Origin of the sequence: Saccharothrix luteola (genome assembly GCF_020859565.1) — a bacterium.
Classification (GTDB): Bacteria; Actinomycetota; Actinomycetes; order Mycobacteriales; family Pseudonocardiaceae; genus Actinosynnema; species Actinosynnema luteola.
Window position 1 is genome coordinate 1 of the sequence record NZ_JAJHUO010000020.1, and the last position, 57,359, is coordinate 57,359.

Genomic DNA, 57,359 nt, shown 5'->3' on the forward strand with positions numbered 1-57,359 from the left:
GTAGACTGGTAACGCAACGGCTCCGCTCCTGGTCAGACGTCTTCTGTGAGAGGAAAACGATCTTAACCAGGCGGGGCCGTTGCGCTGTCACCAGCGATCAAGAGTTCTGAATAACGCTCCTACGTTCAGGACCCCCGAATTCAACACTCAGAACGCGAGGGGCTCGGCCAGGTCTGTTCTGAGCGTTGAATTCGGGGGTCCTGAGTGTTCGACACGCGGGCGCTGGAGGTTCGACACGCGCGGGGGTTAGGTGGGGCGGGGGGCGGAGTCGCCCAGGATCTTCACGGCGGCGAGCCAGGCCGCGCCGGCGGCGCCCTCGGTGGCGACGGTGACGGGGGCCGAGGTGCGCGTGGTCAGTTCGCGCTTGAGGCGGGAGCCCAGGGGCTGGGCGTGGACCAGGCTGCCCATCAGCACGATCGGCGAGCGGTCGTCGGTGGGGCGGGCGGCCTCGGCCAGGTCGGCCAGGGTCTGCACGGCGGCGGTGATGATCCGGTCGGCTGACGGGGCCGTGGCGTGCGCCGTCACGAGGGGCGCGTAGGTCGCCAGCGCGATCGGCGCGGCGTTGTTGGCCACCGTGATCAACCGCCGCCACTGGTCACGCCGGGGCACGTCGGGGATGTCCGCACGCGCCAGCACGGCGGTGGTCAGGTCGTCCGACCCGTCCCGCTCCAACGCCACCAGGGTCGCCCGCACCGCCTCACGCCCCAGCCAGAACGCCGAACCCTCGTCACCCAGCAGCCAGCCGTACCCGCCGGCCGTCGACACCAGCTCGTGGTGCTCGATCCGGGCCGCGATCGACCCCGTCCCCGCCACCAGCACGGTCCCGTCGGGCGACGCCGACCCCGTCGCGAACGCCGCCTCGCAGTCCGTGATCACCCGCATCGGGCACCGCAGCCCGGCCCCGGCCCACGCCGCCTCGAACAACGCCGCCACCGCCGGATCGCTGAGCAGCTTGCTCGACCCGGCCATGCCGAGCACGCCCGACTCGACCTTCGCCGGGTCCAACCCCTCCAACGCCGCCGTCAACGCCTGCCGCACGTGCGTGGCGGCCGTCTCCGGCGGGTGCGAGTTGGGGTTCGCGCCGCCGGCCACCCCGGCGCCCAACCGGGCGCCGTCCAGGTCGAGCACCAACGCCCGAGTGCTCGTGCCGCCCGCGTCCAGACCCACTACGAAACCCATTCGCCCGAGTATGCCCAGCACGAACGAGGTCCGGCACACCCAACCGGGTTGTGCCGGACCTGCCTCTCGGTAACAGCCGCGACACGCGTCAGCCGACCGCGAGCACCTGCGCGCGGTCACCCGAAGCGTTGTGGTGGTGCAGGAGGAGCAGGCTGCCGCCGGACTCGCCCCGCCGCACCCGCAGCACCGCGCCCGGCTCCGCCACGAACGACACCCCGCCCTCGACCCCGAGCCCCGGCCGCAGCGGGTCGAACGCCATCGGCGTGTCGATCCGGTCCACGAACCCGTCCGCGTTGCCGGGCGCCGGGTAGTGCCCGGACATCACGACCGTGTAGGTCAACGGCGCGCTGCCGGCCGCCGGGTCGATGCCCAACGCGGCCAACGCCACCGGCAGCACCACCACGTCGCTGTCCATGAGGTTGGTGTCCACGTCGCCGTACTGGCCGTTGAGCGGCTGCTCGTCCACCACCTCGCCGTCCGCCTCACGCACGGTCCGCGCCAGCCACACGTCCGCCGTCACGACCTCGCCCACGCTCGGCTTCACCGCGCTGACGGTGTAGTCGTGCGCACCGTCGCCGTTGGTGTCGATCCGGATCCCCGGGTTGGCGGCGATGCCGAGCGTCACCCAGTTCCGCCAGGTCACGACCCCGAATGCCAGCATCCCGTCACCGACACCCGCCCCGACGTACCGCAGGTCACCGCCCTTGGCCGACCCGTTGACCGCGCAGTCGGCCTGCATCCCGTCCACGCAGTCGGGCAACTCCGGGCTTGAGCCCTGCAACGCGAACGCGCTCACCAACGACCGGTAGGCCTCGTCTCCCTCGCCCTGGTCCAGCGCACGTCCGCCCAGCTCCACCGCGCCGTCACCGCGGTCGACCGCCTCCACGTCCGCGACCGGCTTGGGCGCCGCGTACACCGGTACCCGGAGCGTGCGGTCGCCCGACCGCACGAGCAGCCGGCCGGACGCCTCCGCCAGGAACTGCCGCGCCACGTCCGCCTGCACCTTCTCGATCGTCGGGTCGGCCACCTTCCGCAGCTCCTCGGGCGTCACGGTCAGCGTCACGTCGACCGACGCGGTCCCGCCCGGCGGCACGACGAGCACCGGCGGCCACACCTCGAACGTCGCGCCCGGCACGGTGGTCGCGGCCTGGTACGACACCCGCGCCGTGCGCGTCGACGCCGACTTGTTCACCACTTCCACCGTCTTGCTCACCTCCACCGGCGCCGCCGCCTCGACCGGCCCGAACGACACGCCCACCGTGCCGGGGTCGTCCGCGACCATGGCCAGCAGGTCGACGCCGACCGCGTCCAGCGCGTCCACCCGCCCCGCGCCGACCCGCATCGGCGCCTCGGGCGTGCCGGTGGTGTGGTCGTCGCCGTCGGTCACGTCACCGGTCGCGGTGTTCATGATCGCCGCCTTGACCTCCTCGACCGTCCACTCCGGACGGGCCTCGCGCACCAGCGCGGCGATGCCCGCCACGTGCGGCGCGGCCATGGACGTGCCGCCCATGCTCACCGCTTCGGCCCCCGTGCCGACCGACGCGGACAGGATCGTGTCACCGGGCGCGGCCACGTCCGGCTTGGCCGCCGCGGCACCGCGCGACCCGCGCGAGGACGACGGCGTGATCGTGTCGGCCAGGGTCGGCGTCATCGTCGGCACGGCGTTGCGCAGCGAGCCGAGCATCCGCACCTGGAGCGTGCCGTCGGCCAACGCGGGCCGCACGGCGTCGGTCGCCGCACGGGTGAACTGGAACGCCGGGATGCCCGCGTTGCCCGCGATGGCCGCCTTGAAATGCGCGCTGGTGGCGGTGAGCAGCACGCCCTCCGCGCCCGCCGCCTCGGCGTGGTCGGTCCGCGCGGCCGAGCCGCACTCGCGCGTCGCGTCGTCCTCGTCCCACTCCAGCCACACGAACCTGCCGGCCAGGTCCTCGGCGATCGGGGCGCAGCCGTCGAGGTTCTCCGGGTCGGACACCGGCACGACGGGCAGCGTCACGTCCAGCGCGGCGTACCCGGTGTAGCTCTTGCTGTACTGCCCGGCCTGGTTCACGCCACCCACCTCGACCCCGTCGAGCAGCGCGAACGCGTCCCGCGTGTTGGCCACCGCCAGCGCCTCGGGCGTGTTCCCGGGCGAGCCGCCGACGTCGTAGAGGTCGCCGCCGTTGCCCGCCGCCGCGACCACCACCACGCCGTGCTCGACGACCTTGCGCACGAACAGGCTGTCCGGGTCGTCCTGGCCGGCGAAGTCGCCGCCCAGCGACAGGTTGACCACGTCGAGGTGGTCGCCGAAGTCGCCGTCGCCGTTCGGGTCGAGCGACCAGTCGAGGGCCTGCCCGACCAGCTCGGTCGCGCCCGTGCAGCCGAACACCTTCAGCGCGTACAGCGACGCCTTCGGCGCGGTGCCGGGTCCGATCCTCATACCGGCCACCGCCTCGGGCGTCAACGTCGAGTAGTCGCCACCGAACGGCGTGCCGTCCGCGTTCTCGCCGTACCCGGCGGCGGTGCCCGCGACGTGCGTGCCGTGGCTCTGGCAGTCCAGGGGGTTCGGGTCGGGCGCGGGCACCGCCTGCTCCGGCTTCGACGAGTCGTAGGCGTCGCCCGCGAAGTCGTGGCCGCCGACGACCTTCGCGGTCGGCGTCCACGGCGCGGTGCGGTCGACGGCCTCGTAGGCGGCGGTGGTGCCGGGGCCGCCGAAGTCGGCGTGCGTGTAGTCGATGCCGGTGTCGATGACGCCGATGCGCAGGCCCTCGCCGTACCGGCCGGTGTCCCGCCACACCCGCGCGGCCCGCGTCAGCTCGACCGCGCCCGCGTTGCGCACCGACTTCGGCACGGTCAGCCGCACGGACTCGACCTCGGGCAACGCGGTCAGCCCCCGCAGGCTCGCGGCGTCGGCGGAGACCACGACGCCCGGCACCGCGTTGCGCGTCTTGGCGATCTCCCGGGTGGCGGCGTCCTGGCCGCGCAACGCGGTCAGCACCCGGTCGGCCTGCACGTCGACGTGCTGCCGGGCGGCCCGTGCGGCTGCCGCGGGGTCGTGCCCGCCGCGCGCCTTCTCGTCGCCGTACGCCCGGGCGGCCGGGGCCGTGGTCAGCTCGACGAACGCGGTGACCGGCCCGGTGGCGCGGGCGAGCGCCGCGCCGACCCGCTCGGACGACCCGCCGCCCGCGTGGTCGGCGCGGTTCGGCGGCAGCGGTCTGGCCGTCGGATCGGCTCCCGAGGCGCTGCCGACGAGGAGCGTGCCGAGCAGTGCGGCGGTGGCGGCGGACGCCCACACCACGCGGTGGAGTTTCATCGCGACCCTTCGTAACCGGGATTCATCGGACCACTAACCGGACACCCTCTAGACGGAGGCGCTGGAGAGCGCTATACATCCGATCTGTCGACCGGCTTTCGAGGAGGACCTGCCGTGCAGTTGCTGCGCCTGGGACCGTTGGGCTCCGAACGACCCGCCGTCCGCGCCGACGACGGCGTCACGTACGACCTGACACCGGTGGCCGACGACGTGACCGGGGCGTTCCTGGCCGACGACGGCATCGCCCGCACGCGGGCCGCGCTCGCCGCGGGCGAACTCCACCCGATCGTGGCCGACGGCGTGCGGATCGGGCCGCCCGTCGCGGGCGTCGGCAAGCTCGTCTGCATCGGCCTCAACTACCGCGACCACGCGGAGGAGACCGGCGCGCCGATCCCGGCCGAGCCGGTGATGTTCCTCAAGACGCCGGACACGATCGTCGGCCCGAACGACGAGGTGCTGGTGCCGCGCCGTTCGGTGAAGACGGACTGGGAGGTCGAGCTGGCCGTGGTCATCGGCCGCGAGGCCCGGTACCTCGAGTCCGCCGAGGAGGCCCTGACCTGCGTCGCCGGGTACGCGCTGTCCCACGACGTCAGCGAGCGCGAGTTCCAGCTCGAACGCGGCGGCCAGTGGGACAAGGGCAAGAACTGCGAGACGTTCAACCCGCTCGGCCCCTTCCTCGTGCCCGCGGACGAGGTCGGCGACCCGCAGGCGCTCGGCATGCGGCTGTGGGTCAACGGCGTGCCGCGGCAGGACTCGTCCACCAAGAACATGATCTTCCCGGTGGCCGAGCTGGTCCGCTACCTGAGCTGGTTCCTCGTCCTCCGACCGGGTGACGTCATCAACACCGGCACGCCGGCGGGCGTGGCGCTCGGCCACCCGGAGCCGAAGCCGTACCTGCGGGCGGGCGACGTGGTGGAGCTGGAGATCGACGGTCTAGGCAGGCAGCGGCAGACGCTCGGGCAGGCGTGAGGTGACCACGGTGGCGGATCGGATCGTCGCGCTGGACGTGCTGGACATCCGGTTCCCGACCTCGCGGGAGCTGGACGGGTCGGACGCGATGAACCCCGACCCCGACTACTCCGCCGCGTACGTCGTGCTGCGCACGTCGGGCGGCCCGGAGGGCTACGGGCTGGCGTTCACCATCGGCCGCGGCAACGACGTGCAGGCCGCCGCGATCCGGTCGTTGGCGCACCACGTGGTCGGCCTGCCCGTGCCGGAGACCGCCGCCGACCTGGCCGCGTTGTCCGCGGCGCTGGTCGGCGACTCGCAGCTGCGGTGGCTCGGCCCGGAGAAGGGCGTCGCGCACATGGCGCTCGGGGCGGTGGTCAACGCAGCGTGGGACCTCGCGTCACGGCGCGCGGGCCTGCCGCTGTGGCGGTTCCTGTCGGGCATGACGCCGGAGGAGATCGTCGGCCTGGTCGACTTCCGGTACCTGTCCGACGTGCTCACGCCCGACGAGGCGCTCGAGATCCTGCGCCGCGCGGAGCCGGGACGTGCCGAGCGGGCGGAAGCGCTGGCCAGGGACGGCTACCCGGCCTACACGACGTCGCCGGGCTGGCTCGGGTACACCGACGACAAGCTGGCGGGCCTGGCGCGGCAGGCGTTGGCCGACGGCTTCGACATGATCAAGCTGAAGGTCGGCGGCAGCCTGGACGACGACGTGCGGCGGATGAAGCTGGCCCGCGAGGTCGTCGGCCCGGACGTGCGCATCGCCGTGGACGCCAACCAGCGGTGGGACGTCGGCACGGCCATCGCGTGGATGCGCGAGCTGGCGCCGTTCGACCCGTACTGGATCGAGGAGCCCACCTCCCCGGACGACGTGCTGGCGCACGGCGCGATCGCCAGGGCGTTGAGCCCGATCAGGGTCGCCACCGGCGAGCACGTGCAGAACCGGGTCGTGTTCAAGCAGCTGCTCCAGACCGACGCGATCGCCGTGCTGCAGCTGGACGCGTGCCGGGTTGGTGGCGTGAACGAGAACGTGGCGATCCTGCTGCTGGCGGCGAAGTTCGGCGTGCCGGTGTGCCCGCACGCGGGCGGCGTCGGCCTGTGCGAGCTGGTCAGGCACCTGGCGATGGTCGACTTCGTGGCGGTCTCCGGCACCGTCGACGGCCGCGTCCTCGAGTGGGTCGACCACCTGCACGAGCACTTCACCGACCCCGCGGTGGTGCGCGGCGGCCGGTACGTCGCGCCCACCGAGCCGGGTTTCTCGGCCCGGCTGCGGGAGCGGACCCTGACCGACTACCGGTACCCCGACGGTCCGGTGTGGACCGAGGCGCAGGAGGAGCGGTGAGCGAGTTCGAAGGGCTGGTCGCGGTGGTGACCGGCGGCGCGTCGGGCATCGGCCTGGCCACCGCGCGGCTGCTGGCCGCCCGTGGCGCGACCGCGGTGGCGTTGGACCTGAACCCGCAGGTCGACCTCCCGCTGCACGGGATCAGGATGGACGTCGCCGACGACGCGTCGGTGCGCGCCGCGGTCGACGAGGTGGTCGAGCGGTTCGGCCGGCTCGACGTCGTGGTGAACAACGCGGGCGTCGGGGCGCAGGGCGACGTGACGGCGAACCCGGACGACGAGTGGCTCCGGGTGCTGGACGTGAACGTGGTCGGCATGGCCCGGGTCGCCCGCGCCGCGCTGCCGCACCTGCGGAAGTCGCCGGCCGCGGCGATCGTGAACACCGGGTCGATCGCGGCGTGGGCCGGTCTGCCGCAGCGCGCGCTGTACTCGGCGAGCAAGGGCGCGGTGCACGCGTTGACGCTGGCCATGGCCGCGGACTACGTGCGCGAGGGCATCCGCGTGAACGCGGTGGCCCCCGGCACGGCGGACACCCCGTGGGTGGGCCGACTGCTCGACTCGGCGCCGGACCCGGCCGCCGAGCGGGCCGCGCTGGAGGCCAGGCAGCCGCACGGGCGGCTGGTCTCGGCGGAGGAGGTCGCGGGCGCCATCGCCTACCTGGCCGGTCCGCTCTCCGGTTCCACCGCCGGCACCGTCCTCGCGGTCGACGGCGGCATGCACGGTCTGCGGTTGCGCCCGAAACCCTGAGCGGATTGAAGGGACCATGACGCGTCTCGGCATCACCATCGTCGCGGTGCGCCTCACTGCTTGCGGCTCGGTCGGAGGAGGCCGCTTCGTCACGGGGAAGGTGCAGGAGTGATCCCTCTGTCCCCCTTGGGGTTCGGCGGCGGTCCGATCGGCAACCTGTACGCGGAGGTGTCCGATGTGGACGCCTTCGGCGCGTTGGAGGCCGCCTGGGACGCCGGTGTCCGGTACTTCGACACCGCGCCGCACTACGGGCTCGGGTTGTCGGAGCGGCGGATCGGCGCGTTCCTGGCGGGTCGGCCGCGTGACTCGTTCGTCGTCTCCACGAAGGTCGGCCGGGTGTTGGAGCCGGGGTTCGGCGACGGTGACGACATGGCGAACGGGTTCGCGGTGCCCGCGACGGCGTGGCGGCGGTGGGACTTCAGCGCGGACGGCGTGCGGCGGTCGTTGGAGTCCTCTTTGGACCGACTGGGGCTGGACCGGGTCGACGTGGTGTACGTGCACGACCCGGATGCGCACGGGGAGCAGGCGCTCTCGGAGGCCGTGCCCGCGTTGCTGGCGCTGCGCGCGGAAGGCGTCGTCGGTGCGGTCGGCGTGGGGATGAACCAGTGGGAGATGCCCGCGCGGTTCGTCCGGGAGACCGACGTGGACGTGGTGCTGCTGGCCGGGCGGTACACCGTGCTGGAGCAGGGCGGTGCGGCGTTGCTCGACCTGTGCGCGGCGCGTGGCGTGTCGGTGGTGGCGGCGGGGGTGTTCAACTCCGGGCTGCTGGCCCGGCCCGACGTCGGCTCGACGTACGACTACCGGGCCGCGCCGGAGTCGTTGGTGCGGCGTGCCCGGCGGATCGCCGCGGTCTGCGCGCGGCACGGCGTGACGTTGCCGCAGGCGGCGGTGTCGTTCCCGTTCCGGCACCCGGCGGTGGTGTCGGTGCTGTTGGGCGTCCGGACGGCGGCGGAGATGCGGGCCGCGGTCTTCTCCTCGCCGGTGCCGGACGCTTTGTGGGACGACCTGCGCGAGGAGGGCCTGCTGGCGGCGTGATCCTTTCCGGTGCGGTGGCTCGGGTGTACGGTGTTGCGCGGTAAGAGCAAACCCTGGTCAGCGCCAGGTTGGTGGTTGGAGCGTGCTGGCCGTCCCGCGCGTGCGCGGGTACGGACACCGTGAGGAACAACCACACATGAACGAAGAGCTCATTTCCTTGTTCCGCGAGCACGTCGCGGCTCTCGTCCCGCTGCCCGAGGTCGACGCGGCGGCGTCCCGGATCGCGGCGGCGGTGGGCGGTTCCAGCCCGCACCTGCCCGTGACCGCGCTGGTCGCCGGCGCCTACCAGTGCCTCCTCCGCCGCATGCCGCGGTCGGATGCCTTGCGTTCGGTGGCCCGTGCGTTCCACGAGCCGATCCGCCCTTATGTGCACGACGGCACCAAGGCCGCCCTCGACGCCGCCGACGACCCGTTCACCGTGATCACCGGCATGTCCAAGGACCGCGAGGAGAACTACTTCGGCGACGACTTCGCCTTCACCCGCTCCGAGTCCGCCTCGCACTACCACGTCGACGTCCACCGCTGCTTCTACGTGCGCGTCCTCGCGGTCGCCGGCGTTCCCGAGCTGGGCGAGGTGTTCTGCGACTTCGACGCCGCGTGGATCGACGCCATCGACCCCGACCGCCACCGCGTGACCTTCCGACGACCGACCACCATCGCCCGGGGCGGCTCCACCTGCCCCTTCCACTTCGACCGCACCTAACCGCGAGAGTCCTACCTCCACGCCGCGTGAGTCCTACGTTCAGAACGCGCGTGTCCTACGTTCGCGTCGCGCGTGTCCTACGTTCGGAACACCTGAATTCAACGCTCTGAACACGGTCGGCGGGCGTCACGCCAGGTCGGACAGCCACTGCTCGACGCCCGCCACGTGCACCGTCGACCACGAACGGGCCAGTTCGGGCTGGTGCGCGGCCAGGGCGTCGACGATGGCGCGGTGCTCGGCGACGGTCCGGTCCACCGCGCCGCCCTGCGTGATGCCGCGCCAGATGCGGACCCGCACGGTCGGGCCGGCGAGGGTGTCCAGCAGCTGGGCCAGGTAGGCGTTGCCCGAGCCCTGCGCGACGGCGCGGTGGAACTCCAGGTCGTGCTCGACCAGCTCCTCCACCGACCGGGCGGACTCGGCGGCGTCGCACAACGCCCGCAGCGCCGCGACCTCGTCCGGCCCGACCCGCTGCGCCGCCATCGCCGCGGCGGCCGGTTCGAGGATGCGGCGCACCTGCAGGACCTCCAGCACGGAGTCCTCACCGCGGTGCAGGTCGAGCACGAACGACAACGCGCCGAGCAGGTCGTCGGCACGCAGGCTGGACACGTACGTGCCGTCACCCTGCCGCACGTCCAGCACCCTGACCAGCGACAACGCCTTGACCGCCTCACGCAGCGAGTTCCGCGACAGCCCGAGTCGCTCGGCGAGGTCCGCCTCGCGCGGCAGTCGGTCGCCCGGCTTCAGCTCGCCCGAGACGATCATCTCCTTGACGCGCAGGATGGCGTCGTCGGTAACTGCCACGGCGGTCCTCGACTCGTCAGCTAGACCTCGGATGTCTGGCGCCAAGTATGGGCCACGCCGAAGCGCCGCGCGGCCAACCCGCCGTGCGGCGAGACATTCACCCATCTCTACTCTATTCGGTTATCTTATAACCATACGTGACGGCGTCCGCCACTTCCGGCCATAATGGTCTGGACCATTTGAGGAGGGACCTTGGACACGGTTGTCGCAGCTCCGCGAGCACTGCTCGGTCGGGCCATCACCGGTCCCGTCAGCCTGAGGTTCAGGGCAGGCCGGATCGTCGAGGTCGTCGCGGGTTCACCACCCGACGGCGCCGAGGTGCTGACCGACGGCCTGCTCACCCCGGGCCTGGTGGACGTGCAGGTCAACGGGGCGGTCGGGGTCGACTTCGCCGAGGTGGACCCCGAAGGCATGGCGGAGGTGGCGAGAGCGCTCCCACGAACGGGGGTGACCCGTTTCCTGCCGACCCTGATCACCGCGCCGGTGCCGGTCGCCATACGCCAGGCGCACGCCGTGCTGGCGGCGTCGGCGACCCTGCCGCCGCACGCGGGCGCCAAGCCGCTCGGCGTGCACCTGGAAGGGCCGTTCCTGTCGCCGAAACGCGCGGGCGTGCACGACCCGGCGCTGATGGTGCCGCCGGGCCCGGCCGAGATCGACATGCTGCTGAACGACGGGGTGCTGCGGCACGCGTTGCGCATGGTGACGCTCGCCCCCGAGCAGCCGGGCGGCCTCGACGCCGTGCGCAGGCTGGCGGCGGCGGGCGTGCTGGTCGCGGTCGGGCACAGCGACGCGACGGGCGAGCAGACCAGGGCCGCCGCCGAGGCGGGCGCCCGCATGGTGACGCACCTGTTCAACGCCCAGCGCCCGCTCGGCCACCGCGAGCCGGGCGTGCCGGGCGTGGCGCTGGTGGACGACCGGTTCACGTTGGGCCTGATCGCGGACCTGGCGCACGTCGGCCCGGACGTCTGCCGGCTGGTCTTCAACGCCGCCGGCCACCGGGTCGCGCTGGTCACGGACGCCGTGGCCGCCGCGGGCATGCCGCCGGGTCGCTACCAGCTCGGCGGGGCGGACGTGCTGCTGGCGGAGGACGGCGTGCCGCGGTCGCCGGAGGGCACGATCGCGGGCAGCGCGCTGACGCTGGACCTGGCCGTGCGCAACATCGTGTCGGTGGGCGTGGACCCGGCGGACGCGCTGGCGTCGGCGACCGTCGTCCCGGCCGACGCGATCGGCGAGCCGACGTTGGGCCGGCTCGAGGTCGGCGCCGTGGCGGACCTGGTCTGGTGGGACGACGACCTCCGGCCGCGCAAGGTGTGGGTGGATGGCGAGGTGGTGTTCGACCGCGCGACGGCGTACGAGAACGCGACGGTCGGCGTGGCCGCCGCGGGCCGGTAGCCGTACAAGGGGAGAGGCCCGAGGGATGCGTCCCTCGGGCCTCTCCCGTGTTCTGAGCGTTGAATTCAGGTGTTCCGAACGTAGGACACGCGTGACGCGAACGTAGGACACGCGCGGCCTGAACGTAGGACTCTCGGCGCGCGAGCGTAGGACTCTCGCGGGGTCAGCGGGTGCGGGTGACCTTGTTCAGGCCGCGCGGGTTGTCGGGGTCGCCGCCGCGGGCCAGGGCCAGGCCGTGGGCCAGGCGCTGGACCGGGAGGATCTCCAGGATCGGGGCCACCTCCTCCGCCGTCTCGGCGACCGGGACGCGCAGCGCCGCCGAGACCTTGTCGGACGCCGAACCGACCGCCAGCACGTCCGCCCCGCGCCCGTGCACGGCGTCCAGGACGTCGTGCAGGGCGTCACCGCCCTTGCCCGAGCTGGTCACCGCCAGCACGGCCGTCTCCGCGTCCACCGCCGCCACCGGCCCGTGCAGCAGGTCCGCCCCGCTGTACGCGCGCGCCGCCAGGTACGACGTCTCGGCCAGCTTCAACGCCGACTCCAACGCCGTCGGCAGCGAGTAGCCGCGCCCGGTGGTCAGCACCCGGTCCACGAACCGGTACCGCTGCACCGCCTCGGCCACCGCGTCCGCCGAGGAGTCCAACGTCGCCCGCGCCAGGTCGCCCAGGTTCGACGCGGCCGAACCGTCACCGCCCCGGATCCCGTCCACCAGCAGGTACAGCGCCAGCAACGTCGCCGAGTACGTCTTCGTCGCCGCCACGGCCCGCTCCACGCCCGCGCCGACGTCCACCGCCAGCTCGGCCGCGCCGTTCAACGGCGACGACGAGGTGTTCGTCACCGCCACCGTCAGCGCACCGCGCGCGCGAGCCGACTCGGTCACCTCCAGCAGGTCCGGCGACCCGCCGGACTGCGACACCGCGACCAGCAGCACGTCGCGCAGGTCCGGCTGTGCCCCGTACAGCGTGGTCGTGGACGGCGACACCAGTCCGGCGGGCAGCTCCAGCAGCACCTCGGTCAGGTACTTCGCGTACAGCGCCGCGTGGTCGCTCGACCCGCGCGCCGCCAGCAGCACGAACCGCGGCCGGCGCTCGGCGATCACCGAGGCGACCGACGCGATGGCGTCCCGCCGCGCGAACAGGTCGGCGAAGATCCCCGGCTGCTGGTCGATCTCGGCCGCCATGTGCCTGCCGGGCTGGTGGTCGGTCATCGGAGTTCCCCTGTCGGTTCAGGTGCGGCTGACGGCGTGGAGGTGGCGGCGGCGATGCGCTCGGCCGCGGCCCGCAGGCACACCCGTGAACCGCCGTGGGTGTCCACGCGGGCGGCGGCGCCCAGGTCGGGCCCCGGCACGCCCGTCTCGACGTGCACGAGGTCTAGACCAATAGTACCCAGCGACGACACCAGCTCGCGAGCCCACGCGTGGCGGTGTGCCTCACGCGTCACCACGACGACCGGACGCCCGGCGGCCAGCGACGCGATCTCGCGCGCGGACGTCGCCGCCACCACGGAAGTACCCGGAACGAGCTCCGCCAAGTACGGCCCGAGCCCCCACGGCACGTCGCCGACCGCGATCGACGGCTCCACCGCCAGGTCCACGACCACCGGCGGCCCGGACAGCGCCAACGTGCCGCGCACCTCCAGCGCCCGCCGTGCCGCGACGAGCCCCAACCCCGGGTCGTGCGCCTCCACGGACGTCGCCGGAGCACCCAGCGCCGCCGTCCGCCGTGCCGCCTCCTCCAACCGCTCCAGCGGCAGCGCGCCCGACTCCACCGCCGCCACGATGCTGTCCACCAGCCACCGCAGCCCGTCGTCGTCCAACGGCTCGCCGCCCAGGCACAGCGCGTCCACCCCGGCCGCCAACGACCGCACCGACCCCTCGGCGAGGTCGCCGCCGACGGCCTTCATGTCCAGCCCGTCGGTGATGATCGCGCCGGTGAACCCCAGTTCCTCCCGCAGCACCCGCACCGCCACCGGGTTCAGCGTCGCCGGCGCCGGGCCCCACTGCGGCACGACGAGGTGCCCGGTCATGATCGACCGCACCCCCGCCGCCACGGCCGCCCGGAACGGCACGAACTCGACCGACGCCAGCTCCTCCGGGGTCCGCGGCAGCACCGGCAACGCCGCATGGGAGTCCACAGTGGACGCCCCGTGGCCGGGGAAGTGCTTGGCGCACGCCGCCACCCCGACCGCCTGCAACCCCTCCACGAACGCCGCCACGTGCGCGCCCGCCGCCACCGGGTCCGACCCGAACGACCGCACGCCGATCACCGGGTCCTCCAGCGTCAGCACGAGGTCCGCCGACGGCGCCAGGTCCAGGCTCACCCCGCACGCCGCCAGCCGCGCCCCGATCGACGCCGCCACCGCCCGCGTCAGCCCCACGTCGTCCGCCGCGCCCAACGCGTGGTTGCCCGGCACCTCCGACCCGCGGCCCGCGTCGAGGCGGGTGACGTCGCCGCCCTCCTCGTCGATCCCGATCACGACGTCCGCGCGCGCGCCCCTCAGCTGCGCGTTCAAGGCCGTGACCTGAGCGTCATCCACTACGTTCCGCCCGAACAGCACGACACCGCCGAGCCCGTCGGCCACCCTCTTGAGCAGCCAGTCCGGCGCGGCGGTCCCGTGGAACCCCGGCAGCAGCACACCCGACGCGAGCCGGTGCAACGACATGCGGTCCTACCCCTTCACCGCACCGGCCGTGACACCGGTGACCATCTTGCGCTGCACGATCAGGAAGAACACCAGCACCGGCAGCGTGAACAGCGCCGACGCGGCCATCGCGCCACCCCAGTCCGTGCCGAACGCCGTCTGGAACCCCGACAGCCACACCGGCAGGGTCTCCTTGGCCTGGTCCTTGACCAGCGACAACGCGAACAGGAACTCGTTCCACGCGGTCACGAACGCGAACACCGACGTGGCCACCAACCCCGGCCCGAGCAGCGGCAGGGTGACCCGGCGGAACGCGCCCCACCGGCCGCAGCCGTCCACCATCGCCGCCTCTTCGAGCTCCAGCGGGATGCCGTTGACGAACCCGCGCAGCGTCCACGCGCAGAACGGCAGCGTCACCGCGAAGTAGATCAGCGCCAACGCCGGCAGCCGGTCGAGCAGGTCGAGGTCGCGCATCATCAGGAACATCGGGATCAGCAGCGCCTCGAACGGCGCCATCTGCGCCACCAGCAGCATCATCACGAAACCCTTGCGGCCCCGGAACCGCATCCGCGACAACGCCAGCGCGGCCAGCAGGCCGATCACGATCGACGCCAGCACCGCGCTCAACGTCACCAGCAGGCTGTTGCCCAGCGAGTTCAGGAACCCGGGCTTGGCCCACGCGGTGGCGAAGTTCGAGCCCGTCACCGAGAACGGGACCAGGTCGTAACCGCTGGTCAGGAGCTCCTTGCGCGGCTTCAGCGCGGTCGCGACCATCCAGTACGTCGGGAACGCGAAGAACAACGCCACGACCAGCGCGACGACGTTCCCCGTGACCTTCCGGGCGGAGGCACTCTTCTTCGTGATCACAGCTCGCCCTCCTGGGACCGGACCAGCCTGCGCAGGTACTGGAACGTGAGCAGCCCCAGCAGCGCGACCATCACCACGGACACCGCGGCGGCCACGCCGAAGTGGCTCTTCGAGATGCCCTCCAGGTACTGGTAGACGGGCAGCGTCGTGCTGCCGCCGTCCGGGCCGCCCTTGCGCATCGCCCAGATCTGCGCGAACACCTTGAAGTCCCACAGCAGCGACAGGAACGTCACCATCAGCAACAACGGCCGCAGCTCCGGCCACGTCACGGCGCGGAACGTCTGCCACGCCGACGCGCCGTCGATGCCCGCCGCCTCGTACTGGTCCTTCGGGATCCCGATGGCGCCGGCGTAGAGCGAGAACGCCAGGAACGGCACCGCCTGCCACACGATCAGCAGCCCGATCACGGCCAGCGTCGACGTGCCGGTGGAGAACCACGAGAACCCGGCGAAGCCGTCGAAACCCAGCTTGACCAGGGTCTTGTTCAGGATGCCGTACTGCTGGTCGAAGATCCACTGGTAGACCGTGGTGGCCGCGAGCAGCGGCATCGCCCACGCCAGCAGCATCGCGACCTGCAGCACGATCCGCACGACCGGGCTGATCTGCCGCATCAGCAGCGCGATCAGCAGGCCCGCGAGGATCGACACGACGACCACGACCCCGGTGAACACCACGGAACGCACCGTGATGGCCCAGAACTCAGGGTCGCCCAGGATCTCGGTGTAGTTGTCCAGACCGGTCCACACGACCTCGCCGCGGGTCAGCTCGCGCAGGTTCAGCTTGCGGAAGCTGGTCACCAGGACGGAGAGGACGGGCCAACCGATCAGCCAGAGGATGGCCACCACGGCGGGGGCCAGCAGCAGGTAGGGCAGCGCCCGGTCGAAGGCGCCGCCCCGACGGCGCGGCGCGCCGTCCGGTGCGGCACGCCCCCGGGGGGGGCGGCGGGCCGGGGGGGGCCCCGCGGCGGGGGGGGGGGGGGGGCGGGCGCCCCCCCCGGGGGGCCCCCCCCGGCGCGGGCCGCCCCCGCGGCGTCGGTCGTGTGCACGGCCGTCATCCGATCGTCATCCGGCCAGGGTCTTCGACAAGGCCGTGTTGGCGTCGGACGCGGCCTGGTCCAGCGGCTTCGCGCCGGTCAGGTACGCCGTCAGCATGTCCTTCAGCGGGTTCTGGCCCGCCTCGACCGCGGCCCACGACGGCGTGGTCGGGGTGACCTTGCCGTTCGGGGCGGACTCGGCCAGCGCCTTGCCGATCGGGGTGGTGGCCAGCTTCGACGTGTCGGTCGAGGTGCCGGGCACCGCGCCGCCCTCGGCCAGCATGTCCTGGTACTTCGCCGAGCTGAGCAGCTTCAGGTACTCCTTGGCCAAGTCGGCGTTCTTGCTGCCGGCCGGGATGGCGAGGTTCGAGCCGCCGAGGAACACCGGGGCGGTCTTGCCCGCGGTCTTCGACGGGATCGCGAACGCCGAGGTCTTCTCCTTCAGGTCGGCGTTGGCCTTGACCGCGCCCGCGAGCTCCCACGGCAGGCCGATCATCATGCCGACCTTGCCCGTGGCGAACACCTCCATCTGCTGCGGGGTGGCCTCGTCCGCGTCCTTCGGCGCCTTGGTGCCGGAGGTGTCGACCAGCTTCTTGTAGAACTCCAGGCCGGCCTTGGCCTGCGGGGTGTCGAGCGCGCCCGCCCAGGCGGAGCCCTGCGGCTTCGCGACGTCGCCGCCCTCGTCCCAGATGAGGGACAGCAGCACGTACCAGGACTGGCCCGGCAGGTAGAGGGGCTGGAAGTCCGGGTCGGCCGCGTTGGCCGTCTTCAGCTTCTCGATCGCGGCGATCCACTCGTCACGCGACTTCGGCGCGGCGGTGATGCCCGCGGCCTCGAACAGGTCGGTCCGGTAGATGACCGTGCGGTTCGCGGCGTAGAACGGCACGCCGTACTTCTTGCCGTCCCAGGTCAGCGAGTCCTCGAGGCCGCCGAGCCACTGGTCGCCGTTGAGGCCGGAGGCGTCCGCGCTGAGGTCGGTCAGCGTCTCCTCGGCCGCGAACTTCGCCGTCTGGGTGTTGCCCAGCTCGATGACGTCCGGCGGGTTGTTGCTGGTCAGCGCGGTGGTCAGCTTCTCCTGGATGCCGTTCCACTTCTGGATCTCGTACTTGACGGTGACGCCGGGGTGCGAGTCCTGGAACTCCTTGTTCAGCGCGTCGGTCAGGGTGGTCGGCGCCGAGCCGTCCATCAACCAGACCGTCAGCGTCTTGGGTTCTCCGGAGTTTCCGCTGCCGCCGTCGGAGCTCGTGCCACATCCGGCCACGGCCACCGCGAGTGCGGCGGCACCTACGGCCAGTCCTCTCCAGCCCTTCACGTTGTGCGCCCTTTCCCCATGCCCCGATCCCGCGACCGGAACTCCAAAGTGGTGTAGACCAATGCGGCCTAGAGTGTGCCTCGCCACAGGGCATGTCAAGGCCGTTGCTGGACCGTTGCAAAGTCATCGGATCAATTTCTTGGCGCTTGTCGGGGGTTCGGGCGCACGATCCGACGAGGACAAGGCATCCTGTGTCTGGGAGCGCTGGCAAGGTCGGCTGGCAAGGGGCGAGGAGGAAGGCATGCTCGAGACGAGCCCTGCGACTGGCGTGGACGCCAGGACTCGCGCGCAGCGCGAGCCGAAGTACTGGGGACTCAAGCGGCATCTGCTCGACCTCCTGCGCGCGTTGCCGCCAGGATCGCCGATCCCGACGGAACGGTCGCTGGCGGCGGAGTTCGACGTGTCGCGCACGACGGTGCGGCAAGCGCTTGCCGAACTGACCGTGGAGGGTCGGTTGCTGCGCGTGCAGGGCAAGGGCACGTTCGCCGCGGAACCCAAGGTGGCGCAACGGCTCCAGCTGTCGTCGTACACAGAGGACATGAAAGCCCAGGGCAGGCAGCCGTCGTCGCGGTTGATCGAGGCGTCGGAGATGCCCGCCGAGGCCGAGCTGGCCAGGCTGCTCGGCGTGCGGGCGGGCGCGAAGGTGCTCCGGCTGCACCGGCTGCGACTGGCCGACGGCGAGCCGATGGCGATCGAGACCACGCACCTCGCGCTGGGCCGGTTCCGCGGTCTGCGGCGCTACCTCGCGCCGGGCGCGTCGCTGTACCAGGTGCTGCGGGAGCGGTTCGGCGTCGAGATGGGGCACGCGGAGGAGACCATCGAGACGGCGCTGGCGTCGCCGGAGGAGGCGGAGCTGCTCGGGGCCGACATCGGCCTGCCGATGCTGCTGCTGTCGCGGCACTCGTTCGACACGGAGGGCAACCCGGTGGAGTGGGTGCGCTCGGTGTACCGGGGCGATCGCTACAAGTTCGTGGCGACCCTGAACCGGCCCGCCGGCTAGGCCTCGACGCCGCCCGGCCACGACGTGGGCCGGGCGGCGTACCTCTCGCGGTGCTGTCGCGACGTTGTCGCGTGCCTCGCGGGCTTGCGTTGCGGATGTGCCTCGTGCACCTGCCTCGCGCAGCGTGCTCGCAAGACGTGCTTCGCAAGCGTCCCCCGCCCAGGGGGACCCCTGCTTTTATCCTGCCGGCCACCACCGACGGTCCGGGGGTGCTCCGCTCGGCCTGTGGACAACCGCGAGAGCAGAATGGCTCTGTGGCGGAAACTGTGGTGTGGGGCACGGGCCGGGCGAAGGCCGTGCTGGCGACGACCATCCTCGGGTCGGGCATGGCGATGCTCGACAGCACGATCATCAACGTCGCGCTGCCCCGCATCGGCGCCGAGCTCGAAGCCTCCGTGGCAGGCCTCCAGTGGATCCTCGACGGCTACCTGCTGGCACTGGCCTCGCTGATCCTGATCGCGGGCTCGCTCGGCGACCGGTACGGCCGCCGCCGGGTCTTCACCTTCGGCGTCCTCTGGTTCGGCGCCGCGTCCCTGCTCTGCGGCCTCGCGCCGACCACCGAACTGCTGGTCGTCGCCCGCGTGCTGCAAGGCATCGGCGGCGCGCTGCTCACCCCCGGCTCGCTCGCCATCCTCCAATCGGTGTTCGCCCGCGCCGACCGAGGCCGGGCGATCGGCGCCTGGTCCGGCCTGTCCGGCGTCGCCACGGCGATCGGGCCGCTGCTCGGCGGCCTGCTGGTGCAGGCCTGGTCGTGGCGGCTCGCGTTCCTGATCAACCTGCCGATCGCGGCCCTGTGCGTGTGGCTGGCCCGCCGCCACGTGCCCGAATCCCGCGACGAAGCCCTCACCGGCCGCCCGAACATCGGCGAGTCGGTCATCGGCGCCATCGGCCTCGCCGGCATCACCGGCGCGCTGGTCGAGGCCCCGGTCCGGGGCCTCGACGCGCTCGTGGTCACGGCCGGGGTCCTCGGCGTTCTCAGCCTGGTGGTGTTCGTCGTGCTGCAACGCCGGGGCAGCGACCCGCTGGTGCCGCCGCAGCTGTTCGCCAACCGGACGTTCGTGCTGTCCAACGCCCTGACGTTCCTCGTCTACGCGGCCCTGGGCGGGGTGATGGTGCTCATGGTGCTGCAGCTGCAGGTGTCGCTGCACTACTCGCCGACGGCGTCCGGCCTGGCCAGCGTGCCCATCACGCTGATCCTGCTCGCCCTGTCCGCCCGCTCCGGCGCGCTCGCCCAGCGGATCGGGCCGCGCGCCCAACTCGTCGGAGGACCGGTCCTGATCGGCGTCGGCATGCTGATGCTGCGCTGGGTCGAGCCGGGCGCGGGCTACTGGACCGGCGTGCTGCCCGGCCTGCTGGTGTTCGGCTTCGGCCTGGCGGCCGTGGTCGCGCCGGTGACGGCGACCGTGCTGGCCGCCGCGCCGGACCGGTACGCGGGGGTCGCCTCGGGCGTGAACAACGCCGTCGCCCGCACCGGCAGCCTGGTCGCGGTGGCCGTGCTGCCGGCCGTGGCGGGCCTGACCGGCGCCCAGTACGCCGACCCGACCGCGCTCACCGAGGGCTGGCAGACGGCCCTGCTGGTGTGCGCGGTCGCGTCGGTCGTCGGCGGGCTGATGGCGATCGGCGTGGACAACCGCGTCCTGGAACCCACCCCCGAAGTGCCCGAGTGCCACAGCTGCGGCGTCGACGGCCCGCCCGCGCGCGTGCCCGAGTCACTCGGGGACCCCGACTGACTCAGAGGTAGCGGGCGAACACCTCCGGGTCGACGTTCCCGCCGGACAGCACGGCCACGGTCGGGCCGGAGGACGGCCGCGCGAGGTGGGCGGCCACGGTCACCGCGCCGCTGGGCTCCACCACGAGCCGCGCCCGCCGGGCCAGCACGCCGACCGCCTCGCCGATCTGCTCCTCGGACACCGTCACGATGTCGTCCACGTGGGCGCGCAGGTGCTCGAACGTCAGCTCGGACGGCTCGGCCCGCAGCCCGTCGGCGATCGTCCGGGCGCGGTCGGCCGCCGGCCACCGGACCAGCGTGCCGGCCCGCAGCGACTCGGCCGCGTCACCGGCCAGCTCCGGCTCCACCCCGACCACCCGCGTGGACGGGCTCAGCGCCTTCACCGCCGCGGCCACACCCGAGATCAGCCCGCCGCCGCTGACCGGCACCAGCACCGTGGCCACGTCCGGCTTCTCGGCGATCACCTCCAGCCCGACGGTGCCCTGACCTGCGATGACGTCCGGGTGGTCGAACGGCGGGATCAGCGTCGCGCCCCGTTGCGCCACCAGTTCGGCGGCCCGCGCCTCCCGCAAGGCCATCGGCACCTGGACGACCTCGGCGCCGTGCGAGAGGGTCGCCTCGACCTTGACCCGGGGCGTGTCGTCCGGCACGACGATCACCGCGGGCACGCCGAACAGCTTCGCCGCGTAGGCGACGGCCTGGGCGTGGTTCCCGCTGGAGTAGGCGACGACGCCGCGCGCCCGCACGTCCTCGGTCAGCCGCGCCAGCGCGTTGTACGCGCCGCGGATCTTGAACGCGCCGACCGGTTGCAGGCTCTCCGGCTTGAGCCACAACCCGTCGTCGAACCGCAGCAGGGGAGTGCGGACCGCCGCGCCCTCGATGCGGTCGGCGGCGGCCCGGATGTCGGAGATCGTGACGAGTCCCATGCGTCGATCCTCACCCCTGCGGCGGTGTGATGAGTACACGGGTCGTTACCGGAACTCCTCCTGCCTCACCCGCCTGGGCCAACAACATTCACACGTCCGTGGCTTCGTTGGCCGAATCGCTTACTTCTGGCAAAACCGCCCGAATCGGTGATCGACTCACTACCTTGAGTGAGAGTTAACTGTCAAACGCTACACAGCGCAGTCATGTCGGCGTGTCCTGTGACACACTTCGCCCTCAGATGGCTCGGGCCGTAACAGGTCACGGAGTCATAACGTCGCCCGAACGGGTGAGTACTGGTCGGTAGAGATCGGGAGGAGTGCCATGCGGGACGCACGAGCGCCGTCGCCGTGTGCTTCGCCGAGCTCCACCACGGACTTGAGGACTCGAGCCCGGGCGACGACACGGGCGAGAAGTAAAGGGGTGGGGCGACCCCTGCCGCCGCCCCACCACCCGTCCCCCTAGAGCCCCCGAGAGCGGTCCCTGCAACCAGGCTCTCGGGTTCCCTGCACCCGAAGATGAGGGAGACGCCTAATGAACCGCACGAGTGCGGTCCGCCTTGCCACGGCCGTCCTGCTGGCCACCGGCACGGCTACAGCTCTCAGCGTACCGGCCATCGCGGCGCCCGCCGCCCCCCAGGGCGCAAGCCCGGCCGACACGGAGAGCTACCCCGCCGAGTTGCTCCAAGCGGCGCAACGTGACCTGGGCCTGACCGCCGAACAGGTCACCGCCCGTTTGGCGAGTGACACCCGGGCGGGTGAGGTCGAGTCCGCGGCGCGGTCCGCGGTCGGCAGCGCCTACGCGGGCTCGTGGATCAACGCGGCGACCGGCAAGCTGGTGGTCGCGGTGACCGACTCGGCGAAGGCGGGCGCGGCCCGTGCCGCGGGCGCCGACGCCAAGTACGTCGCCTTCTCCCACCAGCAGCTGACCGGCGCGAAGTCGACGATCGACACCCTGTCGGCACCGTCGTCGATCACCGGCTGGCGGGTCGACGAGCAGACGAACTCGGTCGTCGTCGAGGTCAACCGCTTCCAGCGGGACGCGGCGGCGGAGGCGTTCCTCGCCTCGGCCAAGTCGGTCAGCCCGTCGGTGCGGGTGGTCGAGGTCGACCAGAGCCCGACCACCCTCTACGACACCCGCGGCGGCGACGCGTACTACATCGGCAGCGGCCGGTGCTCGGTCGGCTTCGCGGTGAGCGGCGGTTTCGTCACGGCGGGTCACTGCGGTCGGGTGGGCAACGCGACGACCGGCTACAACCGCGTCTCGCAGGGCTCCTTCGCGGGCTCGTCCTTCCCCGGCAACGACTACGCCTGGGTGCGGACGAACTCCAACTGGACCTCGCGCCCCTGGGTCAACCGCTACAACGGCTCCAACGTCACCGTGACCGGCTCCACCTCGGCGGCGGTCGGCGCGGCGATCTGCCGTTCCGGCTCGACCACCGGCTGGCGCTGCGGCACCGTCCAGGCGAAGAACTCGACGGTGAACTACCCGCAGGGCACGGTGTCCGGCCTGACCCGCACCAACGCCTGCGCCGAGCCCGGTGACTCGGGCGGCTCCTGGGTCGCGGGCTCCGGCTACAGCCAGGCCCAGGGCGTGACCTCCGGCGGTTCGGGCAACTGCTCCTCCGGCGGCACGACCTACTTCCAGCCGGTCGGCGAGATCCTCAGCGCCTACGGGCTGAGCCTGACCCGCGGCTGAGCTCACGCGCGGTCGTCCCCCCTGCGGGCCGCGCACTGATCGCGAAGAACGCCCCCGGGCCATCGGCTCGGGGGCGTTCTGCGGTGTCAGGTCAGTCGGACCTTCAACCAGGCCGCGGCGGCCCGCGGATCCTCGGCCTCGGTGACGGCGCGCACGACCACGACCCGCTCCGCGCCCGCCGCCAGCACCTCCGGCAGCCGGTCGGCGTCGATGCCGCCGATGGCGAACCACGGCCGGTCGGTCGTGCCCGCCGTGGAGCGCACCAGGTCGAGGCCCGGCGCGGGACGGCCCGGCTTCGTCGGCGTCGGCCAGCACGGCCCGGTGCAGAAGTAGTCCACCCCCGGCTCGACGGCCGCCGCACGCGCCTGCCCCACGTCGTGGGTGGAGCGGCCGATCACCACGTCGTCGCCGACGACCCGGCGCGCGAGCGGCACCGGCAGGTCGTCCTGCCCCAGGTGCAGCACGTCGGCGTCCACGGCGAGCGCCACGTCCGCCCGGTCGTTGACCGCGAGCAGCGCGCCGTGCCGCGCGCACGCCTCCGCGAGCACCTCCAGCGCCGCGATCTCCTGCTTGGCTTCGAGGCCCTTGTCCCGCAACTGCACGATGTCGACGCCGCCCGCGAGCGCGGCGTCCGCGAACTCGGCGAGGTCGGGCCGCGCGGGCGTGCAGAGGTAGAGCCGCGCGTCGGCGAGCCGCCGCCTGATCTGCGTTCCGTCGAGTCCTGGCACGGGCGGCACGGTAACCGCCCGCCCGTTTCGTGCGCTACGGTGGACGTGGTCCGCACGGGAGCCTGGAACACACCGGGCTGAGAGGGAGCGTGGTTCGCTCCGACCGTCGAACCTGATCCGGGTCATGCCGGCGCAGGGAGCGTGAGTGCCTTGGCAATGCGAGTGACCGTCCTCGGCGGTGGCGTCATCGGGCTGTCCACGGCCTGGTACGCCGCGCGCGCCGGTCACGCGGTGGAACTCGTCGACCGCGGTTCGCCGCACGGCGGTTCGTGGGTCGCGGGCGGGATGCTCGCGCCGATCACCGAGGCGTGGCCGGGTGACGAGGACGTGCTGGCGCTCGGCGTCGAATCGCTGGAGCTGTGGCCGGAGTTCGCGCGTTCGCTCGGCGTCGAGCTGAGTCCCGCGGGGACGTTGGCGGTGGCGGTCGACCGGGCCGATGTCGAGGTGCTGGGCCAGTTGTGCGCATACCTGGGCCGGATGGGACGGTCGGCGTCCCGGTTGACCGGGCGTGAGCTGCGCGCGCTGGAGCCCGGTCTCGGCCAGGTCCGAAGTGGACTGTCGGTGCCCGGTGACGTCGCCGTGGACAACCGGGCGTTGCTGCGCGCGTTGCGGGAGGCGTGCGCCGCCGACGGTGTCGTGTTCGCGGCGGAGCCCGCCGCGGAGCCGGACGTGACGGTGATCGCGGCCGGCGCGTGGAGCCGCGACCTGCACCCGTTGCTGCGCGACGTTATCCGGCCGGTGAAGGGCGAGATCCTGCGGCTGTCGGCCCGGCCCGGCGCGTTGCCGCCGCCCCGGCACACGATCCGCGCGCACGTCTCCGGCCGCCCCGTCTACCTGGTGCCGCGCGAGGGCGGGTTCGTGCTCGGCGCCACCCAGTACGAGGCCGGTTTCGACGGTGACGCGACCGTGGGCGGCGTGCGCGACCTGCTGCGCGACGCCGAGGTGGTCTGGCCGGGCATCGCCGAGTACGCGATCGCCGAGGTCGCCGCCGGGTTCCGCGCGGGCAGCCCCGACAACGCGCCGGTGATCAAGTGGCTGGAACCCGGAGTGCTGGCCGCCACCGGCCACCACCGCAACGGTCTGCTGCTCGCGCCCGTCACGGCGCGGCGGGTGCTCGCCCTGCTCCGCGAAGGAGGAAACAGTCGGTGAAGGCGAAGGTCAACGGTCTGGAGCGGGAACTGGCCGACGGGTCGACCGTCGCCACCGTGCTGGCGCTGCTCGACGCGCCGCCCCGCGGTGTCGCGGTCGCGCTGGACGGCGAGGTCGTGCCGCGCGCGGCGTGGGGGACGACGGTGCTGTCCGACGGGGCCGCGGTCGAGGTGCTGACCGCCGTGCAGGGAGGGTGACGTGGACGACCCGTTGGTGATCGCCGGGCGCGAGTTCGGCTCGCGCCTGGTCATGGGCACCGGTGGTGCGGCGAACCTGTCGGTGCTGGAACGCGCGCTGGTGGCGTCCGGCACGGAGTTGACGACGGTCGCGATGCGGCGCCTGGACTCGTCCGGTGGCGGCGTGCTCGACCTGCTGGGCCGGCTGGGCATCCCGGCGCTGCCGAACACGGCCGGCTGCCGCACCGCCGCGGAGGCCGTGCTGACGGCTCGGCTGGCGCGGGAGGCGTTGGGGACGGACTGGGTGAAGCTGGAGGTCGTCGCCGACGACCAGACCCTGCTGCCCGACCCGGTGGAGCTGCTCGACGCGGCGGAGCAGCTGGTCGACGACGGGTTCGTGGTGCTGCCCTACACGTCCGACGACCCCGTGCTCGCGGTGCGCCTGGAGCAGCTCGGCTGCGCCGCCGTCATGCCGCTGGGGTCGCCGATCGGGACGGGGCTCGGGATCCGCAACCCGCACAACATCGAGCTGATCGTGTCGCGCGCGTCCGTGCCGGTGATCCTCGACGCGGGCGTCGGCACGGCGTCGGACGCGGCGTTGGCGATGGAGTTGGGCTGTTCGGCCGTGCTGCTGGCGACCGCCGTGACGAGGGCGCAGGACCCCGAACGGATGGCGGCGGCGATGCGCGCGGGTGTGGAGGCCGGTCGGCTGGCCAAGCTGGCGGGGCGGATCCCGAAGCGGTTCTGGGCGCACGCGTCGAGTCCGGCAGTGGGGTGATTGCGGGGCACGGCATGATGGATGCTCATCGTGTCCGTCTGCCCGAGGAGGAGTGCCGTGACGGCCGACCAGGTCGAGGACGCCACCGCCCGGCTGTACCTCGCGATCGGCAGGCTTTCCCGGCTGCTGCGGCGCACGGGGTCGCCCGGGCTCGGGCCGGGTGCGGTGTCGGCGCTGGCCACGTTGGCGCGGTGCGGTCCCATGCGGTTGGGCGACCTGGCCGCCAAGGAGGGCGTCGCGCCGCCGACGTTGTCGCGGATCGTGGCGGCGCTGGTGGAGGCCCGGTACGTGCGGCGTGAGCCCGACCCGCAGGACGGGCGGGCGTGGCTGGCGACGCCGACGCCGGAGGGCGTGACGATGGTGTCGGGCGTGCGGTCGGCGCGGGTGCGCGAGCTGCAGCGGCGGATCGAGGAGCTGGCGCCGGAACACCGTGACGCGCTCGTCAACGCCCTGCCGGCGCTGGAGGAACTGGTCGGCGAGGTCGGCTGACCGGAGTTGTCCACAGCCGGCGCTCGCGGCCTCGGAATCGTCGTACCGGTGTGGCAGGGTAAAAGCAGGGGTCCCCTTGCCGGGGACGCCTGCGAAGCGTTCCGTTGTCGAGGATGCCTGTGAGGCGTTCCGTTGCCGGGATGCCTGCGAAGCGTTCCCCCGGCCGGCGATGCCGGCGGTGCGTTCCCCTTGTCGAGTGCCGGCGGAGCGTCGGCTGGATGGCCCGCGGCGGAACGTCGACCGGCGCGACCGGCAGCCGCGTCGCCGCACCGGTGGTCACACCTGCGCGGACCCGTCGGCTGGGACGGCAGCCTGGTTCAGCTCCCCGGCGAACTCCGCCAACACCGCCGGGGACGCCAAGCGCACGAACGCCGAATCCGGGCCGAACCAGTCCTCCCAGACCTGTCGCACCACCTCGGGCGTGATGGTGACACCCCGATCGAGCAGCGCCGCGAACGCCCTGGCTTCCGGCTCGTACTCGTCCTGCGGCGCCTCGAAGGCGAGCAGTGATTCCGGATCCCACCTGCTCACGACGTCGAGAACGCGGGCACGCAGCAGCGCACGGGTTCGGGCAGCACGTGGCACGGCCCCAGTCTCAGACGCGGGGGGCCGCCGAACCAAGCGAATAGTTCGAGCCGCGGACAGAGCGGATCGCCGGCCTCCCGCTCTCAAGGCACGCGGACCGCCGACGCCGAAGATCGTTCCCGACCGACTCGCGATGCCGGCCGGGAAGCGCCCGCGGCCACCGTGAGCAGCCACGCCACCAGCACCGCGAAGAACGCGCCCACGGTGTTGTTGATGAAGTCCTGCGCCTCGCACACCCCGATCGCGGTCAACGCCTGCACGAACTCCACCGCCCCGCTGAACGCCGCCGCCACGCCCAGCACCGCGAACGGCCGCCGCGTGGCGAGCGTGCCGAAGAACGCGAACGGCACCAGCATCAGCAGGTTCAGCCGCGCCAACGAGCCCGCCATCGAGAACTCGTTGGCGACGCACATCCCGATCGGGTCGGTCGTGGCGACCGAGAACGACCCGCCCGGCCGCGCCAAGGTCACCGCCAGCGCCAACGCCATCCCGCACCCGGCCAGCACGGCGGGCAACGCCGCCCACCCGCGCCGCCGCGCCACCACGAAACCGACCGCACCCAAGAACACCGACCCCGCGAACAACGCCGCCACCGCCTCCGGCTGGCTCAACACCAGCTCGGCCACGTAGGCGTCCTGAAGTGCGCTCATGCCATACAAGACGCATGAGTTCCACAGCGGTGGCTTAGAGCATCCTTAGAACCGGTACCGCAGCACCCGGCCCACGTCCCTGACCTTCGGCAACCGCGCCATCACCCACATCGGGACGCGCGCCGGCCACGGCTCGGCCGCGATCTGCGGCAACTCCACCGACCGCACCGCGTCCACGCACCTCAACCCGTCGTGCCAGCCCTCCACGACGGCCGGGTCGTCCAACCCCCAGTGCAGCGTCGCACCCGCCCGCCGCACGGCCGGCACGAACTTCTGCAACCTGATCCCGAACGACCCGTACACGTCGAACAGCAGCTCACCCCGGCCGAACCGCCCCGTGACCCGCCGCACGAGCCCTCGCACCTCGTCCCCGGTCAGGTACATGGTCAGGCCCTCGAACACGGCGACCACGGGCCGGTCCGCGGGCACCTCGTCCCACCACCCGCTGTCGGTGACGGACGCGTGCACCAGCCGGTAGTCCCCGGCCGGCACGTCCAGCAGCCGTTCCCGCAGCGCGGCGACCGCCGGCAGGTCGACGTCCACCCACCGCACGCCCGACCCGAACGCCATCCGCTGCGCCCGCGTGTCCAACCCGCACGCCAGGTGCAGCACGGTCGCGGACGGGTGCCGGGCCAAGAAGTCGGCGGTCCAGTCGTCCAGCAGCTTCGCGCGCATGGCGACCCCCGCCGCCGTCGACGCGGTGATGCCGGTCCGGGGGAAGTCGTACTCGATGCGCGACACGGCGTCGAGCGCCGCCACGTCGCCGAGGATCGGGCGCTGAGCGCGGGCGTCGAGCGCCCGCGCGTACAGCGTCGCCAGCATCGTCTCGGGGGCGCCGGTCAGGTCGACCTTCACCCCCTCGACGCTAGCCCTCCAACCGCCACAGCGGCGACACGGGACCGACCCCGCCACCCAACGGGTACGCGGCGGCCACCGAGCGGACGATGAAGTCCTTGCCGAACCGCACCGCTGTCGGCACGTCCGCACCCCGCGCGAGCTGCGACGCGATCGCCGACGCCAGCGTGTCACCGCTGCCGTGCGTGTGCTTCACGTCGTAGCGCGGCCCGAGCAGCTCGACGAACTCCGCGCCGTCGTACAGCACGTCGAGGCACTCCGGGTCGTCCCACAGGTGCCCGCCCTTGACCAGCACCCACCGCGGGCCCATCGCGTGCAGCGCCTCGGCGGCTTTGCGCTGGTCGGCACGGCTGCGCACGTCGATGCCGGTGAGCAGCCGCACCTCGTCGAGGTTCGGCGTCACCAGCGTCGCCCTGGGGAACAGCAGCGTCCGCAACGCGTCCAGCGCGTCATCGGCCAGCAGCTGGTGCCCGTGCATCGACGCGGCCACCGGGTCGACCACGAACGGCCCGACGTCGACCCGGTCCACCGCCGCCGCGACCGCCTCGATGATCGCCGCCGACGCCAGCATCCCCGTCTTCGCCGCGTCCACCCCGATGTCCGTGGCCACCGCCTCGATCTGCGCGGCCACCACCTCGGGCGGCACCTCGGTGTACCCGGTGACGCCCAGCGAGTTCTGCACGGTCACCGCCGTGACCGCCGTCATCCCGTGCACGCCGCACGCGAACAGCGTCCGCAGGTCGGCCTGCAGGCCCGCACCACCGCCGGAATCCGATCCGGCGATGGTGAGGACCCTCGGTGGCGTGGCGGCCATCAGCGCGTCCCGGCCGGGCTCACGCGTGCCCCCATCAGTCGACCACCGGCAGGTACACCTTGGCCCCGTGGTCGGTGAACTCGTGCGACTTCTCCGACATGCCCGCCTCGATCGCCTCCACAGTGGACAGACCGCGCTCCTCCGCGTACCGCCGCACGTCCTGGGTGATCTTCATCGAGCAGAACTTCGGCCCGCACATCGAGCAGAAGTGCGCCGTCTTCGCGGGCGCCGCGGGCAGCGTCTCGTCGTGGTAGGACCGCGCCGTGTCCGGGTCCAGCGACAGGTTGAACTGGTCCTCCCACCGGAACTCGAACCGCGCCTTCGACAGCGCGTCGTCCCAGTCCTGCACGCCCGGGTGTCCCTTGGCCAGGTCGGCCGAGTGCGCCGCGATCTTGTACGTGATCACGCCGGTCTTCACGTCGTCCCGGTTCGGCAGGCCGAGGTGCTCCTTCGGCGTGACGTAGCACAGCATCGCCGTGCCCAGCCAGCCGATCTGCGCCGCCCCGATCGCGGAGGTGATGTGGTCGTACGCGGGCGCGATGTCCGTGGCCAGCGGCCCGAGGGTGTAGAACGGCGCCTCGCCGCACCACTCCTCCTCCAGCCGCACGTTCTCCGCGATCTTGTGCATCGGCACGTGACCGGGGCCCTCGATCATCACCTGCACGTCGTGCGACCGGGCGATGTGCGTCAACTCGCCCAACGTCCGCAGCTCGGCGAACTGCGCCTCGTCGTTGGCGTCCGCGATCGAACCCGGCCGCAGGCCGTCACCCAGCGAGAACGTGACGTCGTACGTGCGCAGGATCTCGCACAGCTCCTCGAAGTGCGTGTAGAGGAAGCTCTCCTTGTGGTGCGCCAGGCACCACGCGGCCATGATCGACCCGCCGCGCGAGACGATGCCCGTGACCCGCTTGGCGGTCAGCGGCACGTACCGCAGCAGCACGCCCGCGTGCACCGTCATGTAGTCGACGCCCTGCTCGGCCTGCTCGATCACGGTGTCGCGGTAGACCTCCCACGACAGCTTCGCCGGATCGCCGTCCACCTTCTCCAACGCCTGGTAGATCGGCACCGTGCCGATCGGCACGGGCGAGTTGCGCATGATCCACTCGCGGGTCGCGTGGATCCGCTTGCCCGTGGACAGGTCCATGATCGTGTCGGCGCCCCACCGCGACGCCCACACCATCTTCTCCACCTCCTCCTCGATCGAGGAGGTCACGGCCGAGTTGCCGATGTTCGCGTTGACCTTCACCAGGAACTTCTTGCCGATGATCATCGGCTCGGCCTCGGGGTGGTTGCGGTTGAGCGGGATGACCGCCCGGCCGATCGCCACCTCGTCCCGGACGAACTCCGGGCTCATGCTCTCGCGGGCCGCCACGAACCGCATCTCCGGCGTGATGATCCCCGCCTTGGCGTACGCCAGCTGGGTCACCGCCCCGTCGACCGGCTCGCGCCGGGCGACCCAGTCCGCGCGCAGCTTGGGAAGTCCACTGTGGACGTCGATGGTCGCGTTGTCGTCGGTGTACGGACCGGAAGTGTCGTACAGGTCGACGTGATCGCCGTTGGTCAGCTCCACCCGGCGGAACGGGACCCGCACACCCTCGTCCACCTCGCGGTAGACCTTGTGCGAGCCCGAGATCGGCCCGGTGGTGACGCTCGGCTTGACCGAACGGTCGTCAAGTGCCGTCACGACAGTCCTCCCTACGCCGGCATTACCCGGTCAGGTTCAGGCGGTCGGCGGCACCGGAGCCGTTGCGCTCCAGCCGCCCTCTCAGCCCGCTGTGGCGCGAGCTCCCGCGTGTTTTGAGTTTTGTGTGTGTCGAGCTTGTCGGCCTGACCATAGCCACGGCCCGGTGCGGATGCCAAGGTGCGGATGCCAAGCGCCACCGTTTGCGCGTACCTTTCTCCGCGTGGCTGATCACCAGCCGTTCCCGCCCGGCGCCCGGCGCGTGGCCCGCCCCGCCGCCGTCTCGCCGTGCCCGTCGTGCGGCGACCTCGCGGGCCGCGGCTACCCGGCGTGCCGGTTCTGCGCGGAGCTCGTCGACCAGTACTGGCTGCTGGACTGGCAGGAGCTGCTGGCCGCCGAACAGCTCGCCGAGGGCGGCGCGGGCGAGCGCGAGCTGGCCGAGCTCGTGCTGGCCGACGAGGTGGGCAGGCACCCGTGGACGTGCACCGACTGGGCGATGACGCTGCTCGCGTGCAGCCAGTGCGGCGAGGAGCTGGCCACCGGGCCCGCCGACTGCGTCCGCTGCGCCATGGCCGACGGCCTGCGCTGGTCGTGGGACCACGCCGGGTACCCGCGGGCCATCGACGCGGGCGAGCACGCGTTGCGCGTGGCCAGGGCGACGTTGCGCGCACCGCACCGCGCCCGTGCGGCGACCGTCGGCGCGTGGCGGCTGCTGGTGCCGTTCCTGCTGGTGGGGGAGTTGCCGACGGTGGGGCAGGTGCGGCGGATCAGGGCCGCGGTGCTCGCCGGCGCGTACGCCGACCTGGCCGGCTGCGCCACGCACGTCGAGCTGGCGTCGTACCCGGAACTGCCGTGGCGGCGCCCCGAGCGCTCAGCGCGCGTCGACCACCAGGCGAAGGCCCAGCGCGACCAGCACGCCACCGCGGACGCGGTCCAGGGCGCGCCGAGCTCCGGCCCGGGCGAGCCGGCCGCGGACCCGGTCTAGGACGTCGACCAGCACCAGGTGCCACCCGGTGTCGGCGGCCACCCGGGCCGGCGCGAACAGCAGGAGCGTGCCGCGGCTCGCGTCGGCGGGCGGGAACTGCGGCAGGAACGAGATCACAGGTCACCCATTGGAGTGATCCTCAAAAAGGCATGAACAAAAACGCCGTTACCGCCACCCTGAAACGTCGGTTGAACAACGAGGCCCGCAACTAACCCCGCCCCACACCACCCAGCCGCAACCTCACCACCCGATCCACCCCCCGGCCACCACGACCACCCGCCCCCACCCCCGCCACCCCTGCCGCCACCTCAGCCACCTGCCCCACATCGCCCCGCCGCCACAGCACCGCGCCCCGCCGCCGCGCCCCCGACCGCGACCGCGACCGCGACCGCGACCCCAGCACTCCCACCGCCTGCCCGACCCGCACCGGCGACACGCACTGCGGCCCCGCGCCGTCGCCCGTCGCCGCTGTCCGCCGGCTGGAGAACCCGCCCGCGCACGGCCGTCCCGGCCCACCTCCCTGCCTGGAGCCGCCTCGCCGCGCTTGGAGCCGCCTCGCCCGGCCGCCCGATCCGGCCCGTGGCCGATCCCGCCCGTCACCCCCGATCCGGCCCGACCCCGCGCCCCCGGCCGCCCACCCCAACTACGCTCACCCCCGTGATCACGCTGACCGCCCGCCTGTCCCCGTCGGCCCTGGACACCCGCCGCGGCGTGGTCCGCCTGCACCCGGAGGTGCTGGACGCGTTGGGCCTGCGCGCGTGGGACGCGGTGCGGCTGACCGGCGCCCGGGTGAGCGCCGCCCTGGCCGCCGCGACGGCCGGCGACGGCCCGCCCGGCGTGGTGCTGGTCGACGACGTGACCCTGTCGAACCTCGGCGTGGTGGAAGGCTCGGAGGTCGTGGTGGCCCCGGTGGACGTCGCCGCCGCCCGCTCCGTCACCGTGGCCGGATCGCGGTTGGCCAGCACGTCGCTCACCCCCGAAACGCTGCGCATGGCGCTGACCGGCAAGGTGCTGACCGTCGGCGACGCCGTCTCCCTGCTCCCGCAGGACCTCGCCCCGCCGCCCGGCTCCGACGTGAGCGCCACGCGGCGCAAGCTGTCCAACGCCATCGGCATGACGTGGACCAACGAACTGCTCACCATCACCTCCGCCGACCCGGCCGGGCCGGTCGCCGTGCAGCCGTCGACGGTGGTCGGCTGGCGCGACGGCGCCCGCACGGGTGACGCGCCCGCGGTCGTGTCGGGAGGCGGCGGCACGACGACCATGAGCGTGACCGCGGCGGCAACCGCGGGGTTGAGCACGCCGTCGGAGGTCGAGGTCACGACGCCCGCCGTGCCGGTGGCGGACCTGGTCGGGCAGCAGGAGGCCGCGAAGCGGTTGGCGGAGTGGTTCGACCTGACGTTCAGCCACCCGGAGCTGCTGGCACGGCTCGGTGCCGCACCCCGGCTGGCGGCACTGGTCAGCGGACCCGAGGGCGTCGGCAAGGCGACGTTCGTGCGGGCCGTCGCGCAGGGCGCCGAAGCCACGGTGGTCGAGGTCGCCGCACCCAGCATCGCCGTGCTGGAGGCGAACGCGGCGGCGCAGCGGATCGCCGACGCGCTCGCCCGGGCCGGGTCGCGGTCGCCGTCCGTGCTGGTGCTGACCGACGTCGAGGCGTTGCTGCCCGCCACCTCGGCGCCGCCGGTGGCGACCGTCGTGCTGGACGCGTTGCGCGCACGGCCCGACGGCGTCGCGTTGGTGGTCACCAGCGCGCACCCGGAGGCGATCGACCCCCGGTTGCGGGTGCCCGAGCTGGTCGACCGGGAACTCGTGCTGCCGCTGCCCGACGGCAAGGCGCGGACCGAGCTGCTGCGGGTCCTGCTGCGCGACGTCCCCGTCGAGTCCGATGTGGACCTCGGCGCGATCGCGGACCGGACGCCCGGTTTCGTCGCCGCGGACCTGGTGGCGTTGCGCCGTGAGGCGGCACTCCGGGCCGCGCTGCGGCAGCGCGACGCGGACGAGCCGCGCGTCGGGCAGGCGGATCTGGTGCAAGCGCTGGAGATCGTCCGGCCGATCTCGATGTCCACTTCGGACACCTTGCGGACCGGTGGGCTGACGCTGGACGACGTCGGCGACATGACCGAGGTGAAGCAGGCCCTCACCGAGGCCGCGCTGTGGCCGTTGCAGTACCCGGATTCCTTCGCCCGACTCGGCGTCGCGCCGCCGCGCGGCCTCCTGCTCTACGGGCCGCCGGGGTGCGGCAAGACGTTCCTGGTGCGCGCGTTGGCGGGCACCGGTCGGCTCAACGTGCTGTCGGTCAAGGGCGCGGAGCTGATGGACAAGTTCGTCGGCGAGTCCGAACGCGCGGTCCGCGAGCTGTTCCGGCGCGCGGCCGAGGCGGCACCCGCGATGGTGTTCCTGGACGAGGTCGACGCGTTGGCGCCCCGGCGCGGCCAGTCGTCCGACTCCGGTGTGTCGGACCGGGTGGTCGCCGCGCTGCTCACCGAGCTGGACGGCGTCGAGCCGCTGCGCGACGTCATCGTGCTCGGCGCGACGAACCGGCCCGAGCTGGTAGACCCCGCGCTGCTGCGGCCGGGCCGGTTGGAGCGGCTCGTCTACGTGCCGCCGCCGGACGCCGAGGCGCGGGCCGAGATCCTGCGGGCGTCGTCGCGGAACACGCCGCTGGGGTCGGACGTGGACCTGGACGCGTTGGCCGAGGAGTTGGACGGGTACTCGGCGGCGGACTGCGCGGCGTTGATCCGCGAGGCCGCGTTGACCGCGATGCGCGAGTCGCTGTCGGCGGCGGAGGTGACGGGCGCGCACCTCGCGTCGGCGCGTGAAGCGGTCCGGCCGTCGTTGGACCCGGCCCAGCTCGCGACCCTCGCGGCCTACGCGAAGTCGCGCGAGCGCTAGGGGATCAGGAGACCTTCTTGGCCGGACCCTTGTAGTCGTTGGTGACGATCACGATGATGCCCGGCTGCGCGTTCTGGATGCCGTCGAACCGGGGCTCGACCCGGGCGTTGAGGAGTCGGGCCAGCTCGCGCGCCGAGGCTTCCTCGTCGGTGCCGGGGCGGAAGTAGACCGTGGTGGTCCAGATCGTGCCCTGGGAGTAGTTGCCCTTCTCGGCGACCTCCCAGCCGGCACTCACGACGTCGTCCGACGCGCGGGCGGCCAGGCCCTGGGTGGTGCTGTTGTTGTAGATGCGCACCGGGACCTTGGGCGTCGTGGTCACGGGCGGCGGCGGGGTGTCCGTGGTGGTCGCGCCGGGGTTGGCGGACGTCGTGGGCGCGGTGGTGCCGGCCGGCGGCGACGTCTCCGACGACGGCGGGGTGGTCGGCTCGGTGGGCGCGGACGACGTTTCGGAGCCGTCCGACGTGCCCGAAGTCGCCGACGGCGGGGTCGACTGGGCCCCGGGCGGGTTGTCGTCCGGGCCGCCGGTGAACAGGCTGACGAGGCCGACCACCAGGGCGATCACGGCCACGCCGAGCAGCGCGTAGCCCGCGGCGCGTGCGGGGTGCGCGGGTCCGGTCGGCTGTTCCGGGTTCGTCATCGGCGCTCGACGCCCAGCCGCTTCGCCGCGCGGGCGCGTTGCCTGCCGGAGCGGGACCTGCGCAGTCTCTTGATCAACATCGGATCGGCGGCCAACGCCTCTTCCTTCTCGATCAACGCGTTGAGCAGCTGGTAGTAGCGCGTCGCGGACATGTCGAACAGCTCCTTGACGGCCTGTTCCTTCGCACCCGCGTACTTCCACCACTGGCGTTCGAAGGCCAGGATCTCGCGTTCCCGGTCGTTCAAACCGTCGTCCGGCCCCTCCGCCGGCGCCAGTGCCTCTGCGGCGTCCATCTGGCTCCTCAGCCGTGTCCCGTGCGTGGGTGCCATTACATCACGTGATCTTCGCGGGGAGTGGCTCATCGGTCGGCGCGTCCGATCCGACGCGCCGTTAGGCTGCACGCCATGGCAGTTCACCCCATCCGGATCGCCGGAGAACCCGTGCTCCACAACCCGACCCGCCCGGTCGAGGTGTTCGACGAGTCGCTGCGCACGTTGATCGACGACATGTACGAGACGATGGCGGCGGCGCACGGTGTCGGTCTGGCGGCCAACCAGATCGGGGTCGACCTGCGGTTGTTCGTCTACGACTGCCCGGACGACGAGGGTGTGCGGCACCGGGGCGTGGTGGTGAACCCGACGTTGGAGACGTCGGACGTGCCGCTGGGGATGCCGGACCCGGACGACGATTTCGAGGGCTGCCTCTCGGCGCCCGGCGAGACGTACCCGACGGGGCGGGCGTCGTGGGCGAAGGTGACCGGGTTCGACGGTGACGGCAAGCCCGTCGAGGTGGAGGGCACCGGGTTCTTCGCGCGGTGCCTGCAGCACGAGACCGATCACCTCGACGGGATCATCTACCTGGACCGGCTGGTGGGGCGGCACAAGCGTGCGGCGAAGAAGATGCTCAAGGCCAACGGGTGGGGTGTGCCCGGGTTGTCGTGGGATCCGGCGACGTCGGAGGATCCGTTCGCGGACGACGAGGACTGAGGGCGCGGCGGGCGGGTCCGAGGGGGCGGCGCGAGGGGGCTCGGGTCGGGCCAGCTGGTAGCGGTTGAGTTCGGCAGGTGGTCACGCTCGAGTCCGGCTCGATTTGACATGGGGCCCTTACGGGCACCCCAGGCAGGCCAAAGCCGGGCAGGCCTGGCGGGAAGAGCGTCCGCCAAGCCTGCCCGGCTTCGACCAGCCTATGGCACCCGAACCCATGTCAAATCGGGCCTAGGTGGGTGCGCTGCGGGTCCGTTGTGCGGGGGTTGTCCGGGTTAAGGTCGATCATGGCGGCGCAAGCCGATCTGCCGCCAGCCCCGTCGCTTGCCCGGCCTTGCCTGACCGTTGGCCTCTGCGGCCACCTGGGTCGGGTCGACCGTTCGCCGAGGCCGTCGCACGGCGCGCATCGCGGCACCCGCCACCCGACCGCCCAACGGCCGGCGCAACCCCAACCGCCGCGCGGCCACGCCGTGAGCCCGCTTGATCGCCCGCCGGTCCGCCGCGGGCACCGACCACGCCTCCGGGTGCTTCGCCAACCACCGGTACCGGCGCACCGAGTACGGCAGGTGCGCGAGGTACACCAGCATCGCCGCGATCAACGCCACCAGCGGGAACGTGATCACCGCCGCCGCCAGCAGCCCGACCAGCACCAGCAACGGCGCGACGAAGCGCGGCGGCACCTTGATCGTCTTCACCGACAGTGTCGGGATCCGGCTCACCAGCAGCATCGCGATGCCCACGGTCCAGACCGCCACAACCGGCGGGCTGGACCACCACCCCGGCCGGCCGAGCTGCTCGTCCAGGATCAACGGCAGCAGCAGCAACAACCCGCCCGCCGGCGCGGGCACGCCGACGAAGAACTCCTTCGCGAACGGCGGCTGCTCGACCTCCAGCAGCGTGTTGAACCGCGCCAACCGCAGCACCATGCAGACCGCGAAGATCAACGCGACGACCCAGCCCTCGCGACCCGGGTCGAACTTCCACACGTAGATCACCAGCGCGGGCGCGACGCCGAACGAGATCGCGTCCGCCAGCGAGTCGAGCTCGGCACCCATCTTGCTGGTCGCGTCGAGCAACCGGGCGATCCGCCCGTCCAACCCGTCGAACACGGCCGCCGCCGCGATCGAGCCGATCGCCGCCCCGTAGAACCCGCCGATCGCGAAGTGCACGGCCGACAGCCCGGCGCACATCGCGAGGACCGTGATGGCGTTCGGCAGCAGCCTGATCCCCGGCCCGCTGGGAGCCATCCGCTCAGCCCTCCGCGGGTAGCTCGGCCAGCACGGTCTCGCCGCCGATCGTGCGCTGCCCGGCCTCCACCAGCACGCGGCTGCCGGTCGGCACGTACAGGTCGACCCGCGAGCCGAACCGGATCAGGCCGTAGGTCTGCCCGACCGCCACCTTGTCGCCCTCGACGACCTCGCACACGATCCGCCGCGCCACCAGGCCCGCGATCTGCACGACCACCACGTCGTGCCCGGACGGCGTGGTCAGCCACACCGTGTTGCGCTCGTTGTCGTCGCTGGCCTTGTCCAGGTCGGCGGACAGGAACTTCCCGGGCCGGTACGACACCTGCCGCACCAGGCCGGGCACGGGCACGCGCTGCACGTGCACGTCGAACACCGACAGGAACACGCTGATCCGGGTCATCGGCGTGGTGCCGAGCCCGAGCTCGGCGGGCGGCACGGCCTCGACCACGTGCGACACGGTGCCGTCGGCCGGTGCGACCGCGACGCCGGGCCGGGTGGGCGTGGCCCGCTTGGGCTCGCGGAAGAACCACGCGACCCACGCGGTCAGCAGGCCGCCCACGACACCGGCGCGCTTGGAGTAGCGGCGCAGCAGCAGTGTCGCGACGGCGGCGCCCGCCACGAAGGGACGGCCCGCGGGGTGCATCGGGGGGACGATCCCCTGGGCGAGCTCGAGGAAGTGGGAGACGGCACCACTGTGCTTGTCGCGATCGAGGGTCATGGCTCTTCCGTGTCAGGGCAGTGCTTCCGGCCCGCCACACGCTACGCGGCTCCGCCGGCCCGCGTCCGGCCCGCCCGTGCGTCCCCCGACGAACGCACGGACCGGCCGGAACCGCGATCACCCCCAGTGTAAGCCGCGTCACAGCGGTGATCAATGGCGCAGCGTCAGATCGATGTCACTCTCCGTGCAGGAGGCGCACCGTCACCTCGGCGCCCTCCGCGAGCTCCGTGACGTCCTCCGGCACCTCGATCAGGCAGTCGCTGACCGCCAACGCCGACAGCAGGTGCGAGCCCGGCCCGCCGACGGGCGTCACCACGCGCCCCGACTCCGGGTCGTACGCGCCCCGCCGGAACTGCGTGCGCCCCGCAGGCGACGTGAGCGCCGCGCTCAACCGGGCCGCCGCCATCGGCCGCTCCACCCGGGCGAACCCCATCGCGGCACGCAGCGCGGGCCGGATGAACACCTCGAACGACACCTGCGCGCTCACCGGGTTCCCGGGCAGCGTCGCCACCGCCATCCCCTGGTAGCGCCCCGCGCCCTGCGGCCCGCCCGGCTGCATCGCGACCTTCGTGAATTCCACGCCGCGCCCGGTGAACGCGTCCTTCACCACCTCGTACGCCCCCGCGCTCACGCCACCGGACGTGAGCAGCAGGTCCACCGACGCCAGCCGCGGCGCGATGGCCGCGTGGAACTGCTCGACGTCGTCCGGCACGAACCGCAGCAGCTCCGCCTCGCCGCCCGCCTCGCGCACCGCCGCGGCCAGCATCACGCCGTTCGACTCGTAGATCTGCCCCGGCCCCAGCGCCACACCCGGCCCGACCAGCTCGGAGCCCGTCGACAGCACCAGCACCCGCGGCCTGCGCCGCACCGGCAACGAGCCGAAGCCCAGCGCCGCCGCCAACCCCAGCTGCGCCGGACCGAGCGTCACGCCCGCGCGCAGCACCGTCGTGCCCACGGCCACGTCGTCCGCCATCCGCCGCACGTTCTGACCCACCGCCACCGGCCGGTCGACCCGCACCACCGACGTGCCGCCGTCGGTCCACTCCACCTGCACGACGGCGTCCGCACCGGCCGGCACCGGCGCGCCCGTCATGATCCGGTGCGCCGTGCCCGCCGCCAGCGGCGCCGACGCGGGCCGCCCCGCCGGGATGTCGTCGGCCACCGGCAACTCCACCGGGACCGACGCCACGTCGGCCGAGCGCACCGCGTAACCGTCCATCGCCGAGTTGTCGAACGGCGGCAGCGGCACCGTCGCGACCAGGTCCTCGGCGAGCACCAGGCCCAGGCAGTCGGCCACCGGCGAGTGCACCACCGGCATCGCCCCGACCAGCCCGGCGACGCGGGCCTTGTGATCAGCGACTCGGGTCAGCGTGTTCGACACGCGCCCCATCCTGCCGCGCCCGTGGCAGACTGCTCCAACCGGCTGATCACGACAGGGGGAAAGTTGCAGGTCCGGACCCGCCACACCCCCACGTTCGGGGTGGCCCGACTCGTCCTGGCACCCGGTGAACCGGTGGTGGTCGAGCGCTCCTCGGTGCTCGCGACCAGCTACGGCATCACAGTCGACGGCCGCACCAAGTCGCCCGGCGTCAGCGCCGCGCTGTGCACCGCCGGCCCCGAAGGCGGCTGGGTGGACGTCGCGCCGCCCCTGCCCGGCGACCTGCACGTGCTCGAACTCGACGCCACGACCGGCTGGTGCGTCTCCCGCGACAGCTGGCTCGCCTGCGCCGCCACCGCCCGCCTCGACCCGTCCGCGCCGCCCGTGCGCGCGCTGCACGGCGGCGACCACGGCTTCCTCACCTACGCGTTCGGCACCGGGCCCGTCGTGCTCAGCTGCTACGGCACGCTCGACGTGGTCACCCTCGAACCGGGCGAACTGGTCACCCTCGCCGGCGGCCACGTGGTCGCGTTCGCCGACACCGTGCAGTGCCGGCTGCGCGCCGTTTCCCCCGACGCGCCCCAATCCGTGCGGAATGGCGAAGGACTCGTCCTCGACTTCGCCGGACCCGGTCTGGTGCTCACCCGGACCCGCAGCCCGCGCGGACTCGTCAGTTGGTTGCGCGACAACGGATTCAGCGCGCGCTCATGACTCCATAAGGAGGTATCGGCGAACCCCCTCGTGCCTCTAGCGTGGCGGTTTGCTCAAGGTATTTCTCGAAGGAGGACGTCTTGGCTGTCGGCACGGTCAAGTGGTTCAACTCGGAGAAGGGGTACGGATTCATCGCCGCCGACGGCGGGCCCGATGTGTTCGTGCACTACTCGGCGATCCAGATGGAAGGCTTCCGGACGCTGGCCGAGGGCGACCGCGTGGAGTTCGAGATCCAGGCGGGGCGCGACGGCCGCAGCCAGGCATCGGACGTGCGGAAGGCATCGTGACCTCCGCCCGACCCGTCACCCGGCGGGTCGGGCGTCCTTCCCCCGGCGCGTCCGGCGGTCCGTTTGCTCCGTTTGCCGGGAACCCCGTGTAAGTCCCTGTACGCGGACGTTAGGCTCCGTCGCGTGTCGGAGGACCTGAGCGGGCGACGGTTGGGCCACTACCGGATCGACGGGGTGCTCGGCCGCGGTGGCATGAGCGTGACCTACAAGGCCACGGACGTCAGGCTCGGTCGCAAGGTCGCCCTGAAGGTCATCGGCGAGCACCTCACCGCGGACGCCGAGTTCCGGGAGCGGTTCGTCGACGAGGCGCGCAACACCTCGGCGATCGACCACGCCAACATCGTGCCGCTCTACGACTTCGACGAGGTCGACGGGCTGCTCTACATCGCCATGCGGCTGGTCGACGGCCAGGACCTCGCCAGCCACATCAAGGACGGCCCGCTCTCGCCCGCGCGCACCCTGACGCTGCTCGGCCAGGTCGCCGAAGCGCTCGACATGCTGCACGGCAAGGGCCTGGTCCACCTCGACGTGAAACCGGCCAACGTGCTGGTCACGACCAAGGAAGCCGCGGGCGAGCACGTCTACCTCGCCGACTTCGGCCTCACCCGCCGCGGCGCGACCGGGCACCGCACCCGCACCGGAGACTTCCTCGGCTCACCCACCTACGCCGCGCCCGAGCACCTGCGCGGCGAACCGCTCGACGGCCGCACCGACCAGTACGCGCTCGCGTGCATGGTGTTCGCGTGCCTGTCCGGGCGGCCGCCGTTCCAGGGCGGTGTGCAGGACGTCATCCAGGGGCACCTCGGCGCGGAGATCCCGCCGTTGACCTCGATGGTGTCGCTGCCGCCCGCCATCGACGACGTGCTGCGCAAGGGCACCTCCAAGGACCCGAACCAGCGGTACGGCTCGTGCGCGGAGCTCATCGCCGCGGCGCGCGTCGCGCTCCAGGGCGCGCCCCAAGGGGCCCCGCCGCCCCGCCGCACGGACTCCGGCGCGGTGCCGATGGGCCCGCAGACCGGCGGCGTGCCCGTGGCCCAGCAGCCGGGCGGCCCGTACCGGCAGCAGCCCTACCAGCAGCAACAGCCGCCCGGGTTCCTGCACGAGCCCGTGCGGTTGCGCCCGCCCGCGCAGGTCGGCGCGAGCGCGTTCACCACGTCCGCCAAGTCGCGGCCGGCGTGGGTCGCGCCCGTGCTCGCCGGCGCGGTCGCGATCGTGCTCATCGTCATCCTCGTGGTGATCCTCACGCCGAAGGATGAACCTCCGCGCCCCAGCGGCAACGGCGGCACGAGCCGATCCATCGAGGTCGGGGGCACGACGAGCAAGAAACCGCTGCCCACCAGCGTGCCCGTCCGCACGTCCCGTTGACCAGCTCTTCTTGCACTCTCCTCCGTCGAGTGCTAAACACGGTGTTGGCACTCGGAACACCTGAGTGCCAACACGCAGGCTGGGACGGTGAGGCCCGTCCCCTGTTGGGGGCTGGTCGTCCGTCGCGGGCACCGAGCCTGGCCGAAGCACCGTGTTCCGCTGTGGGCGCGAGCCCCCAGTGGCCCCATTCGTAATCAGGCGGAGGAACACACCGCAATGGCCAAGATGATCGCGTTCGACGAGGATGCCCGCCGCGGTCTCGAGCGTGGGATGAACATTCTCGCCGACGCCGTCAAGGTGACGCTCGGCCCCAAGGGTCGCAACGTCGTGCTCGAGAAGAAGTGGGGCGCGCCGACCATCACCAACGACGGCGTCTCCATCGCCAAGGAGATCGAGCTCGAGGACCCGTGGGAGAAGATCGGGGCCGAGCTCGTCAAGGAAGTGGCGAAGAAGACGGACGACGTCGCGGGTGACGGCACCACGACCGCCACCGTGCTCGCCCAGGCTCTGGTCCGCGAGGGCTTGCGCAACGTGGCCGCGGGCGCCAACCCGCTCGGCCTCAAGCGCGGCATCGAGAAGGCCGTCGAGGCCGTGACCGAGCAGCTGCTGAAGACCGCCAAGGAGGTCGAGACCAAGGAGCAGATCGCCGCCACGGCGTCCATCTCCGCGGGCGACTCGACCATCGGCGAGCTCATCGCCGAGGCGATGGACAAGGTCGGCAAGGAAGGTGTCATCACCGTCGAGGAGAGCAACGCTCTCGGGCTCGAGCTCGAGCTCACCGAGGGCATGCGCTTCGACAAGGGTTACATCTCCGGTTACTTCGTGACCGACCCCGAGCGCCAGGAAGCGGTCCTCGAGGACCCGTACATCCTGCTCTACGGCTCGAAGATCTCGTCGGTGAAGGACCTGCTCCCGCTGCTGGAGAAGGTCATGCAGGGCGGCAAGCCGCTGCTGATCATCTCCGAGGACGTCGAGGGCGAGGCCCTGGCCACGCTGGTCGTCAACAAGATCCGCGGCACGTTCAAGTCCGTCGCCGTCAAGGCGCCCGGCTTCGGCGACCGCCGCAAGGCGATCCTGCAGGACATCGCGATCCTCACCGGTGGTCAGGTCATCACCGAGGACGTCGGCCTCAAGCTGGAGAACGCCGACCTGTCGCTGCTGGGCAAGGCGCGCAAGGTCGTCGTGACCAAGGACGAGACCACGGTCGTCGAGGGCGCGGGTGACCCCGAGCAGATCCAGGGTCGCGTCAACCAGATCCGCGCGGAGATCGAGAAGTCGGACTCCGACTACGACCGCGAGAAGCTGCAGGAGCGCCTGGCGAAGCTCGCCGGTGGTGTCGCGGTGATCAAGGCCGGCGCCGCCACCGAGGTGGAGCTCAAGGAGCGCAAGCACCGCATCGAGGACGCCGTGCGCAACGCGAAGGCCGCCGTCGAGGAGGGCATCGTCGCCGGTGGTGGCGTCGCGCTGCTGCAGGCCGCCGAGATCGCGTTCGCGGGCCTGAACCTCGAGGGTGACGAGGCGACCGGCGCGAACATCGTCAGGGTCGCCGTCGAGGCGCCGTTGAAGCAGATCGCCATCAACGCCGGCCTCGAGGGCGGTGTCGTCGTGGAGAAGGTCAAGGGCCTGCCCGTCGGCCACGGCCTCAACGCCGCGACCGGTGTGTACGAGGACCTGCTGGCGGCCGGCGTGCCGGACCCGACGAAGGTCACGCGCTCGGCGCTGCAGAACGCCGCGTCCATCGCCGCGCTGTTCCTCACCACGGAGGCCGTGGTGGCGGACAAGCCGGAGAAGGCCGGCGCCGCGCCCGCCATGCCCGAGGGCGGCGGCATGGACTTCTGATCGACCGGGTCACCTGACCCAGGTTCGATCGGCTGAAGTCACGAAGGGCCCGGTTCGCCTCTGGCGAACCGGGCCCTTCGCCGTGCCCACCTGCGGTGAGATGGAGGCCACGGGGCCCAGCCGGGCAATGGGTCACACAATCGGGTGAGATCAACCAAAAAGTGTACGGAAACACCGTTACCGCCCCTCGGTTATAACGAGACGGAACCCCGAACCACCCCACCTGCCTCCACACCCACCCGCCTCACACCGCCCACCTGCCTCCGCCGCCCATCGCCCAACCTGCCCACCGCCGAACTCGCTCCGCCCGCCTCACCGCTCACCAGCCGCCCCCGACACCGCATCTGCGCCCCGAGCGCTGCCAAGCCCAGCGGCCGCCCAGCCGCTCAGCCGGCTAGGCGCCCAGCCCTGTCCCCGGTCGTCAGCCCGAACCCGGCAGCTGCGGCCGGCCGGTCCGGAGCCGGACCCGCACACCGCTTGCCCGCACATCGCTTGCCCGCCACGGCTTGCCCGACACCGTTCGCCCGGACTCGACGACTGGAGCTGACCACGTGCTCATCGCGCACTTGAGCGACCCGCACCTGCGGACCGATGCGTTGGCTGCCGAACCGGCCGCGTCGTTGCACCGCGCGTTGGGGAGGGTGCTCGCCCTGGATCCGCGGCCCGACTGCGTGGTCATCACCGGCGACCTCACCGAGCACGGGCGGGTCGGGGAGTATTCGCAGTTGCGGGAGGTGATCGGGGCGTTCCCGTTGCCGCTGCACCTGACCACCGGCAACCACGACAACCCGGCGGCGCTGCTCGAGGTGTTCGGGGGATCGCCGTTCCTCGGCGGCGGGTCGTCGACGCACTACGCGGTCGCGCACGCGGGGTTCACGGTGATCGCGCTCGACTCCTGGGTGGCGGACAGTCCGGCCGGGCACGTCGGTGACGAGCAGTTGTCGTGGCTGGACGACGTGCTCGCCCAGCGGCCCGACGTGCCGGCGTTCGTCTGCCTGCACCACCCGCCGGTGGCGGTCGGTGTTCCGTTCCTCGACGGCATGCGGCTGGACGACGGGCCGGCGCTGGGTGCGGTCCTCGCCCGGCACGGCAACGTCGCCCGCGTCCTGGCCGGGCACGTGCACCGGGCGATCAGCGTGCCGTTCGCGGGCACGGCGGTGGCCGTCGCGCCCAGCACCTACCGCCAGACGTCGCTGACGCTGCGCGCCGACCGGCAGATCGGGTACCTCGCGGAGCCGACCGGGTTCCTGCTGCACGTCGCGACCGAGTCCGGGTTCGCCACGCACACGGTTGCGGTCAGTGATGCGGGGGCGCTGATCGGGGGGTTCTGAGGGGGAGGAATTCGCCTGGTCGGGTGGGGTGGTGGTGGCAGAAAGTTCAGGCTCCAAAACACACGAATGGGCGACGTAGAGGGTCCGCGGCGATGGCTTCGGCGAGGGCGTGGGACACCGGTTTGCCGTCCGCCAGGAGCTTGTGGAACGTGCCCATGGTCATCGCGGCGGCCCGGTCGCCGACCTGGTTGACGGCGGCGACGACGGTGCGCGAGCCACTCGCCAGCAGCGCGCCCGCGAAACCCAGCGCCTCGTCGCCCGGCCGGATGTGACTCAGCGCGAGCGAACACGCCGCCAGGATCACTTGTTCGGGTGCGGTTCGGAGGCGGGCGGTGTCGTGGGCGAACAGCGGGCCGTCGGCCAGCTCCAGGTGCGAGAACAGGGCGTTGTCGGCGACGTGCTCGCCGTGCGCCGCGATGTGCGCCAAGCGGGCGCCGTCCAACGCGACCAGGACGTCACTCACCGCTTCCGCCATCACCGCATCGGGGTACGTGCCGCGCAGGTCGCTCACCTCCCCGACCACCTCGGGCAGGTTCGGCCCGGCGACCAGCACGACCCGCGTCGCCGACGTCCCTGCCGACGTTCGCGCCGACGTTTGCGCCGACATCGCGTTCAGCCACGCGGTCGCCGAAGGGGCGACCACGATCGGGCGTCCGTGCAACGACGGCAGGGTGTTCCACGGCACCGCGTACAGGTCACCGGTCGGCACGACGACCAGCTCGCGCTCACCGATCAACCCGCCGAGCGGCCCGAACAGCGCCTCGTCCAACCGCTCCGCCCGCCGCGCCGCCGACGCCGCCACCGCCGCCGCGAGCAGCGGCGACAGGTGGTCCGGCCCGAGCACGTCGACATCGGCGTGCAACTGCCGCACCGATTCGAACACCTGCGCCGCACGCCCCAGCCGCACGAGCTTCGCCTCACCCGCCACCAGCACCACGGCCGACAGCACGTCACTGTGCGTCACGAAGCTCACCAACGCGCGATCACCCAAGGCGACACGCACCTCGGCCACCCCGCGCACCGGACGCGGCCGGCCCCACACGCTCGTGTGCCACCCGAGCCGCGCCACCTCGCGCTGCAACTCGTCCAGCCGGGCCTCCAGCTCCGCCACCGGCCGACCGTCCAACCGCGCCTGCTGCACGGCCCGCGACAACGACCGCGACTGCGCCACCCGCCGCGCCAACACCGGGTCGTCGATCGCCGGCAACGGCTCGTACCGGTACACCTGCGCCCGCGTGCGCTCCAACCAGTCGAACGTCGCCTCCGCGTCGCCGTCGTGCTCCAGCACCAGCCCGACGGCGAGTTCGCCCAGCTCACGACCGTGCACGGCGGTGCCGCAGAGTAGGTCCAGACCACCCATCCGATCACGAACCCGGCCGAGCTCGGCCAGGCCCTCCTCCGCTTCGCGCAACGCCGGCCCCGGCTCGCCGACGGCCACGGCCAGCTCGGCGCGGCACAGCCGCCGCAGCATCCGGTGGTCGATCGGGGTGATGGGCCCCGGCGCCGGCACCTGGTCCAGCAACGTGCGCGCGGCCCTGGTGTCGCCGCGCCGGATCGCCATCCGCACGGCGAGGAGCCTGGCGACGGAGGCCTCGTCGGTCAGCCCGACCGCGGTCAACCGCTCGGCCAGCCGCGTCGCGCGGGCCGGCGTGACCCGCGCCGACGCCCGGGCGGAGGTCCGGGCGGGCAGCGTCGCGGATCGCTCCTGCGCGGGCACGAACGGGCCGGAGGGGGAGAGGGCGGGGATGCCGCTCGGGGAGGCCGAGGAGGGCGTGGGGTCCCCGCTCGGAGAGGTCGAGGAGGGCGCGGGGATGCTCGGGGAGGATGAGGGAAGGGCGGCGCCGCTGGTGGTGGGTGCCGCGCCGGTGCCGGAGGTGGGCGCGGCACCTGAGGCCGGTGAGGTGGAAGAGGTCGCGGCGTCGGGTGGTCGAGTGGCCGAGGCGAACTCGGCCCTCATGCGCATCAACGCCGCCAACTCGGCCCACGACTTGCTGCCACGTCGGCGGAACCGGCGTTGGGCCTGCTCCGCCAGTTGACGCGCGGTGGTCGGGTCGTTCTGCAGCAGGGCCGCCGCGGCGCGGGCCAGTTCGGCCTCCGCCAGGTCCTGGCCGACGCGCCGCCGGCGCAGCACGACCAGCGCCTCGTCCAGGTGCCCGGCCGCCTCGTCGGCCAACCCCGCCGCCAGCATCACGCGCGCCCGGTCGATCTGGGTCCGGGCCACCAGGTCCGGCGCCAGCAGCCGGAACACGCGCTCGGCCTGCTCGTGGTACGCCAACGCACGGGGCACGTCACCCGTCAGGTGGGCGATGTCGCCGAGGTTCCCCAGCGCCTTCGCCTTCATCAGCGGCAGGTCCTCGGCCTCGGCCAGCTCGATCGCCCGGCGCACGTCCCGCTCCGCCGCCTCAGGCAGGCCGAACGCGATGGTGGTCAACCCGCGGTTCACCAGGGCCGTCGACAACGTCGCCGCGCCGACCGCCCCGGACGCCCACCCGGCCTCCAGCTCGCGCACCGACTCGTCGTACAGCGCGATGGCCTCGGCGGTCCGGCCGGCCCGGTGCAGGATCAGGGCCTCCTGGTCCTTCACGATCGCCCGCAGGCCGACCGCGTCCGGGCCCTCTGGCAGCGTGGTGATCAGCTCGCCCGCCGTCCGCAGGCGCGCCAGGCCGTCCTCGACCGAATCCGTCTCCGCCTCGCCGTACGACAGCGTGATCAGGATCCGGATGCGGACCGTGGTCGCTTCGGCGTCCGGCGACATCACGGGCAGTGCACGGAGCGCGCGGCGCAGGAGCGTCACCGCTTCGGCCGGCCGTCCCCCCGACGCCGCTCGGAACGCCTTCTTGTGCAGGTCAGCCGCTACTTCGACACCGTTCGAAGTGCGAGAGGAGACCGGCGAGGCAGCACGAGACACGGACACGTCCTTAATGCCAGCACACAGAACGTGTCCGAGAAGCCGTCTTGTGGATGCTATCCGTGCGCCGAACGGGTTACTCTCCGTGAGAGCACCACCGGTCGACCCACCGTGACGCCGTCCCCGCAGCCGTCTGGCGGAACCGTTCCTACAACATGATCGTCGGTGTCACGACCGTCCGCCCCGGCTCGCCGCGCGAGTTCACCAGGTGCACCACGATCTGGGTGGTGCCGGCGGGCACGTCGGACAGCACGAACCGGCCACCGTCGTCGGCCTTGGTGGTGCTCGACTCGTGCTCGGCCACCCGCACCTCGACGGTGTGCTCACCCGCGGGCACGAGCCAGCCGTCGATGCGGTGCCGTGCGCCGATGGAGGTGAAGTTCACCATCAACGTCAGGTTGTCCACGGTGAACGTGATGGTGCCGGGGCTGCCCCCGCGCACGCCCGCGAACGAGCCGGCGCGTTCCCAGCGGGCCACCTCGACGTCCAGGTTCTCCAGTGCCACCGCGAACTGGATCCGTTCGACGAGCCCCGGTGGGGGCGCGTCCAACTCGTACACCAGGCGGTTCAGTTCAGTGAGGACAGCGGTGTCCTCTTGGCCTCTGCGGTCATCGCGCGGGTCGATGTCGTTCACCGCGATCCTCCTTCCGCGTCGAGATGTGTGCGCAACATGGTCAGGCACCGGCCCCGGGTGGGGCCGATGCTGCCGCGCGGCATGGACAGTGCCTCGGCGACCGCGCGGTACTCCGCCCGGCCGGCCAGCACGGTGAGCCGCAGAAGTTCCTGGCACTTCTGCGACAAACGGCCGAACGCCCGCCACAGCCGGTGGTCCCGGTCGTCGACCAGGGCGGCGTCCTCGGGCAGGCCGTACTCGCTTTCCAGTTGGTCCGCCAGCTCGTCGCTCAGCGCCGCTTCACGGCGAGCCGGTGTCCAGGTCCGTTGGGCCTCGCGGCGCGTCGCGACGACGAGCCACCCGGCCAGCGCGCGCGGCTCGACCAGCCGGTCGAGGTGCCGCAGCAGCGCGAGCCAGACCGTCTGCACCACGTCCTCCGCGGTGCTGCGGTCCAGCCCGTGTCCTCGGGCGACGTGCCACACCAGCGGCGTCAGGTCGGCGACCAGCACGTCCAGGGCCCTGCGGTCCCCGTCGCGGGCGGCGACGACACAGGCGGCGTGCCGGTCCGTCCCATCGAGCCCCTCCCACGGTGGGCGCTCACCGGCTGTGCGCAGTTCTCCCACGTCGTCACCTCCTTCTCGGCGTCCCCCAGCCGAAGCTGATCGTCACACACCCGTGCCGCCACCGGCGCGGCGGCGGTCCGCGATGCCCCCCTCGCACCGCGGACCGCCTCCCCCCAATTGCGGGCGACCTCCGATCGGCACCCCTCGAAGCCGACCGACCGCCACCCTTTCCTCCCCCAGAGGTTCAGTTGCCCGCCACTGGCGCGCTGTCGGCGTCCACCGGTTCGCTGTGCGTCTGGTGGTGGCCGGCCGGCGTCACCGGTGGCACCTCGTTCAGGTCCTGCTTCGGGTCGAGCTCGTCGAGCAGCTCCTCGTCACCCGCGAACTGCTTCTCCAGCTCCACGGGATCCAGTTCGTCGACGCCAGGCGGATTGGCGGTCATACGGCCTCCTCAGTCGGGGTGAGGACCGGTCATCAGATAAGGAGTGAGTAGTTCTACGCGAGATACATCGAGTCGTTTTAACAGTTCACTGATGTCGCCGGCGGCGCGGCGCGGAGAGCTATGGTCCAGACCATGCTTGAGGTCATCGCACTGGACGCCACCGACGCCGAGGCCGCTCAGGCGGGTGGCGCGCACCGGCTGGAACTCACCGTCGACATGGCCGCGGACGGGCTGACGCCGCCGGTCACCGTGCTGCGCGACGTGCTCTCCGCGACCGACCTGCCGGTCCGGGTCATGCTGCGCGACGCACCCGGTTTCGCGCCCGGCGACCTGGACGGGCTGCGGCGCGACGCGGAGGCGCTGCGCGAGGCGGGCGCGGCGGAGTTCGTGCTCGGCTTCCTCGACGCCGACGGGCGGGTGGACGAGGCGGCGTGCGCGGCGCTGGTCGCCGAGTTGGACGGGTGCGCGTGGACGTTCCACCGCGCGCTGGACAACTCGGCGGACCCCGAGGCGGCGTGGACCGTCGTCGGTGGACTGGGCTGCGACACGGTGCTCGCGGCCGGCAGCGCGCGCGGGGTCGGCGACGGCCTGGCCGTGCTGGAGCGGTTGGCCGCGCGGCAGGACGCGGTGCGCCTGCTGGTCGGCGGCGGGCTCAAGGTCGAGCACGTCGCGCCGCTCAAGGCCGTCGGCGTCACGGGGTTCCACGTCGGCAGCGCGGTGCGGCCAGGCGGGTGGGGCGCCCCGGTCTCCGCCGACGCCGTCCGGAGCTGGGTGAACTTGGTCTAGACCGCTTGCCGATGCGGACATTAGCATCGCCGTTGCTTCCCGTGAAATAGCCGTTGCACATCACGCAACACGAGACACCTGAGAGGTGGGGCGAGATGCGGTTCGCAGGAGCAGTCGTCGTGGCCGCCGTCGTGCTGGCCGGGTGTGCCCCGGTCCAGTCCGGCCCGGCGCCGGCCGGTGGTGACGAGCAGGCGGGTCAGCTGAGGGTCTGGCTGTTCGACGAGGTCAACCGGGGTCCGAAGGAAGCCGTCGTCAAGGAGGCGGTCGCCGAGTTCGAGCAGGCGCACCAGGGCGTCACGGTCGACGTCCAGTACATCCAGGTGCAGACCCGCGCCGAGCGGTTCAAGGCCGCGTTCAGCGACCCCGAGAGCGCGCCCGACGTGGCCGAGTTCGGCAACACCGACCTGGCGGGCTACGTCGCGGGCGGCGGGTTCGCCGAGCTCGACCTCGGCGGCTGGGACGAGGCGAAGGACCTGCTGCCCGCCGTCCTCGACACGGGCAAGGTGGACGGCAAGGTCTACGGCGTGCCCTGGTACGTCGGCGTGCGCGCGCTCTACTACCGCACCGACGTCTTCCAGGAGCTGAACCTCCAGCCACCGGCCACCCTGGACGAGATCGCACCGCTGGCCAGGAAGGTCCGCGCCGCCAAGCCGGACCTGCTCGGCATCTCCGCCGGCGGCAAGTACACCTACGGCGCGTTGCCGTTCGTGTGGGCCAACGGCGGCGACATCGCCCGCAAGGACGGTGACAAGCACGTCTCCGCCATCGACAGCCCCGAGTCGAAGGCGGGCCTGCGCCAGTACACCGAGCTGATCGCGGACGACATCTGCCCGCCTGCCCAGTGCGCGGGCAACGGCGGCGACGCCAGCGTCGAGGCGTTCCGCGCGGGCAAGGCGGCGATGGTCGTCGGCGGCGACTTCAACCGCAAGTCCGTCGACGCGTCCGCCGCCGCGGGCAAGTACGCGGTCGTGCCGCTGCCGGGGAAGAAGGCCGGTGACATCGCGCCGGCGTTCGCGGGCGGCAACCTGCTCGGCGTGATGAAGGGCAGCGAGCGCCGGACGTTGGCCACCGGGTTCGTGCGCCTGCTGGGCGGCAAGGAGTACCAGCGCAAGATGTTCGACGCGATGGGGAACCTGCCGACGTTCGGCGACGTGCAGGCCGAGGTGGCGAAGGCCAACCCGGTGCTGGAGCCGTTCATCCGGACCCTGGAGGCGGGCACGCGGTTCGTGCCGGTCACGCCCGACTGGGCCAAGATCGACGCCCAGGCCGTGCTGCCGACGTTGTTGCAGCAGGTCGCCGCCGGTGGCGAGGACCTCGACAAGGCGGCCCGGGACGCGGCCGACCAGATGAACGCCGCCTTCGGCTCGTGATGCGGACGGCCAAGGGCGACGGGCGGATCGCGTTCGCCTACCTCGCCCCCGCGCTGCTGGTGCTGGTCGGGCTGATGGGCTACCCGATCTACCAGCTCGTGCTGATCTCCCTGTTCGACTACGGCCAGGAGCAGGTCAGCGGTGGCGCGCCGCTGACCTTCCTCGGGCCGGGCAACTACACGACCCTGCTGTCGGACGAGCGGTTCTGGTCCGTGCTCGGGCAGACGATCGGGTTCGCCGCCGTCTGCGTGGCGGGCACCCTGCTGGTCGGCGCCGCGCTGGCGGTGCTGGCCACCAGGATCCGCACGTGGGCGCGGACGGTGCTGTTCCTGGCCGCGCTCGGCGCTTGGGCGACGCCGGCGGTGGCCGGGTCGACGATCTGGCTGTTCCTGTTCGACGCCAACTTCGGGTTCGTCAACGAGGTCCTGGGCACCACCGGGCTCTCCTGGACCTACGACAAGTGGACGGCGTTCGGGCTGGTCGCGGCGCAGGTGATCTGGTGCTCGTTCCCGTTCGTCATGGTCACCCTGTACGCGGGGATCAAGGCGATCCCCGGCGAGGTGCTGGAGGCCGCCGCGCTGGACGGCGCGAGCACGACCAGGACGGCCACCAAGGTGATCCTGCCGCTGCTGCGGCCACTGCTGGTCGTGGTGACGATCCAGTCGGTCATCTGGGACTTCAAGGTGTTCACCCAGATCTACGTCATGACCAACGGCGGCGGCATCGCGGGCCGCAACCTGGTGCTCAACGTGTACGCCTACCAGCAGGCGTTCGCAGCCTCGGAGTACGGGCTCGGCGCGAGCATCGGCGTGGTGATGACGGCGTTGCTGCTGCTCGTCACCCTCGGCTACCTGCGGGCGCTGCGGCGGAGCGGGGAGGCGCTGTGAACCGGCGGGTGTCGCGGGGCTTGGCGGAAGCGGTCACGGTCGTCGTCGCGGCCGTGGTGGCGTTCCCGCTGTACTGGATGGCGCTGACCGCGCTGAAGCCGGAGGCGGAGGTGATCTCGGCCGACCCGCGGCCGTGGACGCTCGCGCCGACGCTCGACAGCTTCGTGCGCGCGTTGACCGTGCAGAGCTTCGGCCGCTACCTGCTCAACAGCGTCGTGGTGGCGGTCGCGGTGGTGCTGCTGAGCCTGCTGATCTCGTTCCTGGCGGCCACCGCGCTGACCCGGTTCCGGTTCCGCAGCCGCACCACGCTGCTGGTCATGCTGCTGGTGGTGCAGATGGTGCCGGTGGAGGCGCTGACCATCCCGCTGTTCTTCCTCATGCGGTCGGTGCGCGACGTGGCGCCGGTGTTCGGGTTGAACCACCTCGGCTCGCTGGTGCTGGTGCACCTCGCGTTCAGCCTGCCGTTCGCGATCTGGATGCTGCGCGGGTTCGTCGCGGCCGTGCCGGTGGAGCTGGAGGAGGCGGCGACGCTGGACGGCGCGTCCCGGTTCCGGTTCCTGTGGCAGGTGCTGTTCCCGCTGGTGGCGCCCGGTCTGGTGGCGACGAGCGTGCTGTCGTTCATCCACGCGTGGAATGATTTCCTCTTCGCGAAGACGTTCATCATCTCGGCGGCGGAGAACCAGACGCTGCCGTTGGCGCTGCAGGTGTTCGTGAAACCCGATCAGAACGACTGGGGGGCGATCATGGCCGGTTCGACGTTGATGACCATCCCGGTGCTGCTGTTCTTCATCCTGGTGCAGCGCCGACTGGTCGCGGGCCTGGCCGGGGCGGTGAAGTCGTGATCCTGCCGCGTCCCGTCTCGTTCACCCGCGGTGCGGGCGAGGTGCCGTTCGACGGCACGTTCCAGGTCACCCGGGAGGCCGGTCCCGCCGAGGGGTACCGGCTGTCCGTGTCGGCGGACGGCGTGCGGGTGCGGGCGTCCGACGACGCCGGGGAGTTCTACGCGCGGCAGACGTTGCGGCAGCTCAGCGGGCCGGCGGCGTTCCGCGCGGTGGCCCCGGGCGCGGTCACGTTGCCGGTGTGCGAGGTCGAGGACCACCCGCGGTTCGCGTGGCGCGGCGTGATGCTGGACGTGGCGCGGCACTTCCTGCCCAAGCACGACCTGCTGCGCTACGTCGACCTGCTGGCCGTGCACAAGCTGAACGTGCTGCACCTGCACCTGACCGACGACCAGGGCTGGCGGTTCGAGTCCCTCAAGTTCCCCCGGCTGCACGAAGTCGGGGGGTGGCGGCCCGACTCGCGGTTCGGCGACCGGCGTTCCGGTGGCATGGCGGGACGGCCCCACGGCGGCTACTACACCCAGGACGACCTGCGGGAAGTCGTCGCGTACGCGGCGCAGCGGCACATCGCGGTGGTGCCGGAGATCGACGTGCCGGGGCACAGCCAGGCGGCCATCGCGGCGTACCCGGAGCTCGGCGCGTCCGGCGGCGGCGTGTGGACGGACTGGGGGATCAACCCGAACGTGCTGCGGGCCGACGAGTCCACAGTGGACTTCTACCGGCAGGTGTTCGACGAGCTGCTGGACGTGTTCCCGTCCGAGGTCGTCGGGCTGGGCGGTGACGAGGCCGAGGGCGGTGACGGCCGGTTCGTCCGGCGCATCGCCCAGCACCTGCACCAGCGCGGGCGGCGGCCGTTCGGGTGGGACGAGGTGCTCGGCGTCGGACCCCTGCCGACCCGCACGATCGTGGCGTCGTGGCGCGGCGAGGACCCCGGCCTGACCGCGCTGGACCGCGGCCACGACGTCGTGATGTGCCCGGAGGAGCACGTCTACCTGGACTACCGGCAGTCCGACCACCCCGACGAGCCGATCCCCGTCGGCACGGTCACGACGGTCGAGGACGTCTACCGGTACGAGCCGGCGGCGGCCGACCGGGTGCTCGGGGCGCAGGCGAACCTGTGGACCGAACACCTCGACTCGCCGCGGCGCCTCGACTACGCCGCGTTCCCCCGGTTGAGCGCGTTCGCCGAGGTCGTGTGGAGCCCCACCGGGCGCGACGTGGCGGAGTTCCTGACCCGGCTGGCCGAGCACCACCTGCCGCGGCTCGACGCGCTCGGCGTCGAGTACCGCCCCCTCGACGGCCCTCGGCCGTGGCAGGTGCTGCCGGGCGTACCCGGCTACCCGCGGTGATCAGTCCTCTTCGGGCATGAGGATCCAGCAGGCGAGGTAGAGGATCGCGCCGGCGCCGAACCCGAAGAGGGTGGCGGCGACCAGCAGGATGCGGACCAGCGCCGCGTCCACGCCGAGCAGCTTGGCGACGCCGCCGCACACGCCCGCGACCATCTTGTCGGTCCGGCTGCGGCGGAGCTTCTTGACCTTGTCGGTGGCTTGGTTGAGCACGTCGTTCGTCATGGCTCAAGGGTGCGCCGCAGGGGCCGTGCGGGGCATCGGGGACGCACCCTGACTTCACCCGGACCCCTGTTCTCAGGGTGTCACGAGGACCTTGCCCCTGAGGTCGCCCGCTTCGGCGCGGCGGTGCAGTTCGGGCAGGTGGGCGAGGCCGTGACGTTCGGACACGTCGACCACGACGACGCGTTGGTCGACCAGGGCGACCAGCGCGGTGAGCTGCGCCGGATCGAAGCGGGTGACGAAGTGGGAGCCGGGTGCGTCGCACCTGGTCGCGGAGACGACGACGCCGCCCAGCCGGGCCACTTCGGCGTCGGCGACGAGGTTGAGCACGACGTCGAACCGTCCCGTCGGGCCGTAGCCGACGACCACGTCCGCACCCAGCTCCCGCACGGCGACGGCGCTGCGCGGGGACGCGGTGGCGGTGACGTGCGCGCCCGCGTGCTTGGCCAACTGCACCGCGAACCCGCCGATGCCGCCGCCCGCGCCGTTGACCAGGACCCGGTGGCCCGGCTGGGCGTTCCCGTGCTCGACCACCATCTGCCACGCGCTGAGGCCGGCCAGGGGCAGGGCGGCGGCGTCGGCCAACGGGATGGCGCGCGGCGCCGGGACGAGCCGGTCGGCGGTGGTGACGGCGTACTCGGCCGCCGCGCCGTCGATCCAGCCGACCACCGGCTCGCCCTCGACCGTGCCGGCCACGTCCCAGCCGAGCGTGTGCGGGAGGGCGACGTCGAGCAGACCCGCCCGAACGGCCACCTCGGTCGGGTTGAACGAGGTCGCGGTCACCCGCACCAGCACCTCGCCGGGACCGGGTTCGGGGATCGGGACGTCGTCGACCACGATCACGTCCGGGCCGCCGTGGGTGTGGATGCGCGCGCTCTTCATGGTGTCGAACGTAGGCACGGCGTCGGAGACGATCCATGCTTCCGGATCCTGTTTTCATGTCTAATCGTCTTCATGGACGTGCTCAGCGACGTGATCGCGGTGATGCGCACCGGACGGCCCGTCGCCGCACGGGTGGCGTGGGAGGAGCCGTGGGGGCAGCGGTTCGCGCCGGTGCCGGGCGCGTCCGGGTTCCAGGTCGTGCTGGAGGGCACGTGCTGGCTCCTGCGCGATCACGCCGACCCGGTCGAGCTGCGCGCGGGCGACGTCGTGTTCCTGCCCGACGGCCGGGGCCACGCGCTCGCGGACCGGCCCACCACCCCGTTGGCCGGCGAGGCGTGCGACCCGAACGACCCGGACTTCGCCGCCGGCCACCCCGTGCCCGCGCACCCGACCACGGTCACGTTGTGCGGTGCGTACGAGCTGGCGGACGTCCACCCGTTGCTGCGCGACCTGCCGGACGCCGTCCTCGTCTCGGGTCCGGAGCTGAACGCCGCCGTCACGCTCCTGGCGGGCGAGCTCGAACACCCGCGCCTGGGCTCCGACGCGCTCGTCCCGGCCCTGCTCGACACGCTGCTGCTGTACCTGCTGCGCACGTGGTTCAGCGGTCCCTCGGAGACCACCGGCTGGGCCGCCGCCCTCAACGACCCCGTCACCGCCACCGCGTTGCAGCACATCCACCGCGACCCCGCGCACCCGTGGACGGTGGCGGAGCTGGCCGCGACCGCAGGCCTGTCGCGCGCGCCGTTCGCCAAGCGCTTCACCGCGCTGGTCGGCCAACCACCGCTGACCTACCTGACGTGGTGGCGCATGACCACCGCCGCCCGCCTGCTCGGGGACACCGACGCGCCGCTGGCCACCATCGCCGGCCGGGTCGGCTACACCTCGGAGTTCGCCTTCGCCGCCGCGTTCAAGCGGGCGCACGGCATCGCGCCGGGCCGCTACCGCCGCCTGCGCTCGCGAGATCGCGTCGGTCGTTCGTGACTCATTCGCCGGCGATCACGCTTTTCGAGCGTCGGCGAATCAGGCGCGAACGGCCGACTTCCGGGCGATCGAGCCGCCGTCCGCGGAGCGGCGGCAGAATATCGCTGTGACGCCAGAGGAGCTCGCCGCCGGCCTGGACCGCGTCGGCTACCTGCCCGACCAGGGCATCGCGACCGCCGCCTACCTGGCGTTGCGCATGCACCGGCCGTTGTTCTGCGAGGGCGAGCCGGGCACCGGCAAGACCTCCCTGGCCGTGGCGCTCGCCCATGCGCTCGACCTGCCCCTGATCCGGCTCCAGTGCCACGAGGGCATCGACGCCACCCAGGCCCTCTACGACTGGGACTTCCCCCGCCAGCTCCTGCACCTGCGCGCCCTCGAAGCCGCCGGACCCGTCGACGCCGAGCGGGCCGAGGCGTCCCTCTACACCCGCCGCTTCCTGCTCGCCCGGCCGCTCCTGCAAGCGCTCGAAGACGCGCCGTGCGTCCTGCTCGTGGACGAGGTGGACCGGGCCGACGACGAGTTCGAGGCGTTCCTCCTCGAAGTGCTCGGCGAGAACTCGGTGACGATCCCCGAACTGGGCCGCATCACCGCGAAGACCCCGCCG

At 72.5% G+C, this 57,359-nt stretch carries 54 protein-coding genes and 1 riboswitch (1 of these 55 running past the window's edge); of the genes, 28 read left to right on the forward strand and 26 right to left on the reverse strand.

Features of this window, described 5'->3' with window-relative positions; genetic code table 11:
- Positions 1-246: 246 nt before the first annotated feature.
- A complete protein-coding gene (locus tag LNK82_RS26460) occupies positions 247-1,179 on the reverse strand; it encodes an N-acetylglucosamine kinase (RefSeq protein WP_230569710.1) in 933 nt (310 codons plus the stop codon).
- An 88-nt stretch (positions 1,180-1,267) separates the two neighbouring features.
- Positions 1,268-4,468, reverse strand: a complete 3,201-nt coding sequence (locus tag LNK82_RS26465) for a S8 family peptidase (protein ID WP_230569711.1) — start codon at positions 4,466-4,468, stop codon at positions 1,268-1,270.
- A gap of 114 nt (positions 4,469-4,582) precedes the next feature.
- Here LNK82_RS26465 and LNK82_RS26470 point away from each other — a divergent pair, with 114 nt between their 5' ends.
- The 5 genes from LNK82_RS26470 to LNK82_RS26490 all read left to right on the forward strand — a co-directional run bounded on the left by LNK82_RS26470 (position 4,583) and on the right by LNK82_RS26490 (position 9,242).
- The gene (locus tag LNK82_RS26470) at positions 4,583-5,437 is read left to right on the forward strand and encodes a fumarylacetoacetate hydrolase family protein (protein ID WP_230569712.1); all 855 of its coding nucleotides are present in this window, start codon (positions 4,583-4,585) and stop codon (positions 5,435-5,437) included.
- Positions 5,438-5,447: 10 nt separating this feature from the next.
- Entirely contained in the window at positions 5,448-6,758 is a 1,311-nt protein-coding gene (locus tag LNK82_RS26475) for an enolase C-terminal domain-like protein (protein WP_372470652.1), read from the forward strand.
- Positions 6,755-7,504 (forward strand): SDR family NAD(P)-dependent oxidoreductase, encoded by a 750-nt coding sequence (locus LNK82_RS26480; protein ID WP_230569714.1) that lies wholly within the window; start codon positions 6,755-6,757, stop codon positions 7,502-7,504. Before LNK82_RS26475 ends, LNK82_RS26480 begins: the two co-directional genes overlap by 4 nt.
- 108 nt (positions 7,505-7,612) lie before the next feature.
- The gene (locus LNK82_RS26485; protein ID WP_230569715.1) at positions 7,613-8,539 is read left to right on the forward strand and encodes an aldo/keto reductase; all 927 of its coding nucleotides are present in this window, start codon (positions 7,613-7,615) and stop codon (positions 8,537-8,539) included.
- Between the two features lie 136 nt (positions 8,540-8,675).
- Positions 8,676-9,242 (forward strand): L-2-amino-thiazoline-4-carboxylic acid hydrolase, encoded by a 567-nt coding sequence (locus LNK82_RS26490; RefSeq protein WP_230569716.1) that lies wholly within the window; start codon positions 8,676-8,678, stop codon positions 9,240-9,242.
- A 126-nt stretch (positions 9,243-9,368) separates the two neighbouring features.
- Here LNK82_RS26490 and LNK82_RS26495 read toward each other — a convergent pair whose 3' ends face one another.
- Positions 9,369-10,043 carry a FadR/GntR family transcriptional regulator gene (locus LNK82_RS26495; protein WP_230569717.1) on the reverse strand — a complete coding sequence of 225 codons (675 nt, stop codon included), beginning with the start codon at positions 10,041-10,043 and terminating at the stop codon, positions 9,369-9,371.
- Positions 10,044-10,235: 192 nt separating this feature from the next.
- On the opposite strand from LNK82_RS26495, the gene nagA reads away from it, so the two are divergent.
- Positions 10,236-11,435 carry an N-acetylglucosamine-6-phosphate deacetylase gene (gene nagA, locus LNK82_RS26500; protein ID WP_230569718.1) on the forward strand — a complete coding sequence of 400 codons (1,200 nt, stop codon included), beginning with the start codon at positions 10,236-10,238 and terminating at the stop codon, positions 11,433-11,435.
- A gap of 163 nt (positions 11,436-11,598) precedes the next feature.
- Here nagA and LNK82_RS26505 read toward each other — a convergent pair whose 3' ends face one another.
- The 5 genes from LNK82_RS26505 to LNK82_RS26525 form a co-directional block, all read right to left on the reverse strand.
- On the reverse strand, positions 11,599-12,642 hold the full coding sequence (locus LNK82_RS26505) for an SIS domain-containing protein (RefSeq protein ID WP_230569719.1): 1,044 nt from the start codon (positions 12,640-12,642) through the stop codon (positions 11,599-11,601).
- The gene (locus LNK82_RS26510; RefSeq protein ID WP_230569720.1) at positions 12,639-14,096 is read right to left on the reverse strand and encodes a glycoside hydrolase family 3 protein; all 1,458 of its coding nucleotides are present in this window, start codon (positions 14,094-14,096) and stop codon (positions 12,639-12,641) included. Before LNK82_RS26510 ends, LNK82_RS26505 begins: the two co-directional genes overlap by 4 nt.
- Positions 14,097-14,102: 6 nt before the next feature.
- Positions 14,103-14,942 (reverse strand): carbohydrate ABC transporter permease, encoded by an 840-nt coding sequence (locus LNK82_RS26515; RefSeq protein ID WP_230569721.1) that lies wholly within the window; start codon positions 14,940-14,942, stop codon positions 14,103-14,105.
- Complete coding sequence (locus tag LNK82_RS26520) at positions 14,939-15,784, reverse strand: carbohydrate ABC transporter permease (RefSeq protein WP_372470653.1); 846 nt, start codon at positions 15,782-15,784, stop codon at positions 14,939-14,941. The genes LNK82_RS26515 and LNK82_RS26520 overlap by 4 nt, the downstream gene beginning before the upstream one ends.
- 219 nt (positions 15,785-16,003) lie before the next feature.
- Positions 16,004-17,287 carry a sugar ABC transporter substrate-binding protein gene (locus LNK82_RS26525; protein ID WP_230569722.1) on the reverse strand — a complete coding sequence of 428 codons (1,284 nt, stop codon included), beginning with the start codon at positions 17,285-17,287 and terminating at the stop codon, positions 16,004-16,006.
- A 241-nt stretch (positions 17,288-17,528) separates the two neighbouring features.
- Between LNK82_RS26525 and LNK82_RS26530 the strand changes: the two genes are divergently transcribed.
- Positions 17,529-18,287, forward strand: coding sequence for a GntR family transcriptional regulator (locus LNK82_RS26530; RefSeq protein ID WP_230569723.1), 759 nt, complete (start codon positions 17,529-17,531; stop codon positions 18,285-18,287).
- A 254-nt stretch (positions 18,288-18,541) separates the two neighbouring features.
- Positions 18,542-20,017, forward strand: a complete 1,476-nt coding sequence (locus LNK82_RS26535) for an MFS transporter (protein WP_308257274.1) — start codon at positions 18,542-18,544, stop codon at positions 20,015-20,017.
- A 1-nt stretch (position 20,018) separates the two neighbouring features.
- On the opposite strand, the gene LNK82_RS26540 is transcribed toward LNK82_RS26535, so the two are convergent.
- The gene (locus LNK82_RS26540; protein ID WP_230569724.1) at positions 20,019-20,942 is read right to left on the reverse strand and encodes a threonine ammonia-lyase; all 924 of its coding nucleotides are present in this window, start codon (positions 20,940-20,942) and stop codon (positions 20,019-20,021) included.
- A gap of 532 nt (positions 20,943-21,474) precedes the next feature.
- Here LNK82_RS26540 and LNK82_RS26545 point away from each other — a divergent pair.
- Positions 21,475-22,638 carry a S1 family peptidase gene (locus LNK82_RS26545; RefSeq protein ID WP_230569725.1) on the forward strand — a complete coding sequence of 388 codons (1,164 nt, stop codon included), beginning with the start codon at positions 21,475-21,477 and terminating at the stop codon, positions 22,636-22,638.
- An 86-nt stretch (positions 22,639-22,724) separates the two neighbouring features.
- Here the strand turns inward: LNK82_RS26545 and thiE are convergent, their stop codons facing one another.
- Positions 22,725-23,366 (reverse strand): thiamine phosphate synthase, encoded by a 642-nt coding sequence (gene thiE / locus LNK82_RS26550; RefSeq protein WP_230569726.1) that lies wholly within the window; start codon positions 23,364-23,366, stop codon positions 22,725-22,727.
- Positions 23,367-23,410: 44 nt separating this feature from the next.
- Positions 23,411-23,522, forward strand: a riboswitch (TPP riboswitch).
- Here thiE and thiO point away from each other — a divergent pair.
- The 4 genes from thiO to LNK82_RS26570 are packed head-to-tail and all read left to right on the forward strand — an operon-like array spanning position 23,523 to position 25,958.
- Positions 23,523-24,515: a glycine oxidase ThiO gene (thiO, locus tag LNK82_RS26555; RefSeq protein WP_230569921.1), complete on the forward strand. Its 993-nt coding sequence runs from the start codon at positions 23,523-23,525 to the stop codon at positions 24,513-24,515.
- Positions 24,512-24,712, forward strand: coding sequence for a sulfur carrier protein ThiS (thiS, locus tag LNK82_RS26560; RefSeq protein ID WP_230569727.1), 201 nt, complete (start codon positions 24,512-24,514; stop codon positions 24,710-24,712). The genes thiO and thiS overlap by 4 nt, the downstream gene beginning before the upstream one ends.
- 1 nt (position 24,713) lies before the next feature.
- Positions 24,714-25,469, forward strand: coding sequence for a thiazole synthase (locus LNK82_RS26565; RefSeq protein ID WP_308257275.1), 756 nt, complete (start codon positions 24,714-24,716; stop codon positions 25,467-25,469).
- 57 nt (positions 25,470-25,526) lie between these two features.
- Positions 25,527-25,958: a MarR family winged helix-turn-helix transcriptional regulator gene (locus LNK82_RS26570; protein WP_230569728.1), complete on the forward strand. Its 432-nt coding sequence runs from the start codon at positions 25,527-25,529 to the stop codon at positions 25,956-25,958.
- Between the two features lie 276 nt (positions 25,959-26,234).
- On the opposite strand, the gene LNK82_RS26575 is transcribed toward LNK82_RS26570, so the two are convergent.
- The 5 genes from LNK82_RS26575 to thiC all read right to left on the reverse strand — a co-directional run bounded on the left by LNK82_RS26575 (position 26,235) and on the right by thiC (position 30,546).
- Positions 26,235-26,489, reverse strand: coding sequence for a hypothetical protein (locus LNK82_RS26575; protein ID WP_230569729.1), 255 nt, complete (start codon positions 26,487-26,489; stop codon positions 26,235-26,237).
- 137 nt (positions 26,490-26,626) lie between these two features.
- On the reverse strand, positions 26,627-27,193 hold the full coding sequence (locus LNK82_RS26580) for a VanZ family protein (protein ID WP_230569730.1): 567 nt from the start codon (positions 27,191-27,193) through the stop codon (positions 26,627-26,629).
- 45 nt (positions 27,194-27,238) lie between these two features.
- Positions 27,239-28,048 (reverse strand): class I SAM-dependent methyltransferase, encoded by an 810-nt coding sequence (locus LNK82_RS26585; RefSeq protein ID WP_230569731.1) that lies wholly within the window; start codon positions 28,046-28,048, stop codon positions 27,239-27,241.
- Between the two features lie 10 nt (positions 28,049-28,058).
- On the reverse strand, positions 28,059-28,862 hold the full coding sequence (gene thiD / locus LNK82_RS26590) for a bifunctional hydroxymethylpyrimidine kinase/phosphomethylpyrimidine kinase (RefSeq protein WP_230569732.1): 804 nt from the start codon (positions 28,860-28,862) through the stop codon (positions 28,059-28,061).
- Between the two features lie 34 nt (positions 28,863-28,896).
- Entirely contained in the window at positions 28,897-30,546 is a 1,650-nt protein-coding gene (thiC, locus tag LNK82_RS26595; RefSeq protein WP_230569733.1) for a phosphomethylpyrimidine synthase ThiC, read from the reverse strand.
- A gap of 220 nt (positions 30,547-30,766) precedes the next feature.
- Between thiC and LNK82_RS26600 the strand changes: the two genes are divergently transcribed.
- Positions 30,767-31,528, forward strand: a complete 762-nt coding sequence (locus LNK82_RS26600) for a hypothetical protein (RefSeq protein ID WP_230569734.1) — start codon at positions 30,767-30,769, stop codon at positions 31,526-31,528.
- Between the two features lie 657 nt (positions 31,529-32,185).
- The gene (locus LNK82_RS26605) at positions 32,186-34,420 is read left to right on the forward strand and encodes an AAA family ATPase (RefSeq protein ID WP_230569735.1); all 2,235 of its coding nucleotides are present in this window, start codon (positions 32,186-32,188) and stop codon (positions 34,418-34,420) included.
- A gap of 4 nt (positions 34,421-34,424) precedes the next feature.
- Here LNK82_RS26605 and LNK82_RS26610 read toward each other — a convergent pair whose 3' ends face one another.
- Positions 34,425-35,057: a LytR C-terminal domain-containing protein gene (locus LNK82_RS26610; protein WP_230569736.1), complete on the reverse strand. Its 633-nt coding sequence runs from the start codon at positions 35,055-35,057 to the stop codon at positions 34,425-34,427.
- Entirely contained in the window at positions 35,054-35,350 is a 297-nt protein-coding gene (locus tag LNK82_RS26615; RefSeq protein WP_053715184.1) for a DUF3263 domain-containing protein, read from the reverse strand. Before LNK82_RS26615 ends, LNK82_RS26610 begins: the two co-directional genes overlap by 4 nt.
- A gap of 111 nt (positions 35,351-35,461) precedes the next feature.
- Between LNK82_RS26615 and LNK82_RS26620 the strand changes: the two genes are divergently transcribed.
- Entirely contained in the window at positions 35,462-36,043 is a 582-nt protein-coding gene (locus LNK82_RS26620) for a peptide deformylase (RefSeq protein WP_230569737.1), read from the forward strand.
- Positions 36,044-36,315: 272 nt separating this feature from the next.
- Here the strand turns inward: LNK82_RS26620 and pssA are convergent, their stop codons facing one another.
- The 3 genes from pssA to moeA form a co-directional block, all read right to left on the reverse strand.
- Positions 36,316-37,287 (reverse strand): CDP-diacylglycerol--serine O-phosphatidyltransferase, encoded by a 972-nt coding sequence (pssA, locus tag LNK82_RS26625; protein WP_230569738.1) that lies wholly within the window; start codon positions 37,285-37,287, stop codon positions 36,316-36,318.
- Positions 37,288-37,291: 4 nt separating this feature from the next.
- Positions 37,292-38,005, reverse strand: a complete 714-nt coding sequence (locus LNK82_RS26630; RefSeq protein ID WP_230569739.1) for a phosphatidylserine decarboxylase — start codon at positions 38,003-38,005, stop codon at positions 37,292-37,294.
- A 175-nt stretch (positions 38,006-38,180) separates the two neighbouring features.
- Entirely contained in the window at positions 38,181-39,395 is a 1,215-nt protein-coding gene (gene moeA / locus LNK82_RS26635; protein ID WP_230569740.1) for a molybdopterin molybdotransferase MoeA, read from the reverse strand.
- Positions 39,396-39,449: 54 nt separating this feature from the next.
- On the opposite strand from moeA, the gene LNK82_RS26640 reads away from it, so the two are divergent.
- The 5 genes from LNK82_RS26640 (at position 39,450) to LNK82_RS26660 (ending at position 44,916) form a co-directional block, all read left to right on the forward strand.
- On the forward strand, positions 39,450-40,094 hold the full coding sequence (locus LNK82_RS26640; RefSeq protein ID WP_230569741.1) for an AIM24 family protein: 645 nt from the start codon (positions 39,450-39,452) through the stop codon (positions 40,092-40,094).
- Positions 40,095-40,174: 80 nt separating this feature from the next.
- A complete protein-coding gene (locus LNK82_RS26645; RefSeq protein WP_033432301.1) occupies positions 40,175-40,381 on the forward strand; it encodes a cold-shock protein in 207 nt (68 codons plus the stop codon).
- Between the two features lie 123 nt (positions 40,382-40,504).
- Positions 40,505-41,746 carry a serine/threonine protein kinase gene (locus LNK82_RS26650; RefSeq protein WP_230569742.1) on the forward strand — a complete coding sequence of 414 codons (1,242 nt, stop codon included), beginning with the start codon at positions 40,505-40,507 and terminating at the stop codon, positions 41,744-41,746.
- A 216-nt stretch (positions 41,747-41,962) separates the two neighbouring features.
- Complete coding sequence (gene groL, locus LNK82_RS26655; RefSeq protein WP_230569743.1) at positions 41,963-43,585, forward strand: chaperonin GroEL; 1,623 nt, start codon at positions 41,963-41,965, stop codon at positions 43,583-43,585.
- 551 nt (positions 43,586-44,136) lie between these two features.
- On the forward strand, positions 44,137-44,916 hold the full coding sequence (locus LNK82_RS26660; RefSeq protein ID WP_230569744.1) for a phosphodiesterase: 780 nt from the start codon (positions 44,137-44,139) through the stop codon (positions 44,914-44,916).
- A gap of 46 nt (positions 44,917-44,962) precedes the next feature.
- On the opposite strand, the gene LNK82_RS26665 is transcribed toward LNK82_RS26660, so the two are convergent.
- The 4 genes from LNK82_RS26665 to LNK82_RS26680 form a co-directional block, all read right to left on the reverse strand.
- Positions 44,963-47,671, reverse strand: a complete 2,709-nt coding sequence (locus LNK82_RS26665; protein ID WP_230569745.1) for a CHAT domain-containing protein — start codon at positions 47,669-47,671, stop codon at positions 44,963-44,965.
- A 301-nt stretch (positions 47,672-47,972) separates the two neighbouring features.
- A complete protein-coding gene (locus tag LNK82_RS26670; RefSeq protein ID WP_268997141.1) occupies positions 47,973-48,395 on the reverse strand; it encodes a carboxypeptidase regulatory-like domain-containing protein in 423 nt (140 codons plus the stop codon).
- A 59-nt stretch (positions 48,396-48,454) separates the two neighbouring features.
- On the reverse strand, positions 48,455-49,060 hold the full coding sequence (locus tag LNK82_RS26675; protein WP_230569746.1) for an RNA polymerase sigma factor: 606 nt from the start codon (positions 49,058-49,060) through the stop codon (positions 48,455-48,457).
- A 184-nt stretch (positions 49,061-49,244) separates the two neighbouring features.
- Complete coding sequence (locus tag LNK82_RS26680) at positions 49,245-49,442, reverse strand: hypothetical protein (RefSeq protein ID WP_230569747.1); 198 nt, start codon at positions 49,440-49,442, stop codon at positions 49,245-49,247.
- A 132-nt stretch (positions 49,443-49,574) separates the two neighbouring features.
- Here LNK82_RS26680 and LNK82_RS26685 point away from each other — a divergent pair, with 132 nt between their 5' ends.
- The 5 genes from LNK82_RS26685 (at position 49,575) to LNK82_RS26705 (ending at position 54,673) form a co-directional block, all read left to right on the forward strand.
- Entirely contained in the window at positions 49,575-50,228 is a 654-nt protein-coding gene (locus tag LNK82_RS26685) for a copper homeostasis protein CutC (protein WP_230569748.1), read from the forward strand.
- Positions 50,229-50,323: 95 nt separating this feature from the next.
- Complete coding sequence (locus LNK82_RS26690) at positions 50,324-51,598, forward strand: extracellular solute-binding protein (protein ID WP_230569749.1); 1,275 nt, start codon at positions 50,324-50,326, stop codon at positions 51,596-51,598.
- A complete protein-coding gene (locus LNK82_RS26695; RefSeq protein ID WP_230569750.1) occupies positions 51,598-52,485 on the forward strand; it encodes a carbohydrate ABC transporter permease in 888 nt (295 codons plus the stop codon). The genes LNK82_RS26690 and LNK82_RS26695 overlap by 1 nt, the downstream gene beginning before the upstream one ends.
- Positions 52,482-53,327: a carbohydrate ABC transporter permease gene (locus LNK82_RS26700; protein ID WP_230569751.1), complete on the forward strand. Its 846-nt coding sequence runs from the start codon at positions 52,482-52,484 to the stop codon at positions 53,325-53,327. Before LNK82_RS26695 ends, LNK82_RS26700 begins: the two co-directional genes overlap by 4 nt.
- Complete coding sequence (locus tag LNK82_RS26705; protein WP_372470655.1) at positions 53,324-54,673, forward strand: beta-N-acetylhexosaminidase; 1,350 nt, start codon at positions 53,324-53,326, stop codon at positions 54,671-54,673. The genes LNK82_RS26700 and LNK82_RS26705 overlap by 4 nt, the downstream gene beginning before the upstream one ends.
- On the opposite strand, the gene LNK82_RS26710 is transcribed toward LNK82_RS26705, so the two are convergent.
- Together LNK82_RS26710 and LNK82_RS26715 are read right to left on the reverse strand one after the other, a co-directional pair.
- The gene (locus LNK82_RS26710; RefSeq protein ID WP_230569752.1) at positions 54,674-54,895 is read right to left on the reverse strand and encodes a PspC domain-containing protein; all 222 of its coding nucleotides are present in this window, start codon (positions 54,893-54,895) and stop codon (positions 54,674-54,676) included.
- 72 nt (positions 54,896-54,967) lie between these two features.
- A complete protein-coding gene (locus LNK82_RS26715) occupies positions 54,968-55,774 on the reverse strand; it encodes an NADP-dependent oxidoreductase (protein WP_230569753.1) in 807 nt (268 codons plus the stop codon).
- Positions 55,775-55,846: 72 nt separating this feature from the next.
- On the opposite strand from LNK82_RS26715, the gene LNK82_RS26720 reads away from it, so the two are divergent.
- Positions 55,847-56,755, forward strand: a complete 909-nt coding sequence (locus LNK82_RS26720) for an AraC family transcriptional regulator (RefSeq protein ID WP_230569754.1) — start codon at positions 55,847-55,849, stop codon at positions 56,753-56,755.
- 100 nt (positions 56,756-56,855) lie between these two features.
- On the forward strand, positions 56,856-57,359 hold the 5' portion of the coding sequence (locus tag LNK82_RS26725) for an AAA family ATPase (RefSeq protein ID WP_230569924.1). It continues 381 nt past the right edge of the window; only the first 504 of its 885 coding nucleotides appear in the window; it begins with the start codon at positions 56,856-56,858; the stop codon falls past the right edge of the window.

Bases quoted from the DNA above. Each gene is read 5' to 3' on its own strand.
- LNK82_RS26460 (WP_230569710.1), bottom strand. From the start codon at position 1,179: ATGGGTTTCGTAGTGGGTCTGGACGCGGGCGGCACGAGCACTCGGGCG.
- LNK82_RS26465 (WP_230569711.1), bottom strand. From the start codon at position 4,468: ATGAAACTCCACCGCGTGGTGTGGGCGTCCGCCGCCACCGCCGCACTG.
- LNK82_RS26490 (WP_230569716.1), top strand. From the start codon at position 8,676: ATGAACGAAGAGCTCATTTCCTTGTTCCGCGAGCACGTCGCGGCTCTC.
- LNK82_RS26505 (WP_230569719.1), bottom strand. From the start codon at position 12,642: ATGACCGACCACCAGCCCGGCAGGCACATGGCGGCCGAGATCGACCAG.
- LNK82_RS26510 (WP_230569720.1), bottom strand. From the start codon at position 14,096: ATGTCGTTGCACCGGCTCGCGTCGGGTGTGCTGCTGCCGGGGTTCCAC.
- LNK82_RS26530 (WP_230569723.1), top strand. From the start codon at position 17,529: ATGCTCGAGACGAGCCCTGCGACTGGCGTGGACGCCAGGACTCGCGCG.
- LNK82_RS26540 (WP_230569724.1), bottom strand. From the start codon at position 20,942: ATGGGACTCGTCACGATCTCCGACATCCGGGCCGCCGCCGACCGCATC.
- LNK82_RS26545 (WP_230569725.1), top strand. From the start codon at position 21,475: ATGAACCGCACGAGTGCGGTCCGCCTTGCCACGGCCGTCCTGCTGGCC.
- thiO (WP_230569921.1), top strand. From the start codon at position 23,523: ATGCGAGTGACCGTCCTCGGCGGTGGCGTCATCGGGCTGTCCACGGCC.
- LNK82_RS26580 (WP_230569730.1), bottom strand. From the start codon at position 27,193: ATGAGCGCACTTCAGGACGCCTACGTGGCCGAGCTGGTGTTGAGCCAG.
- thiD (WP_230569732.1), bottom strand. From the start codon at position 28,862: ATGGCCGCCACGCCACCGAGGGTCCTCACCATCGCCGGATCGGATTCC.
- LNK82_RS26610 (WP_230569736.1), bottom strand. From the start codon at position 35,057: ATGACGAACCCGGAACAGCCGACCGGACCCGCGCACCCCGCACGCGCC.
- LNK82_RS26615 (WP_053715184.1), bottom strand. From the start codon at position 35,350: ATGGACGCCGCAGAGGCACTGGCGCCGGCGGAGGGGCCGGACGACGGT.
- LNK82_RS26620 (WP_230569737.1), top strand. From the start codon at position 35,462: ATGGCAGTTCACCCCATCCGGATCGCCGGAGAACCCGTGCTCCACAAC.
- pssA (WP_230569738.1), bottom strand. From the start codon at position 37,287: ATGGCTCCCAGCGGGCCGGGGATCAGGCTGCTGCCGAACGCCATCACG.
- LNK82_RS26630 (WP_230569739.1), bottom strand. From the start codon at position 38,005: ATGACCCTCGATCGCGACAAGCACAGTGGTGCCGTCTCCCACTTCCTC.
- moeA (WP_230569740.1), bottom strand. From the start codon at position 39,395: ATGGGGCGCGTGTCGAACACGCTGACCCGAGTCGCTGATCACAAGGCC.
- groL (WP_230569743.1), top strand. From the start codon at position 41,963: ATGGCCAAGATGATCGCGTTCGACGAGGATGCCCGCCGCGGTCTCGAG.
- LNK82_RS26665 (WP_230569745.1), bottom strand. From the start codon at position 47,671: ATGTCGCCGGACGCCGAAGCGACCACGGTCCGCATCCGGATCCTGATC.
- LNK82_RS26680 (WP_230569747.1), bottom strand. From the start codon at position 49,442: ATGACCGCCAATCCGCCTGGCGTCGACGAACTGGATCCCGTGGAGCTG.
- LNK82_RS26685 (WP_230569748.1), top strand. From the start codon at position 49,575: ATGCTTGAGGTCATCGCACTGGACGCCACCGACGCCGAGGCCGCTCAG.
- LNK82_RS26690 (WP_230569749.1), top strand. From the start codon at position 50,324: ATGCGGTTCGCAGGAGCAGTCGTCGTGGCCGCCGTCGTGCTGGCCGGG.
- LNK82_RS26695 (WP_230569750.1), top strand. From the start codon at position 51,598: ATGCGGACGGCCAAGGGCGACGGGCGGATCGCGTTCGCCTACCTCGCC.
- LNK82_RS26710 (WP_230569752.1), bottom strand. From the start codon at position 54,895: ATGACGAACGACGTGCTCAACCAAGCCACCGACAAGGTCAAGAAGCTC.
- LNK82_RS26715 (WP_230569753.1), bottom strand. From the start codon at position 55,774: ATGAAGAGCGCGCGCATCCACACCCACGGCGGCCCGGACGTGATCGTG.
- LNK82_RS26720 (WP_230569754.1), top strand. From the start codon at position 55,847: ATGGACGTGCTCAGCGACGTGATCGCGGTGATGCGCACCGGACGGCCC.